This window comes from Thermoanaerobacter siderophilus SR4 (assembly GCF_000262445.1).
GTDB lineage: Bacteria > Bacillota > Thermoanaerobacteria > Thermoanaerobacterales > Thermoanaerobacteraceae > Thermoanaerobacter > Thermoanaerobacter ethanolicus.
Genome location: NZ_CM001486.1, coordinates 1,401,531 through 1,449,321, shown reverse-complemented (window position 1 = coordinate 1,449,321; position 47,791 = coordinate 1,401,531). Strand labels below are relative to the sequence as shown.

Here is a 47,791-nt window from a genome sequence, read left to right as displayed (position 1 = left end):
GATATTCTTGCGATAAGACTTCACATACCGCCGACCCTAATCCGCCTATTATGCTGTGTTCTTCTGCTGTCACAATTTTGCCGGTCTTTTTTGCAGAGCTAATTATTAATTCTTTGTCTATTGGCTTTATTGTATGAATGTTGATTACTTCTGCATCTATTCCATATTTTTTAATTCTTCCGCTGCTTCTAATGCCATAGCAACCATTATCCCTGTAGCTATTATTGTTACATCATTCCCGCTTTTTAATATTTCGCCTTTTCCAATCTGAAATTTGCAATGTTCATCGTGTATTGTGGGTACAGTCATCCTCCCTAATCTGATATAAACCGGACCTTCGTACTCAGCTGCCTGTAATATTGCGTATTTGGTTTCCACATCGTCGGATGGATTTATTACAACCATATTGGGTATTGACCTCATCAGAGAAATGTCTTCTATTGATTGATGTGTTGCGCCATCCTCTCCTACTGTTATCCCCGCGTGTGTAGCTGCTATTTTTACATTTAGTTTTGGATATGCTACTGAGTTTCTAATTTGTTCATATGCCCTCCCTACCGCAAATATGGCAAATGTACTTACAAATGGTATTTTGCCGCATGTAGCAAGTCCTGCTGCCGTCCCTATCATGTCTGCTTCTGCTATTCCTATATTAAAGAACCTTTCGGGGCATACCTTCTGAAATTCTGCCGTTTTTGTTGATTTTGATAAATCTGCATCAAGTACAACTACATTTTTATTTCTTTTGTTTAGTTCTACTAGTGCTTCACCATATGCTTCCCTTGTTGCTTTGTTCATTTTGCTTCACTCCTCTCCAATTCAGCTAGAGCTTTTTCTGCTTCTTCTTTTTTAGGTGCAACTCCATGCCATTCAACCCTGTTTTCCATAAATGATACTCCTTTTCCTTTTATAGTTTTTGCTATTATTATCGTAGGTTTCCCCTTTGTCTCCTTCGCTTCTTCGATTGCTTTATCAAGTTCTTCAAAGTTATGGCCATCTACTTCAATTACATTCCATCCAAATGCTTTAAATTTTTCTTTTACTGGTACTATATTCATTACATCTTCGTTCTTGCCATCAATTTGTAATCCATTGTAATCTAATATTGCAGTTAAGTTGTCCAATTTATAGTGAGCAGCAGTCATTGCAGCTTCCCATATCTGCCCTTCTTGTATTTCTCCATCACCTAGTATTACATATACTCTATAGTTCTTATTATCAAGTTTACCCGCAATCGCCATACCATTCGCCGCCGACAAGCCTTGACCCAGGGAACCTGTTGTCATATCCACACCTGGTGTGGATTTCATGTCTGGATGTCCCTGCAATATCGAATGAAGTTGTCTTAACGTTTTTAATTCTTCTTTTGGAAAATATCCTCTTTCGCTTAGTACCGCATACAAAGCTGGAGCTGCATGTCCTTTCGATAATACTAGCCTATCTCTTTCTTCCCATTTTGGATTTTCAGGATCTATGTTCATTTTATCAAAATACAAAATAGTAAGAATATCAGTACAGGATAAAGATCCTCCTGGATGGCCGGACTCTGCTTCTGCTATCATAGTTATTATGTCTTTTCTGATTTCTTTCGCTTTTTGTTTTAATAATACAGTATTCATTTACCATTCCTCCTAAACAGTTAAGGTTTCAAAACAATTTTGAGACCTTCGCCATTCATTACTTTTTCAAACCCTTTAGCCCAGTCATCTAAACTATAAATATCACTAATAATTGCCTTAGTATTTACTTTACCAGTTTCTAATAAGTATAAAGCTAATTTCCATGAACTTGGTTTTTGACTCCTAGAACCAATATAACAGATTTCTTTTTGTATTATCTTTTCAAGGTCAAGCTCATTAAACGACTTTGCAAATAACCCAACTTGTATTATCGTACCTTTTTTTCTTAATAGCGAGAGTCCAGAATTTACAGCTCTTATTGAACCAGAACATTCAAACACCTTGTCTACCCCATAACCATTTGTTAATTCTTTAACTATATCTTCTAAATTTTCCTGCTGTATATCAACAGTTTTATCAATACCCAATTCAAGGGCTACTTTAAATCTATCCTTGTCTTTAGTAAGTCCAGCAAGAATTACATATGCACCTCTTGCTTTGACTATTTGAGCAGTCAATAGGCCAATAGGTCCTGGTCCAAATATTAGAACAATATCGCCCAATTCAATATTAGTTTTTTCTAATGTAGCATGTGCAGCACAAGCAAGTGGCTCTGTAAGAGAAGCTGAAAGTAAATCTATACTATGTGGAAGAACATGTACACTTTCTTTTCTAACAGCAACATATTCAGCAAAACTTCCATTTACTTGGGTACCTATCCCCTTTCTATAAGGGCACAAATTATAATCCCCACTTTTGCAATAATCACATACTCCACAAACATAAAATGTCGTCTCACTTGTTACTCTATCACCAACTTTAATTCCTTCTACATTACTCCCTACTTCAACAACTACTCCAGAAAATTCATGGCCCAAAACAATAGGTGGTCTTATATTCTTATATTCACCCTTATATGAATGAATGTCAGAACCGCAAATACCAGAATAAGCAACTTTTATTTTAACTTGATCACTGTTTATAATAGGTTCATCAATATCTACTAGCTCCATATTTCCATATCCATTTTCCTTTTTTAAAAGTGCTTTCATTTAGATCACCTTTCCTCAAAAATTTAAGCTTCATTTCTCTTGAAAAACAGATTTTTATGGAATAATTATTATCTTGTTATATTCTTCTTTTTTCTGAGCAATCATATCGAACACCTCTCTAATTTCACTTAATTTGAATCTATGCGAAATCATTTCATTCAATTTAATACTTTTATTTCTTACATATTGAATACTTTTATACCATTCTTGTCCCGGAAAAGGTGCTGAATAGGAATTCCAAAACCCCTTTACCGTAAGTTCTTTTCTAAAAATATTCTCAAAAGATTTTTCTGAGAAATGAATATCTGAATATGCAATACCAAGGTACGCTACTTTACCTTTTTTCTTCGTGATTAACAAACATTGTTCTTGAGCTATCGGCGAACCGGCACATTCAAAAGCGATATCTACACCTTGGTTATCAGTTATTTTCATTATTTCCTCAATAGGGTCCTTTTCTTTTGCATTAATACATATAGTAGCTCCTAATTTCTCTGCCTCTTTTAGTTTCTTTTCCGAAATATCGACTGCAATAATATCGTTAATTCCTCCAACTTTAAGCCATTGGATTACAAGCTGTCCAAGAGTTCCAGCTCCTATTATAGCTACTGTATCACCTATTATGGGTCTGATACCTAAAACACCATGTAATGCCACTGCCAGTGGTTCTATCATTGCAGCACTCTCAAAATCTATGCTATCAATTTTTAACACATTAGTTGAAGGTACTTTAACATATTCTGCAAATCCACCATAAGACTTAGAACCCAGCATATCGTAATTATCACACAAAGAATAATTTCCTTTTAAACAGTTTTCACATTTATAACAAGGTATAAAAGGTATAGCCACAACTGGATCTCCTAAGCCAACATTATTTACATTCTTTCCTTTTTCCGCTATTATACCTGAAAATTCATGACCTGGTATTGCCGGTAAACTATATCTCCAATTTTTTAATATTCTCGGTGGATCCGAACCACAAATTCCAGCAGCCTTTACCTTAACAATTACATCATTTTCACCACAAATTGGGTCAGGAAAATCAGCATATCTAATATCATTTACTTTATATAATACTGCTGCTTTCATAATACCTATATCTCTCCCCTCTATTAATCCTTATGGCCAATACTTTTATCCGATAATTCTAATTCTTTAAATTAAATGTATAGGTACCTCCTGTAATTTAGGTTTAAGCCGAAATAAATTCTGCAATTTACTCTCTGCACTCTATCAGGAGGTACCTTTTTCAAAGTACATTTTAATTTCATTGAAGCCTTCATCAAAAACATGGTTTAGATATTAATTACTGACAAGAATGTATCTTTAATATTAGACTGCTATTTAAAATGTTATAATAACATATTTTCTTCAATAAATTTGAAACTTATATTATTGTTCTATTGCTTTTTTATTTCTAGTAATAAAATAGTATATTAAACCTGCAACAATTGCTGTAGCTAATATTACCCATCCCCATGACACTTGGAATATCTTGATAATAAGCCAATTTAACAAATTACCACCCTCGTCTAAACTCGATATTAAGGATGTACCTTTTGGTATAGCAAAGTGTGCTTGTTGTGCCATCATTGTATGGAGGGGTGCCAAATTAGTGGCCATATATAAAGCTGAAGCCATTAATACTATACCTGTAATAACAGAATGAACTATATTTCCATTTGTAGAACCAACTATAAATGCTATATAAAACACTATCGTAGCGAGATCCCCAAAAGGTAATACTTTATTTCCTGGCAAAATTACTGCTAAGAAAATTGTTATAGGAATCAAGATTAAAGCTGTTGCTATTACTGAAGGATGTCCTACCACCACAGCAGCATCTAATCCTATATACAGCTCACCTGCATTTTTAAACCTTTTCTGTAGAAATTCCCTTACAGACTCGGAAATTGGTATAAGGCCTTCCATTAAAATTCTGACCATTCTTGGCATAAGAAGCATTACAGCAGCCATTGACATACCTATTTGTGTAATTTTAGCAAAATCATACCCTGCAAGAATTCCTAATAATAACCCTAATATTAAACCCATCATCATTGGTTCGCCAAATATACCAAATCTTTTTTGAATTGTATCAGGATCTGCTTTTATATTTTTAAGTCCAGGTATTTTACCCACGAGCTTACCAAGTGGTATACCTAGCACAGCATAAGCTACAGTAGAACCTGTAGGCAGAGAAATACCTTCCAATTTAAAAAATCCTTGAACCATTGGTGCTGTCCAATCAGCTATTTTTAAAACTATTATTTCACGAAGAATTGCTGCTACAAGAGCAAGAAGTACATTTCCGCCTGTTACTACATATACAAAAGCTGCTGTTGCAGCAAAATGCCAGTAATTCCAAATATCTATATCCATCGTCTTTGTTGTACGTGTCATTAACATGATTAAATTTACTATTAATGCCAGAGGTATTATAAAAGCTGCTACCGGAGAAGCCCAACTTATCGCAGCAGCTGCTGGCCATCCTACATCTATTACCTGTAAATGTAAACCGAATCTGTCCACCATTGCCTGAGCTGCTGGTCCTAAATTATTTACAAGAAGACCAATCACAAGATTTATACCTACAAAGCCAACACCTATGGTAATTCCAGATCTAAAAGCTTTACTAAATCCTTGCCCAAATGCTAATCCGATTATTGTTAATGCTAATGGTAACATTACACTTGGTCCTAAATTTAAAATATATTGAACAACATGAAGCAAATTATCCACCTTACTTCCCCCTTTACTCTTTTAAATATTTTATAACTTCTTTGTCAATATTTTCAGAACCCATTCCTGTCAAATATCCCATTGCATTAACTACTGGGATCGAATAAGTTTTTGGTAATATGGATGTTGTAACAAGTAGATGAGCTTCATTCTCTTTTGAAGCAACTTCCGCCATTTTACATTGGATAACCTCCGCATTTAGCCCATTTTCTTCTATTAATTTCTTTACCCTCTCTGCTACGACAGTTGAAGTAGCAATTCCTGTGCCACAAGCCACTAAAACAATTTTTCTTCCATTCTTGTCTTTCTCCATGTTCGTCCTCCTTCTTTCTTTAAAAATTAATCAATTTTGCCAAACACAACATAATTTTTTATAGTTTCAATTACCTCATCACCACCCTTCGCATTTAGAATACTATTTAAGAAACTTTCATTTTGAATAAGTTCTACTAACTGTTGCAACATTTCAACTTGACTATGACTTTCATTTAAAGCTATCATAAACACTATATTTACGTTTACGTCTTCTTGTGGATTAGCCATATTTTTGAATATAACGGGTTTTGACAAAGTAGCAACTGCAATAGCCGGCTTTAAAACATGTTCTGCGTCAGTATGAGGTATCGCTACATTATAATTATTGAGAAGTAATCCTGTTGGAAAAGTATTTTCTCTTTTAATAATTCCTTCTAAAAAACTCTCTTTAACATATCCATTATCGAGCAATTTTTTATACAAAACTCTAAATACTTCCTCTCTATTTTCTGCCTCCAAATTTGTAACAATTATTTCCTTGTGAAAAAGCTCTGAAATTTTCATTGTATATAACCTCCTTGCTGGTTCACCATTAAAATATTGCAAGAGCCGTGCCAACTATCTGACATGTTTTGTGCTATTTTGTAATGATATTTTTTATTTCTTGAGCACTTTTTAGCTTTTCTTATGGCATTGATGCTTTGTTCTTCCGTTAAAATTTGATACAAATGCATAAAGTAATCCTTTGAATCTTCCTTCAGCGCTATCATAAACACCAAATCTGCCTTAAACTCTCCTTCCCAATAAATAGGTTGTTTCAATTTTGCAATTGCGATGGCAGGTTTTGTGACATGTTCTGGATAACCGTGGGGTATCGCGATTCCTCCTTTTAAAAAAGTCGCCCCCATAGATTCCCTTTTGTATACACTTAGTAAAAACCTTTCATCTACATAGCCTTTATCTTGCAATATCTCCACCAATTTATCTATAACATCACTTTTCATAGAAGTATCTAAATCATGAAAAATAAGGTCTTCCTGTATTACTTCTTTTAAAGGATTTTCTTTCTCTAAATTGACAATTTTTTTGAATTTTTCAATCCCTGTGCCATGTAAAATATCTTCAACAGATATAAAAGGTATACTTTTTATGCCGGGATTTATTGTACCAACAAAAGCTACCACTTCATTTTCTTCTCTTATTTTTGAAATTTCTTTTTCAATATCTTCCTGCCTGAGCATTCCAACAGGTATTATTTTGTAATCATCTTTTAGTTGTGGTAAGACATCTTCAATATATTTCTTTATTTTTAACGCTGTTCCCTCTCCTGTAATACATACAGTTACAATTGCTTTTGGAAGCTTATCTTTACTCTTTATACCTTCAACTCTTCCTATATATGTTTTATCTACGTCTAACGCATCTGCTATTTCATCTAAATTAGTATCCGGTATAATAGCTCTTCTGACAGCTTCCAACACCATAACCGTATCTACTCTTCCTACCACTCTTGTAGGTATCCCTGTCCTTTTGGTTATAATTTCACCAAAGGTAATTAATGAACCCATGTCAACCAAAATAATGCAGCCTTTGCCTTCGTCTATTCTTTTCACTACTTCAATTGTCCTCTCAAGAACAGATTCTGGGCTTTCATCAAGAGCCATATCTATACCGACTGCATGATTTACCCCTAAGAGTTTATTTGCCACCTCTGCCATGCCACTTGCAACATGGCCGTGCGTAAGCACAACTACGCCCACTCTGCCTTTAGTTATTTCTTTGTCCCCTGAGAATGTCCTTAGATACATAGCAATAAAGCCCACTTCTTCATCAGGCAGCTGTATTTCTAATTCTTTGTTAATTTGTTTTGCCATAATTTTAGCAATAGAATACTCAACAGGATATTCTTTCACTATGTTTTCAAGTTGAGGATTAATTATTGGTTTGCCGCTTAATATTCTTTCATAAGCAGCACTTAAGTGTATAGCAAGGGAATAAAAGAGATTATCCTCTAAGTTTTTAAAACTTTTTTAGCAATCTCGTATGCTTTTTCAACAGCATTTACAATTTTTTCTCCTACTATGTTTGTCAATTCTTTTTTTGAAATTGTTATGTTAGATTTTACATTTACAGCAAATTTCTTCAGCTCCGCCTCTATCTCTTTCCCGAGAATTTTATCTATCTCCTCTTTTGTAAGTCCTTGTCTTTTTAAGTCAATAAACCTTTCTTCTATAAATTGATATATTTCATCAGGCAGCATATATCTATCTTCTTTTGGATATAACTTAATTTCCTTGTCAGGATACACCATAATGTCTTCATTTGAATATCTTTCTATTTCGGGATCTCTTTTATTTACTCTGATTATCCCCATTTTTACGTGGTTAGGTAAATCTGAAAGGTCTATTGTCAATGAAGAGCTTTTACTCCCTAATGAATTTAAAAAGCTCCTCGCACAAGCAACTTGAATATCGCTCCTTAGCTGCCCTATATTCCCCGGACAGTCATAAAGCATAAGAGCTCTTACTGCCTCTTTTTTTACAATAATCGATTTATTAATTCTAAAAGACTCTTTTGAGAAAAAATGATGTATAATTTCATATCTTTCTTGGGGAGGTCTTTCTGAAAGAGAAGGAAGTTCTATCACCATAGGAATTCTTCTCCTAAAAGTAAGTAATAGCGAAGATTCAGGATTTTCAGTAGTAGCAGCAATAAGCATAATTTGTGCCTCTCTAGTACTTTCTGTTTCCCCTAATCGTCTGAATTTTCCTTTGTCCAACAAATAAAAGAGTATCTCTTGTCCTTCACTTGGAAGCCTGTGGACTTCGTCCAAAAACAAAATTCCACCATCAGCTTTTTCTACCAATCCCGCTTTTGCAGTATCAGCCCCTGTGAAAGCGCCTTTTACATAACCAAAAAGTTGCGCCATGAGTAGTTGTGGATTATCCGCATAATCAGCACAGTTAAAAACTACAAAAGGCGCATTTTCATTAAATTTTCCAGACTCTATTGCATAGTTGTACATTGCTTCAGCCAACTGGCTTTTTCCAGATCCTGATGGTCCTACTATTAAAGTATGCAATCCATGGGGAGGATAAAGTACTGCAGCTTTTGCAAGGCTTATCTGCACTTTAAGGCTTCCTTCGCTTCCAATAATCTCTTTAAATGAGAGTAAGCTTTTAGCTGTTTTAGGAGTTTCAAAATTTACATTATCGTTTTTAATAGTACTTTGTTGCACTAAATTATCTGCAATTTTATCTTTTAAAATTTCCTTTTTTATTTGTGTAGCTACAAAACGAGAAATATTATATCCTAAATTATTTAATTGTTTTGTCAAATTTCTATCTGAAATATTTGGGTCCTTTGAAATTATTTTTTTTGCATCTTCTAAAAGGTAAGGTTTTCTTCTTTCTCTTGAGTCAGGAATATTATTTTTCAGTCTAAATTGTGTCACATCTTCTCTTTTAATATTGAGAATTGCGGCTATTTGGTCATCTGTTAAAGGATTCTTTTTATCCTCTTTTTGTATAATTTCAAAAATCCTTTCAATCATAGTGACAAGCCTCCCTTCAATGTATATTATGCAAAAAATATACCATAAATATGGCAGGAATTGTAGCGGAATATTTAGTAAATTGCATAAGTTGTGAACAAAAGTTTTTAGATAAAATAAAAAAGACCTTAATAGGTCTTATGGCATAAAAAGTATGGTAGCATTTGTATTAGTTTTTAATTTAAGCTCTCATTGGATAAAAAATCTTTTGGTGATATTGCTTTATTAGTTATTTTTTGGAATTCCTCATCTCTTGTAATAATCAAATCACCCTTTAACTTTTTCAAACATTGCATTTGTAAAGCATCTTCTAAATCTCTAAACTCCTTAAAATTCATTGCTTTCTTTATATCATGTTTTGTTATACTCACTACTTCTACTATACTTAACAAAGCTTCTAATGCTTTTATGCTTTCATTGTGAGAAAGGTTTTTATTTATGAAATAATATATATCCGTAATTGAAAAAGCAGCTAAATAAGCATTTATCTTTTTTTCTTCCGCTAATTTTAATATGTTATAAGCATCTACGTCAAAGGGAGTTCTTTTTAATAAAACATCAAGAATAACGTTAGTATCAATTAACACTTTCATCATTTAACCTATTATACCCATATTGTTATTTAACGGGTAATCTTCCCTCCCCTTTAATTGTATTTATTTCTTATTCTTTCTTCCCGTATTTGCTCAGCAGATATATTTTTGTTAGGATAGTCAGATAAAATTCCATACAAAAAATCTGCATTTGGAGTACCTTCTTTTTTTGCTGGAATAAGTTTTGCAACTTCACGTCCATTTTTCGTTATAATAATTTCTTCTTTATCAACTAATTCTAAATATTTACCAACTCTTGTTTTGAATTCTGTAGCATTTACTCTCATTCTTACCACCTCTTTCACTATTTTTATTTACTATATTATCATATTATTCAATTTGATTATATTATCCAATATAGAAATAGTCAATATGCAAAAAACATAAATAACCATTTCTTTAACTTATATATTAGAACAAATATCATAAAAGAAAAACTACTTAAGTTCCATAAAAGCTGCCATACTGCCTGTCATGCCTTTGTCTCTTCTATAGGAATAAAATTCACTATTGCAATGGGTGCACATTTGGCTTACTGTAATGTTTTCATCTGGTATGCCAGTATTTATAAGTTCAATGTAGTTGGTAAGCTGTAAATCCAGCATCCATTTGCCCCCCGCCTTTTTCACAAGAACTTTTTCCCATTCATCAATAACATCTTTAATTTTATTCGCAACATCATCACCTACTTCATAGCAGCATTTGTATATAGAAGGGCCTATCCCTACAAGTATATCTTTGGGATTTGAGCCGTATTCTTCTTTCATGGCATTAACTATTTTAGGCCCAATGTAGGCCACTGTGCCTCTCCATCCTGCGTGTGCAAGGGCAATAACTTTTTTGACAGGGTCTAAGAAAAACAAAGGCACACAGTCGGCATAAAATGTAACAAGAGGAATGCCTCTTTCATTAGTCATAAGGGCATCTACACCAGAGATATCACTTCCACCAAAGTTTTTGCCTTTATCTTCGTAAGTCACCTTTTTTATAACATCACCATGAACCTGGTCTGAAAAAACCATATCTTCATATGAAAAACCGCCAATATCACATATTATTTTAAAATTTTCATAGACTTCCTCTTTAGTGTCATATCTTTTTAAGCTTAAATTCAAGAAAGCGTATTTGCCTTTGCTTACACCGCCAATTCTAGTAGTAAAAAGGTGTTTGACTAGCCCTGTCTTTTCAAAAGAAGGTATTGTGTAAAAAACTACTCCTTTTACCTCATTCCTTTTAAAACCTATTTCCAAAGTATCAGCTCCTTTATATGCCATATTAATTATTTTTTCTTTTTATCTTTGTCATTTTTCCCTTCTTTCTCGTTTTCAATTCCAAAAATTCTATCCGTCCATTTAACAAAAGCTATCAGAACTAATAAAAGCAATATTAGTGTTACCACCGAAATTATGGAAATTATAACAAAATACTTTTCCATTAAATTTCTCTCCTTTATCTCCCGTTGATTTCTCTAATAATATAATACTATAAACGTTGTCAAAAATCATTAAAAATTTTAAAAAAATAGCAGGATTAACCTGCTATTTTAGTTCAATAAGTTCATAATCTCTTGTACCCAAGCCAATTTCTTCGCCGTATTTTAATTGTAGTTCTCCTTTTGTTTCAGGGTGCAAAGCTTTAAATTTGTCTTCTCCAGGATTCATGCCATATCCCGCTTCTTCTAAAGCTGTGCCTTTGTGACCAAATTGCTGATTCACAAGGTCATAGCTTGCCTGATCTATAGCAACAGGGTCAAAGGAAGCTAATATTCCTATATCAGGAACAATAGGAGCATCACTCCAAGGCGTACAATCGCAAAGTGGTGTAACATTCATGACAAAATTTATAAACGCAATTTTGCCTTTTTTTGTAGAATAAGCGCCATAAGCATATTCCGTCATTCTCTCTACAAAAGCATCCATATCAGTTCCCCATTGAGGCTTTATGACACCATATTGACAAATAGACACGCATTCTCCACACCCTATACATATAGAAGGGTCAATATAAGCTGAACCATTGACCAAAGATATCGCATTTACGGGGCAATTCCTGATGCACATTTGACATGCGGTACATCCCTTTCCTACGACAGGCTGCACTGTTGAATGCTGCTGTTGTTTTCCTGCTGCAGGTGCACACCCCATAGCTAAGTTTTTGATAGCTCCTCCAAAGCCAGCCAATTCATGACCTTTAAAGTGTGACATCACAATCATTGAGTTTGCAAAGAAAATATTTGAAGCAATCTTTACAGTGTCAAAATGCTTTTTATCAATTTTCACTTCTACAGAATCTTTGCTTAAAATACCGTCAGCAATTATTATTGGTGCGTTCACAACAGCATATGCGAAACCATTTTCAATCGCTGTCACCAAATGGTCAACTGCATTTGAACGACTGCCTTTGTAAAGAGTATTTGTATCTGTTAAAAAAGGCTTTCCCCCATAACTTTTAATTTTGTCAACCACTTTTCTTACATATATAGGGTTTATGTAGGCGTTGTTTCCCTTTTCTCCAAAGTGAATTTTTATAGCTACCAAATCATTTTTATCAATAATGTTTTTAAAACCCGCTACATCAAAAATTCTCGCTACTTTAGAGGACAAACTGCTGCTAGCTTTGTTTGCCCTCAGATTGTAAAAATATACTTTTGATTTCATAATACCACCTCATTTACAAAATTAATTTCGTACAAGTTTAGAATTTAGAAATTTTATGCCTTTTTTGAGATAAGAAAAAGCAGACTTATCAGTAACCAATACAATAGTAGAGTAAATTATAGCCCCCACTAATATAGTTATAAACAGGACTATAACCTCATAAATTCTTTTATCTGACGGCATCTTAACAATTAAATTATTATACATAAAATGCACTATCACCCCCATTACAATTGCTGCAAACATTGCCTTTATAAAACTCATAAACATGTATTTCCCGCCTATTTTCCCAAGTTTTCTTTTTAAAGAAGTAAATAAAAGAAAAGTAGTAAATATGGCTGCAATAGAAGTAGAAAGTGCAAGTCCACCTAATTTTAAATATCTAACTAAAATTAAATTAAGTGCAATATTTAGTAATACAGCCATAGCACCATTTATCATAGGAGTTTTTGTATCTTTCATAGAGTAAAAACTTCTACTTAAAACATCTCTAAGGCCATACGCAGTCATTCCTATGGCAAAATAAAAAAGGGCAATTGAGGTAAGATATGTCGACCTCTCATCAAAAGCTCCTCTTTCGAATAATACTTTTATTATAGGCACTCGGAGTACCATTGCACCAACTGATACAGGTATTAATACGTATAAAATACCACTTACCGCAAAATTTAAACTCTTTAGAAAGCCTTCTTTGTCGTCAGCTACTGAATGTTTCGATAAAACAGGGTATATAACAGTTGCAATTGCTGTTGAAAAAATCCCCAATGCAAACATGTTAAGCCTATTGGCATAATTCAATGCTGCAATACTCCCATCAGGCAAAAAAGAAGCTATCACTCTATCCACATAAACATTTATAGTCTGTATCCCTGTCCCCATAAGTACAGGCATTGCCAATAAAATGACTCTTTTTACTCCTTCATCTTTAAAATTCACTCTTAACTTGATTCTGTAACCTAATTTGTATAAAACAGGCAACTGCATTAATGCTTGTATGAAAGTAGCAATAATTATAGAATAAGCTACTATCGTAATCCCAAATTTGCTCCCATATAAAATTGCTACTGTTATTACGATAATATTGTAAGGTATACCAATCATAGCAGGAACAGTAAAATGTTCCATCGACTGAAGAGCACCAGTGAAAATATTAGATGCAGCTATTAACACCATTGTAGGTAATAATATAGTCGTAAGTTTTACTGTCAACTCAAATTTTTCCCCTGTAAAAGCTGGCGCTACAAATTTTACAAGATAAGGTACAAATATAAAACCCAAGAAAGTTAAAATTACAGTCGAAATTAATACCACACCTAAAAGGTTATTTATAAAATCAAAAGCCTTTTGTTTCCCCTCTTTTTGTAAATATTCGGTAAATATTGGCACAACAGTAGTAGCTATTGAAGCAGTTACTGCTGCAAAAAGTATCATAGGTATGACAGTCGCCATATTATATGCATCCATGGAAACAGATGTACCAAATTGGGAAGCTAAAGCCATATCTCTCAAAAATCCAAATACTTTACTCAGTAGAGTTATTATCATTATGACGCTAGCCGCTTTTACAGTTTTTTTAGCCGTCGACATACATACAACTCCTTAATTTTCTTCAGTCATTATAAACATAAGCTCTGCAGTAGCTACAACTTCATCTCCAACTTTTGCAACACCTTTAGCTTTTACAAGCCCCATCTTTATAGAATCTATTAAAACTTCTAAAACAAGTTGGTCACCAGGCCTTACCACTTTTTTGAAGCGACATTTATCAATACCTGTAAAAAGCCCTAATTTACCTTTAAACTCTTCTATATTCATAACAGCAATCCCGGCTACTTGTGCCAATGCCTCAACAATAAGAACTCCTGGCATTATAGGATTGTCTGGAAAATGCCCCTGAAAAAAAGGTTCATTAGCGGTCACATTTTTTATTCCAACAGCTTTTTTACCTTCTTCAATTTCTATTATTCTATCCACTAATAAAAAAGGATATCTATGAGGAAGAATTTTTCTTATGTCTTTATTTTCCACCCTATGTTTCACCTCTTTTTAGCGGAATTAGAAGATATGACAAAACAGTGGCTTATCATTGATTATATCACAAAAAAATGAAAAATAAAAAGGGCAAGCGCCCTTTCACACTTTCTTAGAAAGTTGATTATATATTTGGTCAGCCAGTCCAAAAGAACCATTTTGCGCCAATATTTCAGCATATTTATCGTACAGCATAGAAGTAAAAACATCATTTGCTAGGCTATCTCCCGTCAATGGGTCTTCTGGAATTGTCTTTATCATCTCATTTAACATAAGCCCTATAAAAGTTGCCTCTAATTGCTGACATGCTTCTTTAAGCTTTTTACTGTCTTTGTCTTTTATCGCCTGTTGTATTATTCGTTCAAAATCACTTCCATCTTTTTGCAAATCAATTTGAAATTTATTTATGTCACTGTTATTTATAGGATTTATTTCCATGCAAGGTCATCCCTTTCAATAAATTATCTTCTCAGATTATTTGCAATTCCCAGCATTTCATCAGCTGCTTGTATAGCTTTTGAATTTATTTCATAAGCTCTTTGTGCGGCAATCATGTCCACCATTTCCTTTACAACTTGGACATTTGAGGTTTCTAAAAATCCTTGCATGACTTTGCCCATTCTTCCTTGAAAGTCATCTCTTGTACCAGGCTGCCCTGAGGCTTCTGTTGGCTCATAGAGATTACTACCCACACTTAAAAGTCCCTGAGGATTGACAAAATTATAGATTCCTAAAGTAGCTACTTCTTGAGTAGTTCCATCAGGATTTTTTACGCTTATTACACCCATTGGCGATACTGATATATCTTTTTCAGTGCTGTCAAAAACTATGGGATTACCGCTGTCATCTAATACAGGATAGCCGTCAGCAGTTACAAGCATTAAAGTGTTACCGTCAGCACTTAATTTAAAACTTCCATCCCTCGTGTAATAAACTTTTTCATCCGGTCCTAACACAGCAAAAAAGCCTTCTCCATCCAATGCCAAATCCAAAGGATTCTCTGTCTGCTGGAGGCTTCCTTCCGTAAAATCTTTTACAATTGCTGAAGGTCTCACGCCTACCCCTACTTGCATATTGACAGGTTTACCTTGTCCACCATATACGTTTTCTCTTTGTAAAGTTTGATATATTAAATCTTTAAATTCGGCCCTATCTCTTTTAAAAGCAGTAGTATTTACATTCGCAAGATTATTCGCGATAACATCTACGTTAAGTTGCTGAGCAGTCATGCCAGTTGCTGCAGACCACAATGCCCTCATCATAATTTTCATCCTCCTTATACTTTTCCAACTTCGTTGACAGCTTTTCCAAGAGTCTCATCAAAAGCAATTACAACCTTCTGATTTGATTCATAATTTCTCATCACGCTTATCATATTTACCATTTCTTTAACGGAATTCACATTTGACTGTTCTAAAAAACCTTGCTTTATTTTCCCTGTTGCAGGAATAACTTGTACATTGGCACTGTTATCTATAAAAAATAAATTATTGCCCTCTTTTCTTAAACCATCATAATTATCAAAATCCACAATTCTAAGCCTGTCCACCAATTGACCATTGTTTATAATATTGCCCATCTCATCAACAGAAATGTCTCCTTGTGACAACTGTATAGGCCCATTTTCCCCTTCTACAATATATCCCTCTTGTGTGACTAAATACCCATCTTTGGATAAAGTAAAAGAGCCATCCCTTGTATACCTTTGACCATTAGGGGTATTTACCACAAAAAACCCATTGCCATCTATCGCAAAGTCTAACTTACCATTTGTTTGAGAAAAAGCACCTTCTTCAAAATTTGTATGAAAAGTGTCAACTAACACGCCGTAATCCATTCTTCCAATTTTCCCGTTAGGCGGTGTGTTATCGCCACCATGTCTTGTTACTTCAAAATTTGGGAAAGAGGAAGTAACTACCACATCTCTTTTATATCCTACTGTATTAACATTTGCAAGATTATTCGCCAAAACATCCATTATCTTAGTTTGGGTAATCATCCCCGAAGAGGCAGTGTAAAGCCCTCTTAACATAAAATCACCTTCTTACTTATTGATTTTGTATACGTCTATTACAGTTTCTGATTTTTCTAATAATTCAAGAGAATCCAATGCTTTCCCTGCACCTAAAGCCACACAACTTACAGGGTCATTTGCAAGATATACAGGTGTATTCATCCTTTCCCTTAAAAGCCTGTCCATTCCTTTTAGCAATGCTCCGCCCCCCGTGAGTACTATCCCTTTGTCACTTATGTCCGCCGCTAATTCAGGAGGTGTTCTTTCTAATACACTGTGGACAGCTTCAACAATTTCTTCAAGAGGCTCTTTTAATGCTTCACATATTTCACTGGAAGTCACTTCTACATTCTGAGGCAAACCTGACATTAAACTTCTCCCTTTTACTAGCATTTTCTCTTCTTTACCGTCAAAGTAGGCAGTACCTATATTTATCTTTATTTCTTCTGCCATTCTTTCTCCTATTATTATATGATGTTTTTTTCTCATATGCCTTATAATTGCCTCATCAAAATTGTCCCCCGCTACTTTAATATTTTTAGACACCACTGAACTCCCCAAAGAAATTACGGCTATGTCAGTGGTGCCTCCCCCAATATCTACAATCATATTTCCACTAGGCTGTGATATATCTAATCCTGCTCCTATGGCTGCCGCAATAGGTTCTTCGATGAGATAAGCTTTTCGCGCTCCTGCTTGTAATGCTGCATCAATGACAGCTCTTTTTTCTACCTGTGTTACGCCACTTGGAATACAAATCATTATTTTGGGTCTTAATAAAAACCTTCCCCCGCAGGCTTTGTTTATAAAATACCTAAGCATTTTCTCTGTAACGTCGTAGTCAGAAATTACTCCCGCCCTCATAGGCTTCATGGCTAATATATTCCCTGGCGTCCTGCCTACCATTCTTTGTGCTTCTTCGCCAACTGCAAGAATTTTATTAGTATTTCTATCAATTGCTACAACTGATGGTTCTTTTAAAACAATTCCTTCCCCTTTGATGTAGACCAGGACAGATGCCGTGCCAAGGTCAATTCCGATATCCTTAGAGATCGCAAACATCCAAACACACCTTTCTTATGTATTTCGACAAAAATGGCATCCACTTAAATTATCGACATTGATGCCGAAATGTTTAATTTATTATCAATTTATTAATTCGCTACAAATTTACAAAATCCTCTTTTATTTTCTTAAAATTTATTGTTCGTTTTTTGATATTTTATTTTAGTTGCTTTTCCTCCTCTTATATGCCTTTCCGCTTTATTTTTGCTTAGAATCTCTCTCACTTCTTTATATAATTCAAAGTTTATATCTGGAAGCCTTTCTGTCACATCTTTGTGAACTGTGCTTTTGCTAACTCCAAAAACCTTCGCAGCTTCTCTTACAGTTGCTTTGTGTTCTACTATATATTTTGATATTTCTAGTGTTCTCTCTTCTATGTAATCTTTCAAACCCAAAACCCCCTTTAAATTTTTCAAATCTCATTAATATGTATATGCCAAAACAAAGCCATTAGAATATTTATAAAAACAAAAAAGACTTGAATACGGGAAGTATCCAAGTCTTTTTAAGCAGGTGTTCTTATTTAAAATATGCTATTGGATCAACAGGTATTCCATTTTCTAAAAGTTCAAAATGTAAGTGGGGTCCTTCCCCAACTTCAAACTTTGCTGATTCTCCTATTTTCCCTATTTGCTGTCCTCTTACTATTTTTTCTTGTTCCTTTGCTAAAATCTCATCGCCTAAATTTGCATACCGTGTTTCCCATTTTCCATTTTTTATAACAACAGTATTCCCTAATTTTGGATCTTTATATACCTTTGTCACAATTCCATCCATAGCTGACAATACAGGTTCTCCTAAGTTTGATCCAATATCTACACCTTTATGAGTTGTCCATTCTTGAAGGGTTTTTGAAAATACAAGCTTATCTTTAGCAAATTCTAATATTATGTCTCCATTTACAGGCTTCAATAAAACTAACATCGTAGAAGATAAATTACTATCTTTTTTTATTGTGGATGTAGTACTTGCCATAACAGTTGCTACTTTGCTGTTTGTTAAACTATCATTTTTCCCTGAACTTTTAACCTCGTCACTATTTTTTGTTGCCGGTTGAGGATTTTCTTTTTTGTCAGATACGTTATTTTCTTGTTGTTGGCTGATAACAGCTGTAGAATTATTTTGCTGTTCTTTTTCTTCCTGAGCTTGCGCTAGTTCTTCTTCATAACCCCAATCACTTTCAATAGCTGAATTAATTTCTTCTTGCTGTGCTTTTCTGAGTTCTTCTAATTTTTTTAAATTATTATTAGTAACATAAACTGATGTAGCGGCTATCACTACTACGGATAAAAATAATACTATGTAAAAACCCTTTCTATCAAAAAATCTTATTAAATTTTCCCTGTTTATTCTCATATTTTTCACCTCCAAATGGTATTTTAACCATCAACTTAATTATTTATACAAAAAATACAGCACTTTATCAGTGCTGTATTTTCAATAAATTTTCAATTTTTACTATTTCTATCCCTGTATAATAATATTTCAATATTTCGTCAAACTTTTTCCCTTGTTTCGCCATTGCATTTGCTCCATATTGACTCATTCCCACTCCGTGACCATAACCTATGACGGTTATTACAATGTTATTTCCTTGTGCCTCAAAGCTAAAATTTGTAGAATTTAAATTAAAAATTTCTTTTATATCTTTACCATTAAAAGTTATATTCCCTATTTTTAAAGTTTTAACGTGCCCAACTTGTGTTCTTTCTACATCTTTTATTTGATTTAAAATATTGCTATTATCCAATTTCAAAGAAGGCTCTTTTTGCTTTAATTTATTTATAAATTCTTCTTTTGACACTATAACAGTAGTTTTATATTTTGATGCTGCCTCTTCTCCAGGAGAAACCACACTTCTTAAATAGGGAATTTTGCTCTGCCATACGTCCTCAGAATTCTCTGTTTTTCCTCCACTTATAGCATGATAAGCTGGCACAATTAAAGCATCATCGTAAACTAATACAAGCCCTTTTGTATCTTCTACTGCTTGAGATATTTTTGCATAGTATTTATCAAAATTTTCTCCCCATTTTTCCTTCAGCTCCCCCTCAGATTGCCATGCTTGGCAATGTTCCGAATCAGTGCACACATCAGCCCCCGGATGTAAATCACAGCCTTTTCCTCCCAAAGCTATTTCTTTCGAGAGCACATAAGTCCTCGCTGCAACAGCTTGTGCCTTTAAAGCTTCCATTTCAAATTCTGCAGGCATTTCTGCAGCAACTACTCCTTTTACGTATTCCTCTAAATCCATTTTCTGGATTTTGTTTTGATTTGTTATAAAGACATTCACGGTATGGTACAAATCTGTATTATCTAAATTGTCTAATTTTACTAGCTTCCCTCCATCAATAAGTTTGACCTCACTCGCAAGCGTTGAGGAAGTTTTGTGAGAATTAAAGCCAAAAACTATTATAGAAGGCAAAATTATTAAACTAAAAAATATTAAAGAAATTCCATAAATGGCATATTTCATTTTTCCCCTCCGATTGTGAACTACTAAATAAAATATATGTCCTTATGTATATATTTATTCTATTGTCTCAGGTGGCAGCTTCCGCCATCCGTGGCTCCAGCCCCGCCTCCGTCATCACACTTGCTAAGTTTAGTTACTGCTTTGTCGCGAGTTGCATTACTTTACAAAATGCCAATCTTACAAAATAGTTTGTCTACAGTCTGAACAATAGACTTATCCCTTGTCTTAATTATGATAATTTAATATCCTCATTACATAATCAAAAGTAAGGTCGTTCATCATAAAATTTATCATCCTCGAAATCATTGAAGCAGCTTCTTCTCGCGTAACATAGCCATCAGGGTTAAACCTTCCATATTCATCGCCTGATATAAGTCCTATCTCCCGCGCCACATAAATACTCCTTTTTGCCCACAATGGTATAGCGTAGTCATCTAAAAAACCGGTATCAAAATTTCCTGAAGGAGCGAGGTTCTCAAGCCCCAAAGCTCTTATAAATATCACTGCCGCTTGAGCACGAGTAAGAGACCTTGAGGGACTGAACTGATTTGGAGCAGTACCTGAGATAAGCCCTGCATCACTGGCTGCTTTTATATATCCATAATTCGGATCAGTAGTAGATATATCAATAAAAGGTGAAATTTCTATAGCGCTTTTGTTTCTTGCTGAATAAAGCGTACTCTTGGGCGGTTCATACGGTTTTAATCCAATTGCTTTTGCAACTGCAACGGTAAAGTCTGAGCGCAATATGGGAAGTTTAGGACCAAAGTATTCTGAGTCATTAGGAAATACTTCCATGCTCATCAATTTTTTAATATCCTCTTTTCCCCATGTTCCATTTATGTCTTTAGCCTGTGGGACCACCAATCTATCTTCGAATGACACACCATCAAGTTTCAAACTTCCATTTCCTATGTTTCTTCCTATTTCGTTGCCGTTATCATCTAGTTTTGGGAGATTATAAGTGTAATTCATCATGTCACCGCTATTTCGCCTTAAAAGATATCCACCCCTAAAACTTATATATTGAGGGTCATTTTCCACATATTCAATACTGGATTTATCAGTAAAAGATACATTTACATGAGCCTCTCCAACCCATTTTTTTACTTCTCCATTTGACCCCATTGTGCTTTCGATTAAATAATTTATTTGATGTGTATCAGCACTTCCGTATTTATGAATAAATCCTACTGTTTTGTCATCTATAGTCACTTTTACAGTCCCTTTATTGCCATTGACCCTGTATAATTTTACGCCTGAATAGTTACCAGCATAGTAAGTTACACCTGGGTTTATGCTTTTTACTTCAGAGCCTGAGTATATATATCCATTATTTCTGTCTAAAGTGTAAGTATTTCCCCCTATTTTTATGTTTTCAGTATATGTCTTAAGAGTAGTCTGACTAATCATTTGGTTGTATTCAGGTTTTTTTGTTTCTTGGGTAACAAAAGTAAGGGAACGTGTGAGTTTGTCTCCTGAATCGGAAGCAAGGTCATACCTATATGTTGTTGTAGTAGTATCACCTCTTACAGATTGATTAATTTTAAGAACACCACTAAATATAATAGGTTGTCCCGTTATAAATACAACTTCTTTGTATTCTTGCTCATTGGCAATACCACCTTCAAAACCTGCATCATTGGCAAAAACCTGGACAGGAAAAGGAATCAAAAGGGTGAATATTATAACTAACCCTATAATTTTTTTCATTGCAATTCCCCCAATGTTTTTCTTACTTCACCGTTACAATAACAGCAGATGACCCATTTCTTATAATATAGAGTGAATCTCCCGGATTTATAGAACTTATATTGACTGCCTGTCCATTTTTAATTATTACCGTTTTTGATACATCTACTGTATCAAGAGAGGTATTCAGATTCCAAACCCCATTTAATTCATTCCAATCATTTACATTATTTAGAGTTAACTTGGTACCATCAATAGATACAACATCAGCAGTAGACACTCTTTCTTGCCCCGTTGAATTCATAATGTTTATTGCAATAGCATTGTCTCCTTGTGATACCACATACACATGGGCAGAGGTGTATTTAGATTTTCCATATTTTACATCCAAAAGCTCTGTGTAGGGAATAACTTTTGAATCTTTATCTCTATTGTCAACTATATAAGTTTTATCTCCCACATAGAAAGTTTTTGTGCCTCCTACAATATTCCATTGATTGTTTTGTATAGCATAATACCCATATGCTTGATACCACCAACTTGTATATAAGTTACCAATAGTGATAGAATTTGATGTTGCACTGGTTATAAAACCTTTCGCATAGTAATATTCTGGATATACACTATCAATTACTGAGATGAAATTAGCATATAAGCTTCTATCCGTCTGGGAAAAAGATACATATACTTGTTTATTTCCTATAAGTGAAGTATAGGGTATCTTCATTCCATCTTTTAAAATAATTGTGCCGTCGTTTACAGTTACTTTTCTGCCATCATTTAATGTAAGAATCATCGATTGAGTATCAAAACTTGCAATGCCACTGTAACTCATTGTAAAACTTGGGGTTATGTTTATAAACGTAATCGAATCTGTTCCAAAGTGCTTCTCAACTGCAGCATATATTTGATTTCCTTTGTAATTTTTAAGGTCTTCTTTGCTGACCTCAAAGCCATTGTAATATATTTTAGCTTCATCTAAAGGATAATAAGCAAAATTATTTGCACTTTGCCATGTACCTTGATAATACTTTTCCACATTGTTTATTGAAATAGAATTGTTGGAAGCCAATAAACTTCCGAGATTTCCTCTTATGATATAGTAGACTTTGTGATATCCATTTTCTACTAATACCTTGATGGGTACATTTGTATAAGGGTCATCAAAATACAAATTTACATAGTCTCCCTCTTTTATTGAAGACAAAGGCACAGCATTTCCATTTTTTATAACAGGCACATCATAAGCAATAGAATAAAACTGTCCATTGTCTAATTTAATATTTATGCCATTATCTTGTTTATCTATAGCCATTATGCTTCCTGTTACTTGTCTTGAGCCTGTATCGATTTTCCCACTTCCCAAATCTTCATAATCAACATTTATTGCATAAGCCGTGTTACCATTAAGGTATACTGTGACAGTTTGACCATATCGTAAATCTTTTATAGAAGCAGGATAATCATTTATATAGATTTTTGTATTAGGGTTATAAGAAAATACATATTCAACTCCTGATTCAGATGTAAGTGTTATGTTAGAAGCTGATATGTCTTTTATCTCTCCGTACAAAGTGCTCTGAAATACAGGGTTTTTTTCAGCAAATATCACATTTTGACCGCTTATATAAAAATTCACATTATCCCCTTTTTCAATAGAATCAGAAAAAGAAGGAACTCCATTGCTAATAGTCAAAAAATCTGAATTATGAACTATTCCTTTTGAAGAATATGTTCGTTGAACCACAATATACTCATTTTGCCCTTTATTATTGAGAAGAACAAAAGTTTTCTTTATACTATTTTTCCCAGCAACCTCTTCGTAAAGTATATCCTGCACTGTAGCATTTATTATTGAATAGCCCATTAAATTATACCCTAAGTTAAAAGCTCTACTCAAAACTGACGCCATCTGCTCTCTGGTTATGTTGTCTTTAGGTCCAAATTTACTATCATTGTAACCTGTCATTATTCCACTTTTTAAAACTGCTTCAATATATGGCATATAATCAGTATTAAAACTTTTAGCATCCGAAAAAGCATAAACTTTTTGTAAATCTTTTCCGTAAATCGGCGCAAGATTCAATCCTTTTGCTATCCAATAAGCAACTTCCTCTCTTGTTGCATTTGCTGTAAAATCCAAAGCCATATCCTCTTTCCTCAAAAGATTATTTTTCGCTGCCACATCAATTATTCCTTGTGCCCACGAATCTACTTTGGGACCTGATTGAGAAGAAGCATTATTTTGCCCAGTCTGATTAGAATTAGCAGTAGGAGGGTTACTCCCCCCTACTGCAGTAGAGGAGGATATAGGTGTTTTTTGTACTTGTTCTTCCAGTCCCATTAGTCTTACAATATATGCTATTGCCTCTTCTCTTTTCAAATAGCTTTTAGGATAAAATTTTTGACTTCCTCCACCTCTAATAACTGAAAGAGCAGTCATTTTCATTATGTCATTTTTAGCAAAACTATCTTTTATATCTTTGAAGGACATATTGTAATAGATGCTTTGCACATTGTCCGTACCGTAATATACAGGATTGTCCGAAGCATAAGTATAAACACTATTTAAAACAAATAGAATTATTGTAAGTAAAATTGTAAATATCTTTTTCAACTTTCTCACTCCTCAATAAATAACAGCTAACCTGCCTGGATAAGATATATCACCTAATACATTATTCGATGCGCTATCTACTATCATATTTGATATACCATTATTGTTTATTGACAGCCCCGTAGCTGGTACACTACTCATGTAAGCCGTTATATACATGAGCTTTGAAAAGCTTATATTTTTGTTGCCAAGCCTATTTTTGTCAACATTTATATTTACATTTACTTTATTGTAAAAAGCTGCATAATTACTTGTTTTGCTTCCGTCAATTTTTTCATAACTCATGTCATAAATGTCAGATAATATCTTATACCCTTTTGGCATATTTCTTGATATTTCGTCATAAGTCTTATCCGATAGCTTATTTATTGTTATTCTGTCATAATCTCCTGATAGGTAGAGGCTGTTAAGGGTAAATTTTATATTAAATCCAGGCATTATAACCCATATAGTGGTAAAAGTCTTATTTTTATTTTTAGATGGTATGTTTATAACCCATTTGCTTATATTTTTATATTGGTTGCCTGTCAAATCAATTTTATAAGTAGTCGTATTTAAAATATCATCTCCTAATGTAATGACCAGCGAGCCGTTTGCTGTTGCATAAGTAGTGTCATTTTTTACTCCTGTAACAGAAGTGTCATATTTGCTGTTAGAAAAAGTATCAGTAGTAGCATAAGTGTATACAAAATCACTGGGGCCCAAATCATTTACAGCTCTCATGGCAAAGGAGTAAGTAGTATTTGGCAAAAGATTTGTCACGTAATACTCCAATTTATCTGTTGCAGCGATGAATTTGTAATCTGCCGAATTAGCTGTCTTACCATAGATTTCATAGTATTTTGCTCCTTTTGCCTCTGACCAATGTAAATATAATGTATGGTCGTTACCGGCTATTGATTCGGCCCAAAAGCCTACTGGATTATCCGGTACTGTTTGCACATAGGTAAAACCTTGAGGCAAAACAGCATTTGCATAATCGGGATTTCTCACAATTACATCTACTTTTCCCTCTGCATGCCCTGGGGTTGTCACGACAATCGTGTTATAACTTTTCACAATTACATTATAAGCTTCTACATCTCCAAAAAACACCCTTGCACCCTGTCTAAAGTCATTACCTGTTATGGTTACTGTTTCTCCTCCTTTTGTAGACCCTGTATTAGGAGTAATAGAAGTTATCTTCGGGTTGGACTCTGTAGCGATATACATAAATGCTTCCTTTAAAGTATAACTTCCTCCGTCATCAATATTAAACACTGTCACATCCACAAGACGGTCTAAGTCTTTCTGCGGGTCTGCGGCAGGAGTGATTACAGTAATAGTATCAGAGGTATTCGCAACTACTTTCGCTTCATAAGCATCAAAATATACTTTAACTTTTTCTCTAAAGTCTTGTCCCTTGATAGTTACATAAGTGCCCCCATTAATACTGCCTTTATTTGGAGTTATAGAAGTTATTAAAGGATGTGAGTTTGGAGATACATACTCTATTTTAAATACAGCAGTCCCTCCATCTGGATTTACCACCTTTAATTCCTTCATGCCTACTTTGTCCACTGGAGGAGCAGTAAATTTTATCATTGTACTGTCTACAACTTTTACATCCTGCACTAAAGCTCCATCAATATAAACAGAAGAACCCGGTACTACTAATTTGCCGTTATCATATACAGGAACTGCAAAATCACTTCCTATGATAATACTATAAGTTCCTCCAGCCTTGTCAAACTTTGGAGGTATAACTTCTTTAATCTGAGGTTTAGATTGAATATAGGTATATCCATTCTCAAGGTAGCCAAGTCCTGCATCATAGTTTACAACGGTTACTCTGACTTTTCCAGGCGCGTTAGGAGGTGTAATAACTTTTAAAGTTCCATAATCAATATAAGTGACCTTCTCCGCTTTGACATTTCCAAAATACACTTCGGGGCCTATTGGATTGCCGTTTTCATCTTTTAGTATATTTCCATTTTCGTCTTTAGAAATTCTAAAGTCTTGACCATATATGGTCACTTCTTGTCCTCCATAAGTAGAGCCGCTATTAGGTTCTATCTTTGTAATGACAGGCTGGCTGTTGGGCACAACATATGTAAACCCGCTTTCCCCCTCATGAAATCCATAAGTGTAATTGCCACCATCATAGTTTACAACAGTTACATAAGTTTTACCTGGAACTCCTGGAGGAGTAGTAGCAGTTATCGTCTTTCCATCAGAACTTACAGTTACGTTTGTGGCTTTGTTGCCTCCTATAAATACTTCTGCACCCCTTCTAAAATCACTTCCTTCAATCAAGATAGAAGTACCACCCTTTACTGTACCAAAGTTCGGATATACAGAAGTTATTATTGGGCTACTTTCTGGTACAAGGAAATGAAACTTTTCGGGAGCCACAGCTTGAGCAGTATCAGGATTTACAACTTTTATATCGTAAAGGCCAGAGTACCTCATGTCAGGTATTATTCCTGTAATTGTCGTGTCATTTATTACATACACATTTTCAAGAACAGTATCTCCTATATAAGCTTTTGCTCCTTCGCTATCCCCAGCTTTCAGTGAAAAGTCGCTTCCAAAAATGTATATAAGCGTCCCTTTGCCGCCGTAATTAGGAACAACTTTAGTTATCTGGGGCTTTGTCTCAATCAAAAGATACTCAAATCCATCTACTAATGTCGCTGTACCGCCATCAGAAGGATTTACAACTTGAACTATTTTTTTGCCCAATGTCCCCGGTGGAGTAGTCGCATCTATTTCAGTATTGCCACTTAAGACTTTTGTGACGGTTGCCTGCACTCCATCTATTGTAACTATGCTTCCCTTTTCAAAGTTGCTTCCCATGATTTTGATAGGTGTGCCACCTTTTGTAGGACCTTTACTAGGGTCAACGGAGGTAATAGTCGGATTCTTTTGAGTATCTTTTATCTCAAAAGCATTTTGCAAAGTCACACTTCCGCCTACAGTACCACTTATGCCATCGTAATTTTGAATTGTCACGTCTTGCCATCCAACTGTATAAGGCATTTGTGTTTCAGGTACTATAGCTTTAATCTTTGTACCAATGTTAAGTTTCTTTCCATCTATTATATTGCCATCTTTGTCTTCAACAGAAATTACTTTTAATTGAATATTTCCAATTCTTACATCAGGATATTTAGCCATATACACCCCATCTATGACTGTCTGCCCTACATAAAAATCACTACCTGTTATTGTAATAAAGTTACCACCATATTTTGAACCAAAATTTGTAAAAATATTGCTTATAGAAGGAGCAGTATAGTAATAATAGCCTTTTGGGTAAATTGCAAAGCCTCTATTGGCATCCGCATCCTTATTTACAACTTTCACGTCTACATAACCCAAAGCAGTAGATGGTGGCGAAATAACTGTAAGCACTGACTTATTGTCTCCACCAGTTGTTAAATCTTTAACAGTAGCTAATTTATCCCCAAAGTACACTTTTACACCTGGCCTTATATCAAATCCCTGAATAATCACTGTATCTCCACCGGCACGGCTTCCCGAACTGGGTGATATGCTTAAAATTTGGGGATTTGAAGGCAATGGATTGTAAGTAAATTTTGTAGGTGGAGAACTCTGTTCAGAGTAGTGCATAACTGCATTTCCATTAGCATCTTTTATAGTCGTTTCCACTGTAACAACCACATCTACTGGCATATCTTGTCCAGGGGGATTAAGTGTCACACTAGGAGACAACACATTCAAAGTTTGTTGTCCTGTTCCAGGATTGAATATGCTTTTTATCTGGGCTTTGTTACCGCCAAAAGTGACATAAAGTTTTCTTTCTCTGGAACCTTCTACTAAATTTCCTGTTGCAGGGTCTTTGTAAGTGTAATTTGTATTGGTATAAGTTATCTCTGTGTTGTCAGAATTAGCAGTGTAAGTGGACGGGTCATCGCTTCTTTGAAAATTAAATCCCCATAGTGTTACATCTGTGTTTCCGTTTTCATATCCGTGGTCGGGATTCATATCAACAACTACCATAGTATCTTCAACAGCAAGGTAGAAAAATCCATTTTGTTTGGTTACAGTATACCCTGTAATAGGGTCAACTAAACTCACATCCACAGGACCGGACTTACTGTAAGGAGGCGTAGTAACTTGTATAGCACGCTGATTTGCTGTAAGACCAGGCAAAGTGATACTTTGTACACTTTTTGCTACAACCCCACCGAATTTTACTATTAAATCTTCTCTTAAATTTTGTCCTACAATTATAACTTTTGTTCCTCCTGATACAGAACCTGCATTTGGAGTAATATTATCTATAGTAATTACAGCAGGTGTAGGTATTATTTTTAAAGCATTCACAAGAGTAGCAGTAGAACCGTCAGCTGCGACAATATCAATATTTTGATACTCAAGTGTCGTATCTTTAGGAGCAGGAACCTTTACAGTCATTTCAGTATCGCTTACTATATTTACATCTGAAGAATTTACAAGATTCGCTCCTACATACACTTTAAATCCGCTACCAAGAGTGGAAAAACCATGACCATATATAGTAATTGTATCTCCTACAATGACAGTATACTGAGATAATCCTGTTATGTCTTGATTTACAGCATAAATATTCGTTTGCACTGTATTAGAACGCCCACGGTATATATTTGTGACATTTACAGTGTATAAAGTTGTAGGGTCTATGTTAATGTTTTGAGGAATAGTCGTAATAAGCACAGAACCGCTTTGCGAAACAACTGAAGCTGTTTCTCCGTTGATCTGAGCTAATCCTATGTCATTTAAATAACTTCCTTCCATTCTTATATATGACTTTGTAGTTCTGCTTATAATATTGCCATTGGAATCTTTGACAAGTGTAATAAAGTTATCAAGAGCTACTTTTGAAATATATGGGTTATTTATATATGTAAAGCCATTAAATATAGCTGCACTCTGTCCGTCACTTCGCTGAACTATTATAGTATAAGGAGTATCTGGGCTAAGACCAATTTTAGACGCTGGGGGAACTTTTGCATAAATTGTATTTTCATTTGCACTTAGTATTGTGAGCTTATTGGAATCTATGGGTGAATCAATGTAAACTGCACTGACAGAAGAGACTACATTGCCATTTGTGTCGTATGTAACAAAACCGCTTCCTGTAATTTTTATGTCAGTGTATTGGTCAACAGGACCTTTAGCAGGAGATGCCATTGTCCCATCTAATCTCAAAGAAGCTACCGATGTTATATTTGGAGAATATGCTCCATATGCTTTCGACATATTTCCCGGGAAAAGTGACAATATCATGCTTACAGCAATAACCAATGACAAAAATCTCTTCATTCGACATGCTCCTCTCAGATTTATGAATAAATGGTAAAATGTTCTATGTGAAACAATTCTCAAAACACCACTCTAACCTTATTTATCGGCATTTTAAAGGCTAAACTTTAGCAAAAACAAAAAAATAGCTGCTTTAAAGCAGCCTATATGGGTTGGGGGTGCAGAATATATTAAATTTTATGGGGAAAAGGGGAATCATTCTTACAGTTTAAATTATATTACATTATTTTGGTACTTTAAATAGGACTTAAGTCTCATTTTTTGTTATTTTTATATCTTTTTATACATAAATCGACTTTTTTATTTTTCTTGTGCTATCACATATCCTATCATTTTATCTCCATCTAAATAGGCGTCGAACCGTCCTTCAAAAATTTTTACTCCTGTGTCGATATATGCCCCTTTTTTAAACCATTCTTCGTTAAAAATGTTATTTTCATATCCATCAAAAACTGGCATATACAAAATATTGTCTACATCTAAATCAGCAAAAAAGTGTGTACCATAAGAAAGTTCCGGCATAAAATCGCCATTTTTTATTCCAAGTTCTACAATCATAGCGGCATTAGATATCTCGTTGTATATAACAGGTACCCCTAAATAGGGATTGGAGGACCCCCATCTTCCCGGACCTACAAGAATGTATTTGTCTCCTATACTTTTATTGAGTCTACCTATTATTCTCGCAATTTCATGTTTATCTTTATATTGGCTATAAACTTCATGGTCTACGTATACTATATATCTTATGTTTTTCAAGATGCCATTTGTAAGCATCCTATCCCCTTTCAACAAGACACATTTTTTTTCAATATCCTTAGGAATGTGGACTTTTCTGAAACTTTCGTAAGAACTCAATGGTCGTGTTTGAAGAAGATAAAATTCGCCTTTTTTTAAGTCATAAGTGAATTCAATATCAACCGCCATTTCCATCTCTTCTTCGAGATACTTAAATAGTTTAGAAATTATATTAAAAAATCCTTTATGCCTTCTGGAAAAATTTTCAAATGTAAAGATATATTTATTAGAGGCATCACTGCTATTTAGCATATTTATGTCAAAAATCGCATTTTCTCTTTTTGAATATATTTGAGCAATATCACCTATTTTTTCATGATAAGCTAAAAATTGAGGTGTTTCATTGATGTTATAAGTATCTACTTCTCCTGTGATTAAATTTAATACATCAAAAGCTTCTTGTGAATTTTTGGCAATTTCTTTAGGATTATTGCCTTCGGGTCGTAAGCGCAAATTAGTTAGAGAAAAAATTCTCGCATATCCTCTACCTGTACACTTTGTCCCTAAGCCAAAAACTAATCTCACAACTCCATCTTCTATTTTAATTCTGTCAGTCCACCGTCTGTAGTTTCGAGAGAAGCCTACTCCAGAAACCTCTGGATAAAAGTACATGCCTTTTTGTGAACCTATCAGTTGTTGCACAATTACCCCCATTAATTCTTTTTGATCAGGAGCATGTTTTCTCCTATATGCGACAGCATCTGGGCCATATACGCTTACATAAATCTCTTTAATAGCTTTTTCTAATTGTTTAAGCCTTTCTCTATCTGTACCTTTGTTAGGAATAAAAGTGGTATAATACTTGCCAGCGAAAGAATATTTTACATTATCTTCTAATAAAGAAGAAGACCTCACAGCTAAAGGATAATACATTTTATTTAAAATCTCTGTCAGCATTTTTTTATATTCTGGAGGAAATTTAGCTTCTCTAAATCTCATTTCTACTTCCTCATAAGGAGTATCTTCCGTTATATCATTCAAATTATTATAATCTAAAAACATTTGATAATAATCAGTAGCTATAAAAAAGCTTTCAGGTATTTTTACACTTTGCTTAAAAACATCGTTATATTTTTCTAATACTTCTTCTGCAAAACAAAGTCCCGAAGCTTTCCCTCCAATATGCCCTTCTCCAAAAATTCTCTCATTATTTTTTTATTCAAGCGAGGATCATAATCTTTATATAATAAAGTCCCAACCATTTTTTCACCGCCTATTGACATTTTAACTTTACACAAATTATAACATGAGATTTTTTAGTAAACAACAAAAAACCTCCCACAAAATTTCTTTGTGAGAGGTAGATATTTTCATTCAGAAAATCTTACTCTTTATCTAAAGCTTCAACAGGATCGACATACTCTAAACCTTGAGCATCTGCAACAGGTTTGTATGTTACCATTCCTTTATAAACATTTAATCCTTTTAATAAAGCTTTATTCTCAAGTAGAGCCTTCTTATATCCTTTATTTGCTATTTCTAAAGCATAAGGCAATGTTACGTTAGTTAAAGCAAAAGTAGAGGTTCTCGGAACAGCTCCTGGAATGTTAGGCACAGAATAATGTACTACTCCATGTTTTATAAAGTACGGGTCTTTGTGAGAAGTCGTTCTATCACAGGTCTCTATACAACCACCTTGGTCTATTGCAACATCCACTATTACTGCACCTTTCTTCATCGTCTTTACCATTTCTTCTGTCACAAGCTTTGGTGCTTTTGCTCCAGGTATCAAAACTGCTCCTATCAACAAGTCAGCTTTTTTCACACTCTGAGCAATATTAAAACTATTTGACATCAAAGTTGTAACTCGTCCTCCAAATATGTCATCAAGATATGCAAGTCTTGCAGGATTTACATCCAATATTGTAACTCTTGCTCCCATCCCCACAGCTACCTTGGCTGCATTTGTACCTACTGTTCCCCCACCTATTATTACCACTTCTGCTGGCTCTACTCCTGGGACTCCCCCCATTACAATTCCTCTTCCTTCATTTATGTTGGTGAGAAGATAAGCTCCTATTGTCACCGACATCCTTCCAGCTACTTCGCTCATGGGAGTTAAGAGAGGAAGAGCTCCATTATCTAGTTGTACTGTCTCATAAGCAATACCTACCACTTTTTTCCTCAATAGAGCTTCTGTTTGTTGTTTATCAGGAGCTAAATGAAGATAAGTAAAAAGAACCTGTTCTTCTTTGAAATAGTCATATTCGCTTGGCTGCGGTTCTTTTACTTTCATTATCATATCTGCTACATCAAATACTTCTTTTGCAGTAGAAAGTATTTTAGCGCCAGCCTTTGCATATTCTTCATCAGTTATGCCACTTCCCATTCCTGCACTTTTTTCAATATATACTTCATGTCCATTTTTTATAAAAGCTTCCACTCCCGCAGGAGTAATAGCCACACGAGCTTCTGCAGTTTTTATCTCTTTGGGAACACCAATTTTCATATTCTATCTCCCCTTTATCAATCTTTTGCCAAAACCTTTTCAATATATTAATTCTACAAAAATACTAAAAATCCTTCAACAAAAAATAGAAATCATAAAAATTTTTAAGCAAACAACATACTATCTTTTTATTTAGAATGTCCACTCCTTGAAAAATATATCCATCCTCTTCTGTTAAGATATCTTATAAACATTATCAACCTTTCATAAAGAGGCTCAACTTCATCTCCAAATTTTTCTTTTAGTTTTTGCCCTATTTCATAAACATTCCTCTCACCATCTATTAAATTCCATACAGCACTTCCTATTTCATCTAACTCTAAAGTAGTGGTCTTTGGCCTTTTAACAAAAAGCCTCACTGTTTTTTCAATCAATTTGTTATGATGAAATATAAACACTACTTTTCCTTTCCTATTTTCCCATTCTACCTTATCACTACGATGAGGTACATAAAGCAAGAAATTGTCGCTCTTTTTTCCTTTGCTTTTCATCTCTTCCACCCTTTACAATCAACACTCCCACTTTAGATGGGAGTGTTGATTTTTTAAGCCTCTTCTTTATCATTCTTACAAGTGTATAAATATAGGAACAATCCAACTAACAAGAACATTATTAATGAAAACCACGGTGCAAACGATGAGGTATTTGTAATCCAATTAGAAGCAAAATCTATATTTATCTTTAAAGCCACAAAAGCAGCAATAATAAGTCCCATTAAGGCATCTCCAGCAACAAGTCCTGAGGCAATGAGAATACCTTTTTCCACTTTTTCTTTTTGCAATTTTTCGTTTTTCCTGTAACGTTGATCAACTATCCATCTTATTATACCACCAACTGCAATAGCGGCACTTAATTCAAAAGGCAAATAAAGTCCTAATGCAAATGGCAGTACAGGAACGTGCATCATCTCCGCCATTATCCCCATAAAAACACCTGCTATTATAAAGGTCCAAGGCAAGTCACCTGTCATAATGCCTTTTACAACCATTGACATGATGGTAGCTTGAGGTGCTGGAATATCTTTTGAGCCGAAACCGTAGGCATTATTTAAAAGTATTAAAATTAATCCAGCAAATACTGAGGCGGCTATTATACCAACATAGGTAAATATCTCAACATATTTGGGAGTTCCACCTATAATAAAAGTAGTCTTCAGAGATTGTGCATTTGCTCCAGCTATAGCAGTAGCAACACATACTATACCCCCAATGGTAATAGCTATTACCATCCCTTCGTTTCCAACAACCCCAATAAGTTTCAAAGCAGATGTTACAATGAGCAATGTAGCTATTGTCATACCAGACACAGGATTGTTAGAAACTCCTACCAGTCCTGTAATTCTTGCGGATACAACTGCAAAGAAGAAGGCAAACAATATTGCTAACAAACTTCCTAATGCAGTAACACCAAGAGAAGGTGCTAACCATGCTACAAAAAATACAAAGGCCGCTCCAAATATTACCCACGTTAAGGAAACATCAATATCTGTCCTTTTAACATCTTTGCCTTTCATTCCTAACCCTACCATTGATTCTCTAAAAGCTTTTACTATAGTAGGAAGAGCTTTTATTAAACTTATGAAACCTCCTGCTAAAACGCCACCTGCACCTATATACCTAATATATTTACTCCATATGGCACCCGCAGACATATCTTTAATAAGGTCCGTAGCAGGGTATACTGGGGTGGTAAGTCCTGCCCCAAAGAATTTTATAAGAGGTATTAACCCTAACCAAGCAAGAACACTACCAGCCAACATGTAAAGTGCTACATCCAAACCAACAATAAAGCCAACACCCATTAAAGAAGCAAGTACATTTACACCTACTTCCGTACTTTCAAACCTCTTTATAACCCAAGAAGGGTTTTCTGACCATATTCCAAAGCCACCAGATAAAAGCTTGTAAATTCCACCTACTAACATGCCTGATAAAACTGTCATAAAGCCTGTTCCACCCTGATTGCTGGTCACAAGTACTTCAGCAGCAGCCATTCCTTCAGGATAGATAAGTTTGCCATGTTCTTCAACTGTCAAATATCTTCTTAAAGGAATTACAAATAAAGCACCTAAAAGTCCACCTACTAAAACGACAAAAACAATTCTAATTAAAGTAAATTGGTCCTCGAATCCCCACAAAATAATAGCAGGAAGAGTAAATATGATGCCACCCGCCAGGCTTTCACCTGTTGCAGCAATAGCCATCACTAAGTTTGACTCTAATATGCTATCTCGCTTAAAAACACCTTTTAATAAAGCCGTTGCTAATACTGCAGCCGGGATAGCGGCACTAATTGTCATACCAGCTTTTAAACCTAAGTAGGCATTTGCAGCAGCAAAAAGTATAGCAAATAAGCTGCCAACTATGACTGCCACAGCTGTAAGTTCTGGAAGTGCTTTATCTGCCGGTATAAAGGGAATATATTCACTACCATGCACTCCACCGTAAGCATCATGAGACAATTTTCTCTTTTCTGAACCTTGTGCTTTGGCCATTTTAATCCTCCTATTCAAAATGATTTTGAACAAAATTTAACAAATTTTGTCCTTTTATGTCATCCCCCCTCTATTTGTGTCTAATTAAACATTTACATTTAAAAACTATACACAATTTATACTACACTATATTATTCTTCAAAATATAAAAAAATCCTTCTATTTCTTAAAAATTTTTTGCATACAAAAAAGGCGCCAATATGACGCTTCCAGTTTGTTGACAAAGTCAAAAATTTTTAAAATAGGATATTTTGCATCGTCACTCCGATGTTCCAAAGCGACAAAACTAAACTCGACCTTCGGGTTCCGGCAGGGTACCGGGCAGATTCGACATCCTTGTCTTAGTGCCCGCCTCCGCCTTCCTTGGCTTCGGCCCTGCCTCCACCCTTGGTCTTGTTAAGTTTTGTTGCCGCTTTGTCACAAGTCGCACCGATTGCAAAATATCCTATTTTCGAAAGTTTGTCTACAGTCTGAATGCGTCAATATGACGCCTCTATTTCCTATATATTATTGCTCCAAGATTTTTTAACTTTTCTTCCATTTTTACATAACCTCTGTCAATATGATAAATATCATTTATTTCAGTTTTACCTTCTGCAATAAGTCCAGCCAATACTAAGGCTGCTCCCGCTCTTAAATCCGTTGCTTTAACTTCTGCACCTGTCAAATGTTCTACTCCTGTAACAACAGCACTTCTTCCTTCTATCTTTATATTTGCCCCCATACGCTTTAGCTCATCCACATGCATAAATCTATTTTCAAAAACTGTTTCTATTATAACGCTTGTCCCTTTTGCCACTGTCATCATAGCCATCATTTGAGCTTGCATATCTGTAGGAAAGCCTGGATAAGGAAGAGTTTTTATGTCCACCGCTTTATAATTTTTAATTCCTTTGACTCGCAGTCCTTTAGGTTCTTCTGTTATCTTAATTCCGCATTCTGTTAATTTCGCAATTATAGACCTGACGTGATCCACTATGACATTTTCTATAAGAACATTTCCTCCAGTCATTGCAGCTGCTACCATAAAGGTCCCCGCTTCAATTCTATCTGGTATGACAGTATGCTCAGCCCCTTTTAGCTCTTTTACTCCTTCAATTCTTATTGTATCTGTACCAGCACCCTTAATATTCGCTCCCATCTTGTTGAGAAAATTGGCAAGGTCAACAATTTCCGGCTCTTCCGCAGCATTTTCTATTATAGTAACTCCTTCTGCAAAAACTGCCGCCATCATGATGTTTTCTGTAGCTCCAACGCTTGGAAAATCTAAATAAATTTTTTTGCCTGTCAATTTTTTAGCTCGTGCTTCTACATAACCATGTCCTATAGTAATATCTGCTCCCAAAGTTTGAAATCCTTTCAAATGCAAATCTATTGGGCGAGAACCAATAGCACACCCACCTGGCATAGAAATTTTAGCATGCCCAAGCCTAGCAAGTATAGGTCCCATCACCAAAAACGATGCTCTCATTTTCTTCACCAAATCATAGGGGGCTTCTATATCTTTAATATCTACTTTTACTTTTAATTTCTCATTCTCAAAGTCACATATAGCACCAAAATGCTTAATTAACTCTATCATGACATTGACATCCTCTAAAGTAGGTATGTCGTCTAGCACTATTTCTCCTGATGATAATAAAGAAGCGGCAATTATAGGTAATACAGAATTTTTAGCTCCACTTATTTTTACACTTCCTTTAAGTGGTGGACTTTTTTCAACAATAAATTTCGTTTTTATCACCTTCTTTTAATATTCTATAGCTATAATAGGTGTTGCAACCCACAAATAAGTCTTATCATCAAAAGAACTATATCTTATTGCTACGTTTAAATTTATTTTTTCACTTCCTAATTTAATATATTCTTTTAATTTGCTCGAATAAGCAGAAACACTTATTATGTTTTCATCTTCCATTCCTTCTACTTTTTGTGCATGTAATTTGTCAAGTACTAATTTAACTATACTACTATTTTTTCTTTATTCAACTTACCTTTAAAAGTTCCGACAAAACATACTGTTACCTTAGGTTTTAGCTTGAATATTTTAAAAGTATTATTTATAAGTGCCTTCTCTTTTAAAGCATTGTCATAACCGTTAATAAGATATTCGTCTATTAACATATAAGTTTCGCTATTTGAACCATTCTTTAAACTTTGAACTGCTATGTTTATATGTCTAGTGTTTTCCGTATATTCCACTTCCACTTGTCTAAAATTGTTTTCTTCAATGCGAGATATTTTGGTTTTTTGCTTATTGATATTCATGTTTTTTATCGCTATTTCGACATATTCATTTATTTTGTAAAAAGATGTAAAATCATTGTTAATCTTTGCCCATGCGTTTATATTTGCATATTCATATTTTGCACCCGTATTTAAGAAAGTCATCTTTACAAGTTCTACATTATCATCAAAAGAAAGAAAAGCTTGTCTTTGGACACTCAATGAAAATAAAACTGTAAAAATTATTATTCCTATAATTATCCTCTTAACCATACCTCATACCTCCATATATACTTCCTTAAAGAGAAAAGGCGGTAAAATATCAGCGAATCCACAAGGGGGAGAATGGATCCGCCGATTTTTACCGCCCTTCTATTTTTAATTATTAACGGAAATAACAAGATTTATTCATCAATCTAAAAAATTTCATTATTTACATAATAGGAAAAACGGACATCTATTAGAAATAATTAGATAAAAAGAGAATAAGTCAGAAAAGGTCAGATATGTGTAGATAAATTTTCCTGGTGAACTTTTTTAGTCAAATAAGGTCAAAAATCAAATTTGTTTTATAATTTTTATAAAGTAAAATTATAAGTGGAAGGAAAAATCTCTCAAAAAGGAGGTGTAGTATATGTTCTGGGTAACACTTATTGTAGTAGGACTTATATCTAGTCTTGTATTTCATCCTTTGTTCAATTCCAAAGCTGGAGAATCTTACGGCGAAAAGCTAAATAAAATCTACGGAACATACTGGGCAGCACTAGTTGCACATCTAATAGGAGCATGGCTTGGCGGCGCTTATCTTGGCAAATGGGGCTGGATAGTCGCTGATTACAACGTAATAGGTGGATTCATCGGAGCAATAGTAATTGGTTATCTCTGGTACCTAATCGCTAAAAGTCAAACCAAGGCAGAAGCTAATAAATAAAATAAATTCATAAAAGCGGGGTTTACTCCCCGCTTTTATATTCCTCTGGCTTTGTGTCACTCAAGTTAAACGCATATTTTATCGCCTGAATTATTCTCAAAGAGGCTTTACCATCACCATAGGGATTTACCGCATTAGCCATTTTATCATATTCTTCCTTGTTTTCAAGAAGCAATGTTCCTTCATTGTATACAACTTCCTGTTCTGTTCCAATTACTTTTACTGTCCCTGCTTCAACAGCCTCCGGTCTTTCTGTAACATCTCTCAAAACAAGCACGGGTTTGCCCAGAGAAGGTACTTCTTCCTGTAAGCCTCCCGAATCAGTCATCACCATATAGCATTTTGCCATGAGATTGTGCATTTCGTCTGTATCAAGAGGGTCCAAAAGAAGCACATTGCCAAGTTCCCCCAACATGCTAAATACAGTTTCTCTCACTACAGGGTTTTTATGGACAGGATATACTATATAAACATCCTTGTAATTTTGAGCAATCCTTTTGAGGGCATTGCATATATTTTCAAGAGGTTTACCCCAATTTTCTCTTCTATGAGCTGTAACTACAATAACTTTTTTATCATTGTAATCAATTTGGTTGAGCCGTTCATCCCTAAAAACATAATCTTTCTTTACAGTATATGCCATTGCATCTATGACAGTATTGCCTGTAACAAAAATGCTTTCTTCACTTACTCCTTCTTTTAAAAGATTCAATTTTGCCCTGCTTGTAGGAGCAAAGTGTAAATCTGTCAAAACTCCTGTAAGCTTTCTGTTTATCTCTTCGGGATATGGAAACCATTTGTTAAAAGACCTCAGCCCTGCTTCTACATGTCCCACCTTAATTTTGTGATAAAAAGCTGCTAATGCAGCAGCAAAAGTTGTTGTAGTATCTCCGTGTACAAGTACAAGGTCCGGCTTTTCGCTATTAAAGACTCTTTCAAGCCCTATAAGGGCAGAAGTAGTAATTTCAGATAATGTCTGTTTTTCTTTCATGATGTTCAAATCATAATGCGGAGTAATATTAAAAAGCCTCAGCACCTGATCGAGCATCTCCCGGTGCTGGGCTGTAACGCAAACTTTTGATTCAAAATCTTTTTCTCTTTCCAAAGCTTTAATAAGAGGTGCCATTTTAATAGCTTCAGGTCTTGTCCCAAAAACAGATATGATTTTTAATGTCATAATTTTACACTCCTTAATATGTTGCAATTATCAACGAGCTTGTGTACCTTTTTTTTGCCTTTCTAAAAGCTCAAGTTTATCTGCACCCCACATTACAAGCAAAATTGAAATTAAAAGGATTATCAGTCCTTTTAATTCGCTACTGAAAGATATCAATATAGCACTTATTCCTAGCAACAGACTTACGCCGTACATTATAAGCACAGCCTGTTTTTGTGTAAGGCCTTTTTCTAAAAGCCTGTGGTGCAAATGTCCTTTATCTGCTTCCATAATTGGTTTGCCGTTTATTAATCTTCTAATAATTGCAAAGGCTGTGTCAAATATCGGAACTCCTAAGGCAAGAATTGGCACTGCAATGGCGATTGCCGCTGCTGATTTTACTGCTCCTTGTATGGATATAGCTGCCAGCACAAATCCTAAAAACATAGACCCTGTATCTCCCATAAAAATTTTTGCAGGATTAAAATTGTAAGGCAAAAAACCTAAAGCAGCACCAGCAATAGCGATTGAAATAACAGCGGTTGCAAATCTGCCATTTAAAAGAGAGACTATAAAAAGAGAACCCGATGATATGACTGCTATTCCTGCTGCCAGTCCATCAAGGCCATCGATGAGATTCATAGTATTTGTAATCCCTACTACCCAAAAAAGCGTAAGAGGAATGGCTACCCAGCTTTTCAGATATATCATTCCATCTCCCAAAGGATTAGAAAGCCAATCTATTCTCACACCACTTATTATTAGTACTACGGCTGCTACAACTTGTCCTAAAAGTTTAATTTTTGCACTAAGACTGTACTTATCGTCAAACAATCCCAAGACTACAATTATTGTGGCTCCTAAGACTATACCAATGGTTTCAGAAGTTTTGGGCAAAAAGAGTAATATGCTTATTATCGTACCAGAAAATATAGCCAATCCACCTAATCTGGGTATAGGTTTTGTATGGATGCGTCTTTCTTCATCAGGTATATCAATGGCTCCAATCGCAAAAGCCAATTTTTTCGCTATGGGAGTAGCAATAAGTGACACTATAAATGCCACAATAAAAGATAGGAGGTATACCTTCATTTTTTAACACTCCTTGAGAGTTTTTCACTCTATCTTATTCATTTGATTTAATATACACCACTATTATTTTATCTCTCAATTTTTACTAAGTCAACATTTGCTTCTTTTAGAAGCTTAAAAGCTAACTCATCGGGGTACTCCTCTTCATATACAATCCGCTTAACTCCTGCATTGATTAGCATTTTAGCGCATATAACACAGGGGCTAGCGCTTACATATAAAGTAGCCCCCTTGGTACTTACTCCATGCAATGCTGCTTGTATAATCGCATTTTGCTCTGCATGTACTCCTCTGCAAAGTTCTGGCCTTTCTCCCGACGGTATTCCTAATTGCTCCCTCAAACAGCCTGTCTCTTCACAATGGGCAAGCCCTGTAGGAGGACCATTATATCCTGTTGAAATTATGTGTTTGTCCACCACCAAAATAGCCCCTACTTGTCTTCTAAGACAAGTAGAGCGAGTTTTTACAACATCTACAATTTGCATAAAATATTCATCCCATGAGGGTCTCATTTGTACATCCCTCGCTATCACTTTGTGCCGAAAAGCCTATCTCCTGCATCTCCTAAACCCGGTACAATATAACCATGTTCATTTAAACCTTGGTCTATGCTGGCTACGTAAATTGGAACCTCTGGATGGTCTCTGTGAACTGCCTCAATCCCTTCTGGAGCAGCTATTAAATTCACCAATTTTATATTTTGTGCGCCTCTTTCTTTGAGAAAATGTATAGCAGCACAAGCAGAACCTCCTGTCGCAAGCATAGGGTCTACCACAATGAGGTCTCTTTCTGCTATGTCGGAAGGCAGTTTACAGTAATATTCTACAGGTTTTAAAGTTTCAGGGTCCCTGTAAATTCCTATATGTCCTACTTTAGCAGCTGGAATGAGTTTTAACATTCCATCCACCATTCCTAATCCTGCCCTTAATATAGGGATTATTCCTAATTTTTTCCCTGCAATCACTTTTGTCTTTGCCACTGCCACTGGAGTTTTTACCTCTATCTCTTCAAGAGGTAAATCCCTTGTTACCTCATATGCCATAAGCATAGCAATTTCTTCTACTAATTCTCTAAATTCTTTAGAACCTGTATTTTCATCTCTTATAAGGCTTATTTTATGTTGAATAAGTGGATGGTCAATGACAAATACATTTTTATACATTTTTTACCTCCTGTAAGTTTAAAATTTCTTTTCTAATCACAAATTAATATCATTTGCTATACTTTTTCTCAATTTCCGCTATTTTGTCAATCCTTCTCTGATGACGTCCTCCTTGGAAAGTTGCATTTAACCATTCTTCCACCATCATCACAGCAAGTCCTGGTCCTGTAATGCGTCCTCCCAAGCACAAAATATTAGCATTGTTGTGTTCCTTAGCGGCTTTTGCTGAAAAAACATCTTCTGCATGAGCAGCTCTAATTCCTGGTACTTTATTTGCCGCTATTGACATACCAATGCCTGTCCCACAGACTAAAATTCCTTCGCTGCACTCATGAGATGCAACAGCCTCTGCTACTTTGAGGGCATAATCTGGATAATCGACAGATTCTGTACTAAAAGTTCCAAAATCTTTATAGGCTATTCCTTTTTCATTTAAATACTTTTTTATAGCTTCTTTAAGTTCATAGCCACCATGGTCAGCTCCTAATGCAATCACCATTTTACCCTTCCTTTCTTGTGAAATTTTTGTTATGATCTTTGAAATTAAATCCTCTAACTCTCGAGCTGTCTCTCTATACACCTCTATAGGCATGCCGTAAGGGTCCTCAACCTCTCCCTCTAGCCCTACAAATTCTTTTATAGTAAAAACTTTATTGGAATATTCTGGGTACTTAGAAAGTATGCTCTGTTTATGAGAATTCGACATAGCTAAAATTAAATCAGCCTCTTCTAAATCTTGACGTCTTAAACTTTTTGACCTGTGGTTTGAAATATCTATATTATAATCCTGTTTTAATACTTCTATTGCTTCTTGTGAAGCTGGAAAACCTTCTGGAGCAAATACTCCAGCAGATTTTGCTTCAAAGTCCTTACCGAAAGCTTTCGCTTTGTCATTAAAAAGTCCCTCTGCCATAGGGCTTCTACAGGTATTCCCAGTGCACACAAATAATACTTTCATGGCAATTCTCCTTCAGCACTTATTTCTTTATAACCGGCAGCTTTTTCTAATCTATTCATAATAGCAAGTCCAATGTTGTCATATTCAAAACTTTCAGCAAAAATGACATCTACTCCCTTTTTGTCAAATTGTCGTAAAACTGCAAAAAGATTCTTCGCTATCGTCTCTGGTCTATTTCTATCCCCTACGACAATAATTTCTCCTTTTTCATATTGTGTCGAAGTTTGTACCGTTGCCATTATACCAACTTTTTTACCATATTTCAATTGTTCTTCTGTCAATTCTTGAATTTTTTTTACAACTTTCTCAAGGTCTCCTGTCACTATATAGACCTCCGCGTTAGGAGAATAATGCTTGTACTTCATGCCAGGAGACTTAGGCTTTAAATCTTCCTTTGGCTTTTTTAAAAGTGAAGGATCCACTTCAACATTTCCTATCACTTCTTTAAGCATTTCCAAAGTAACTGCTCCCGGTCTTAAAATGACCGGCACCTTTTCTGTCAAATCCAAAACAGTAGATTCTACGCCAACATCACATTTTCCTCCATCTATTATTACATCTACTTTTCCATACAAATCTTCAATAACGTGAGAAGCATCAGTAGGACTAGGCTTACCTGAAACATTAGCGCTGGGAGCAGATATAGGTACTTCTGCCCTTTTGATTAAAAGATGAGCAATCGGATTTGAAGGCATCCTTATAGCTACAGTATCCATGCCAGCCGTATTAACATAGGGTACTTTTTCTGATTTTTTAAAAATAAGTGTTAAAGGGCCTGGCCAAAATTTCTTCATAAGAGTTTTAGCTTTTTGAGGTACATCTTCGACAAGGTCATAAATCTGCTCTAGTTCTGCGATATGAACAATAAGAGGGTTATCTTGAGGCCTTCCCTTTGCTATAAATATTTTTTTTACAGCCTCTTCATTAAAAGAATTAGCTCCAATTCCATAAACTGTCTCTGTAGGAAAAGCCACAAGTCCCCCTTCTCTTATCACATTTGCTGCAAAATCAATAAGCTCAATTTCTGGATCATTTTTATTAATGCGTACTATTTTTGTCATTTAAGGCACTCCTTGTAGAATTAAAACTTACAAATGCTTTGTTATTATTATACCACCTATAATACCTAATATCATCCCCAAAATAGAAATTTCTCCTTTATAAATATTTCTGGCTTCAGGAATTATATCACCACAGGTCACATACAACATAGCTCCTCCTGCTATACCTAAATTAAGTCCAATAAAATAAGGGGATATACCACCCGTCAAAACTCCAATTAAAGCCCCTATTCCTGTAGGAATCCCAGCTAATACGGTGTATATTACATTTTTATAAGGAGGTATGCCGCCTGCAGAAAATGGCGTTGCCATTGCTAAACCCTCAGGAAAATCGTGCAAAGCAATAACCAATGCGATGTTAATACCTAATGACTGAGATACCATAAAACCAGAGCCCACTGCAAGTCCCTCAGGAAAATTATGTAAAGCAATTGCAATTCCTAATAATACACCTTCTTTTATGAAGCCTCCAGCGATATCCATATTTTCTATTATCATGTCAAAAAAAGAAATCAAAATAGCTCCTATTAATATCCCAATTGTCCCCAATGCAAGACCTGCTATATCAAAAGCATGAGGCAACAGGTCAAAAACTACAATAGAGAGCATCAAGCCCGCAGTAATCCCCATAATTCCACTAAAAAATCTAGCAGAAGGGTTTTTGAAAAAATATGTAGCTGCTCCCCCCAGCCCTGTGCCAATCACTCCAACCAAAGAGCCTATTATCATAGCATTGAAGGTAGACATAAAAACATCCCCTTAATTTTTAAATCTACTTCAAATGTATTAAATCGTTATTGAAGTTATGCTTAGCACAAAAAAATTCGCTCGAAGGTAGGAGGACCATCGAGCGAATAAAGCGTCCTCTATAGAGGACAGCTGGGGGGCAATGTTAAATTGTATGTATTTTGTCACATACTGCTATTTCTTAGTTTAACTTAATAAAGTGTTTTTTATAATTATAATTTATAACGATTATTTAGTCAAGCACAAAAATTTAAATTATACCTATATTTTTTGATAATACACACTTCATATCCTTTTAAGGAATAAAAAGAACAGGTTTCCCCGTTCCTTTAATTTAGATTCATATTCTTAAGTTTTTCTGCCTGGTCATTTAAAATTAAAGCATCTATAATTTCATCCAAGTCCCCATCAAGAACTTCCTGTAATCTATATAAAGTTAAACCTATTCTGTGGTCAGTGACTCTACCTTGTGGAAAATTGTAAGTTCTTATCCTCTCGCTCCTTTCCCCAGTACCTACTTGGGATTTCCGTGTCTCAGCAATTTCTCTTTGTTGTTCTTGTAGAGCCATTTCATAAAGCTTTGCTCGCAAAATTTTAAGAGCTCTTTCTCTATTTTGAATCTGTGACCTTTCATCTTGGCAAGTTACGACAATTCCTGTTGGAATATGGGTAACTCTGACTGCGGAATCAGTCGTATTTACACTCTGCCCTCCATGACCACCTGACCTAAATACATCTATCTTTATATCACTTGGATTTATCTCTACATCAACTTCCTCTACTTCAGGCAAAACTGCCACTGTAGCGGTAGAAGTGTGAATCCTTCCCCCGGCTTCAGTGGTTGGAACCCTTTGAACCCTATGAACACCACTTTCGTATTTTAACCTGCTGTAAGCCCCTTTTCCAGAAATATTCAAAATTACTTCTTTAAACCCTCCGATATCTGTTTCATTGGAGCTCATTATTTCTACTTTCCAACCTTTTTTCTCTGCATACATGGAATACATCCTAAAAAGGTCATGGGCAAAAAGAGCTGCCTCTTCTCCTCCTGCTCCTGCCCTAATCTCCATTATGACGTTTTTCTCATCATTTGGGTCTTTTGGTATTAAAAGAATTTTTATCTCCTCTAATAATTTTTCTTTTTTTCTTCTAATTGAGAAAGTTCTTCCCCTGCCATCTCTTTAAGTTCTTCATCATTTGAAGACAACAACTCTTTTGTAGCCTCTATATCTTCCAAAACTTTTTTGTATTCTCTGTATTTTAACACAATATCTTCAATAGCCGCATGCTCTTTTACATACTTTCTCCATTCATTTACATTTGAAATAATATTAGGGTCACTTATTTTTTGACTTAATTCTACATATCTATCTTCTATTGCTTGCAATTTATCAATCATTATCTCACCTCAAAGATTGATTATACCACATATTATCTTTTGTGAAAACTATAACTTATACTTCGCTATTATCACTCTGTCAATACCCGCCAAATCTTTAATTATTTCAATATCCTTAAATCCATCTTTTTCTAAAAAATTAGTTATTTCTTCTTTTTGGCCATATCCTATTTCAAAGCCAATTTTTCCGCCTGATTTCATATAAAAAGGAGCTTCTTTTATAATTTTTTTGTAGAAGAAAAGTCCGTCTTCTCCTCCATCTAACGCGACAATAGGCTCTTTTTTTACTTCTTCCTGCAGTAGCTCAATTTCATTTCTTTTAATGTAGGGAGGATTTGACACAATAAAGTCAAACTTTAAATTTGGCGGAAGATTACGAAAGAGGTCACTTTCTATAAAGAATATCCTATCTAAAACTCCTTGCTTTTCAGCATTGTACTTTGCAACTTCAATAGCTTTTTTGCTGATGTCAACTGCGTACACAGTACAATCTGCAAAATATTTAGATATGCTTACAGCTATAGCACCGCTACCAGTACCTATATCCAAAATTACATTTCCTCTTTCCACCCTTTTTAACACTTCTTCTACAAGAATCTCTGTCTCTGGCCTAGGAATTAACACGTTCTCATCTACAAAAAACTCTAATCCCATAAAATGCTGCTTTTTTACAATGTACTGATAAGGAATGTGAGATTTTCTCATATTTAAAAGTCCTAAAAACTTTGCTAACTCCCCTTCCTCCACTTCATCTTCTCTTTTAATTATTAGATTTATCCTATCCATCCCCAAACAGTAAGCAAGGAGCAGTTCCGCTTCAAGTTTAGGATTTTCGCAAATATTTTTAAGTTCTTTTGCCCCCAAATTTATTGCCTCATATATTTTCAAATTCACGTCCTCCCTCATCTTCTAAAACACTTTTTAGTGATGCAATAGCAACTTCTAATTGACTGTCATCAGGCTCCCTTGTGGTAAGCTTTTGTAATAGCAAGCCAGGATATACAAAAGCCGTTATTATTTTATTGTCACTTCGCCCCGCTAATTTTATTATTTCATAAGATATACCAGCAACTACAGGAAGCAAAAGAATTCTACTAAGTATCCTTATATAAAGAGTAGGCCATTTTAAAAAAGAAAAAACTATTATAGAAACTATCATGACTATGAAGAGGAAATTTGTCCCACATCGAGGGTGTAAAGTAGTATATTTGCGAGCATTTTCCACTGTCAATTCCTCTTCATGCTCAAGGCAATGAATAGCTTTATGCTCTGCCCCGTGATATTCGAATATTCTTCTTATATCTTTCATCTGTGATATTAATACAAGATACAAAATAAAAATAGCAACTCTTAACAATCCTTCGACAAAATTTATAACTACAGTATTTTTTGTAAATAATTTGATATAATCGGCTACATATGTCGGCCCGATAAAAAATATGATAATTGATAAAATTAAAGATATTGCGACAGAAAAATACATCAAAACATCATCTAACTTATCTCCAAAAATTTTTTGTAAAAATAAATCAAATTTTGAAATATTTTCTTCATCTTCTTCTTCAAAAAGTTCTGCAGAATAAGTAAGGCTTTTTATACCTATGATAAGAGAATCAAAAAGAGCAAAAGTACCTCTTAT

39 protein-coding genes and 5 pseudogenes (1 of these 44 running past the window's edge) are annotated in these 47,791 nt (G+C 34.8%); 1 reads left to right on the top strand and 43 read right to left on the bottom strand.

The genetic code is table 11. From position 1 onward, the window contains the following. From THESIDRAFT1_RS07020 to THESIDRAFT1_RS14590, 32 genes and pseudogenes are all read right to left on the bottom strand, one after another. Positions 1-798 (bottom strand): annotated as a pseudogene (locus tag THESIDRAFT1_RS07020) (transketolase family protein); the annotation flags it as partial. Further along, positions 795-1,619, bottom strand: a complete 825-nt coding sequence (locus THESIDRAFT1_RS07015) for a transketolase (protein WP_006569938.1) — start codon at positions 1,617-1,619, stop codon at positions 795-797. The gene THESIDRAFT1_RS07015 and the pseudogene THESIDRAFT1_RS07020, both read right to left, overlap by 4 nt. A gap of 20 nt (positions 1,620-1,639) precedes the next feature. After that, complete coding sequence (locus tag THESIDRAFT1_RS07010; RefSeq protein ID WP_006569937.1) at positions 1,640-2,671, bottom strand: zinc-binding dehydrogenase; 1,032 nt, start codon at positions 2,669-2,671, stop codon at positions 1,640-1,642. A gap of 54 nt (positions 2,672-2,725) precedes the next feature. Next, positions 2,726-3,763: a galactitol-1-phosphate 5-dehydrogenase gene (locus THESIDRAFT1_RS07005; protein WP_006569936.1), complete on the bottom strand. Its 1,038-nt coding sequence runs from the start codon at positions 3,761-3,763 to the stop codon at positions 2,726-2,728. Between the two features lie 303 nt (positions 3,764-4,066). Continuing rightward, positions 4,067-5,416 carry a PTS galactitol transporter subunit IIC gene (locus tag THESIDRAFT1_RS07000; RefSeq protein ID WP_006569935.1) on the bottom strand — a complete coding sequence of 450 codons (1,350 nt, stop codon included), beginning with the start codon at positions 5,414-5,416 and terminating at the stop codon, positions 4,067-4,069. A 13-nt stretch (positions 5,417-5,429) separates the two neighbouring features. Next, positions 5,430-5,729: a PTS sugar transporter subunit IIB gene (locus THESIDRAFT1_RS06995; protein ID WP_006569934.1), complete on the bottom strand. Its 300-nt coding sequence runs from the start codon at positions 5,727-5,729 to the stop codon at positions 5,430-5,432. Between the two features lie 26 nt (positions 5,730-5,755). After that, positions 5,756-6,235, bottom strand: coding sequence for a PTS sugar transporter subunit IIA (locus THESIDRAFT1_RS06990; protein WP_006569933.1), 480 nt, complete (start codon positions 6,233-6,235; stop codon positions 5,756-5,758). Between the two features lie 73 nt (positions 6,236-6,308). Further along, positions 6,309-9,224 (bottom strand): annotated as a pseudogene (locus tag THESIDRAFT1_RS06985) (sigma 54-interacting transcriptional regulator). A 176-nt stretch (positions 9,225-9,400) separates the two neighbouring features. After that, positions 9,401-9,817, bottom strand: a complete 417-nt coding sequence (locus THESIDRAFT1_RS06980) for a type II toxin-antitoxin system VapC family toxin (RefSeq protein ID WP_006569931.1) — start codon at positions 9,815-9,817, stop codon at positions 9,401-9,403. 53 nt (positions 9,818-9,870) lie between these two features. Beyond that, complete coding sequence (locus THESIDRAFT1_RS06975; RefSeq protein WP_003867285.1) at positions 9,871-10,104, bottom strand: type II toxin-antitoxin system Phd/YefM family antitoxin; 234 nt, start codon at positions 10,102-10,104, stop codon at positions 9,871-9,873. 150 nt (positions 10,105-10,254) lie between these two features. Beyond that, positions 10,255-11,067: a peptidoglycan editing factor PgeF gene (gene pgeF, locus THESIDRAFT1_RS06970; RefSeq protein ID WP_003868987.1), complete on the bottom strand. Its 813-nt coding sequence runs from the start codon at positions 11,065-11,067 to the stop codon at positions 10,255-10,257. Between the two features lie 29 nt (positions 11,068-11,096). Continuing rightward, positions 11,097-11,252: a hypothetical protein gene (locus THESIDRAFT1_RS13390; protein WP_006569929.1), complete on the bottom strand. Its 156-nt coding sequence runs from the start codon at positions 11,250-11,252 to the stop codon at positions 11,097-11,099. Positions 11,253-11,355: 103 nt separating this feature from the next. Then, entirely contained in the window at positions 11,356-12,474 is a 1,119-nt protein-coding gene (locus THESIDRAFT1_RS06965; RefSeq protein WP_003868985.1) for a DUF362 domain-containing protein, read from the bottom strand. A 21-nt stretch (positions 12,475-12,495) separates the two neighbouring features. Further along, a complete protein-coding gene (murJ, locus tag THESIDRAFT1_RS06960; RefSeq protein ID WP_006569928.1) occupies positions 12,496-14,061 on the bottom strand; it encodes a murein biosynthesis integral membrane protein MurJ in 1,566 nt (521 codons plus the stop codon). 12 nt (positions 14,062-14,073) lie between these two features. Further along, the gene (fabZ, locus tag THESIDRAFT1_RS06955; RefSeq protein WP_004399949.1) at positions 14,074-14,502 is read right to left on the bottom strand and encodes a 3-hydroxyacyl-ACP dehydratase FabZ; all 429 of its coding nucleotides are present in this window, start codon (positions 14,500-14,502) and stop codon (positions 14,074-14,076) included. A gap of 105 nt (positions 14,503-14,607) precedes the next feature. Further along, positions 14,608-14,943 carry a rod-binding protein gene (locus tag THESIDRAFT1_RS06950; RefSeq protein ID WP_006569927.1) on the bottom strand — a complete coding sequence of 112 codons (336 nt, stop codon included), beginning with the start codon at positions 14,941-14,943 and terminating at the stop codon, positions 14,608-14,610. 23 nt (positions 14,944-14,966) lie between these two features. Continuing rightward, positions 14,967-15,767, bottom strand: coding sequence for a flagellar basal-body rod protein FlgG (gene flgG / locus THESIDRAFT1_RS06945; protein WP_006569926.1), 801 nt, complete (start codon positions 15,765-15,767; stop codon positions 14,967-14,969). 14 nt (positions 15,768-15,781) lie between these two features. Further along, the gene (gene flgF, locus THESIDRAFT1_RS06940) at positions 15,782-16,537 is read right to left on the bottom strand and encodes a flagellar basal-body rod protein FlgF (RefSeq protein WP_006569925.1); all 756 of its coding nucleotides are present in this window, start codon (positions 16,535-16,537) and stop codon (positions 15,782-15,784) included. Positions 16,538-16,549: 12 nt separating this feature from the next. Then, a complete protein-coding gene (gene mreB / locus THESIDRAFT1_RS06935) occupies positions 16,550-17,581 on the bottom strand; it encodes a rod shape-determining protein (RefSeq protein ID WP_006569924.1) in 1,032 nt (343 codons plus the stop codon). Between the two features lie 131 nt (positions 17,582-17,712). After that, positions 17,713-17,973, bottom strand: coding sequence for a sporulation transcriptional regulator SpoIIID (spoIIID, locus tag THESIDRAFT1_RS06930; RefSeq protein ID WP_003868976.1), 261 nt, complete (start codon positions 17,971-17,973; stop codon positions 17,713-17,715). Positions 17,974-18,103: 130 nt separating this feature from the next. Beyond that, on the bottom strand, positions 18,104-18,940 hold the full coding sequence (locus THESIDRAFT1_RS06925; protein ID WP_006569923.1) for a M23 family metallopeptidase: 837 nt from the start codon (positions 18,938-18,940) through the stop codon (positions 18,104-18,106). Positions 18,941-19,007: 67 nt separating this feature from the next. Continuing rightward, positions 19,008-20,060, bottom strand: a complete 1,053-nt coding sequence (spoIID, locus tag THESIDRAFT1_RS06920) for a stage II sporulation protein D (protein WP_006569922.1) — start codon at positions 20,058-20,060, stop codon at positions 19,008-19,010. Between the two features lie 225 nt (positions 20,061-20,285). Beyond that, on the bottom strand, positions 20,286-21,773 hold the full coding sequence (locus THESIDRAFT1_RS06915; RefSeq protein ID WP_006569921.1) for an S-layer homology domain-containing protein: 1,488 nt from the start codon (positions 21,771-21,773) through the stop codon (positions 20,286-20,288). Between the two features lie 22 nt (positions 21,774-21,795). Then, on the bottom strand, positions 21,796-24,369 hold the full coding sequence (locus tag THESIDRAFT1_RS06910) for an S-layer homology domain-containing protein (RefSeq protein WP_006569920.1): 2,574 nt from the start codon (positions 24,367-24,369) through the stop codon (positions 21,796-21,798). Positions 24,370-24,381: 12 nt separating this feature from the next. Continuing rightward, positions 24,382-29,679, bottom strand: a complete 5,298-nt coding sequence (locus THESIDRAFT1_RS06905; protein WP_006569919.1) for an IPT/TIG domain-containing protein — start codon at positions 29,677-29,679, stop codon at positions 24,382-24,384. A 300-nt stretch (positions 29,680-29,979) separates the two neighbouring features. Continuing rightward, positions 29,980-31,679 (bottom strand): annotated as a pseudogene (locus THESIDRAFT1_RS06900) (PEP/pyruvate-binding domain-containing protein). A 122-nt stretch (positions 31,680-31,801) separates the two neighbouring features. Continuing rightward, a complete protein-coding gene (ald, locus tag THESIDRAFT1_RS06895) occupies positions 31,802-32,926 on the bottom strand; it encodes an alanine dehydrogenase (protein ID WP_003868969.1) in 1,125 nt (374 codons plus the stop codon). Positions 32,927-33,054: 128 nt separating this feature from the next. After that, positions 33,055-33,417: a PqqD family protein gene (locus THESIDRAFT1_RS06890; RefSeq protein WP_003868968.1), complete on the bottom strand. Its 363-nt coding sequence runs from the start codon at positions 33,415-33,417 to the stop codon at positions 33,055-33,057. Positions 33,418-33,470: 53 nt separating this feature from the next. Next, positions 33,471-35,420, bottom strand: coding sequence for an OPT family oligopeptide transporter (locus THESIDRAFT1_RS06885; RefSeq protein ID WP_003868967.1), 1,950 nt, complete (start codon positions 35,418-35,420; stop codon positions 33,471-33,473). A gap of 493 nt (positions 35,421-35,913) precedes the next feature. Further along, a complete protein-coding gene (gene murA, locus THESIDRAFT1_RS06880) occupies positions 35,914-37,164 on the bottom strand; it encodes a UDP-N-acetylglucosamine 1-carboxyvinyltransferase (RefSeq protein WP_004399967.1) in 1,251 nt (416 codons plus the stop codon). Between the two features lie 6 nt (positions 37,165-37,170). Further along, positions 37,171-37,338: a YwmB family TATA-box binding protein gene (locus THESIDRAFT1_RS14595; RefSeq protein WP_279624993.1), complete on the bottom strand. Its 168-nt coding sequence runs from the start codon at positions 37,336-37,338 to the stop codon at positions 37,171-37,173. 44 nt (positions 37,339-37,382) lie between these two features. After that, on the bottom strand, positions 37,383-37,919 hold the full coding sequence (locus THESIDRAFT1_RS14590; protein WP_279624992.1) for a YwmB family TATA-box binding protein: 537 nt from the start codon (positions 37,917-37,919) through the stop codon (positions 37,383-37,385). A gap of 361 nt (positions 37,920-38,280) precedes the next feature. Between THESIDRAFT1_RS14590 and THESIDRAFT1_RS06870 the strand changes: the two genes are divergently transcribed. After that, entirely contained in the window at positions 38,281-38,577 is a 297-nt protein-coding gene (locus THESIDRAFT1_RS06870) for a hypothetical protein (protein WP_003868964.1), read from the top strand. 22 nt (positions 38,578-38,599) lie between these two features. Here THESIDRAFT1_RS06870 and wecB read toward each other — a convergent pair whose 3' ends face one another. From wecB to THESIDRAFT1_RS06815, 11 genes and pseudogenes are all read right to left on the bottom strand, one after another. After that, complete coding sequence (gene wecB, locus THESIDRAFT1_RS06865) at positions 38,600-39,754, bottom strand: non-hydrolyzing UDP-N-acetylglucosamine 2-epimerase (RefSeq protein WP_006569916.1); 1,155 nt, start codon at positions 39,752-39,754, stop codon at positions 38,600-38,602. 30 nt (positions 39,755-39,784) lie between these two features. Continuing rightward, positions 39,785-40,825 (bottom strand): glycosyltransferase family 4 protein, encoded by a 1,041-nt coding sequence (locus THESIDRAFT1_RS06860; RefSeq protein ID WP_006569915.1) that lies wholly within the window; start codon positions 40,823-40,825, stop codon positions 39,785-39,787. A 68-nt stretch (positions 40,826-40,893) separates the two neighbouring features. Continuing rightward, positions 40,894-41,337: a deoxycytidylate deaminase gene (locus THESIDRAFT1_RS06855; protein WP_003868961.1), complete on the bottom strand. Its 444-nt coding sequence runs from the start codon at positions 41,335-41,337 to the stop codon at positions 40,894-40,896. Between the two features lie 17 nt (positions 41,338-41,354). Beyond that, positions 41,355-41,987: a uracil phosphoribosyltransferase gene (upp, locus tag THESIDRAFT1_RS06850; RefSeq protein WP_003867307.1), complete on the bottom strand. Its 633-nt coding sequence runs from the start codon at positions 41,985-41,987 to the stop codon at positions 41,355-41,357. Positions 41,988-42,036: 49 nt separating this feature from the next. After that, positions 42,037-42,483, bottom strand: coding sequence for a ribose 5-phosphate isomerase B (rpiB, locus tag THESIDRAFT1_RS15125; protein ID WP_039929517.1), 447 nt, complete (start codon positions 42,481-42,483; stop codon positions 42,037-42,039). A gap of 51 nt (positions 42,484-42,534) precedes the next feature. Further along, a pseudogene (locus THESIDRAFT1_RS15120) lies at positions 42,535-42,945 on the bottom strand (low molecular weight protein arginine phosphatase); the annotation flags it as partial. After that, complete coding sequence (locus THESIDRAFT1_RS06835) at positions 42,942-44,006, bottom strand: L-threonylcarbamoyladenylate synthase (protein WP_006569913.1); 1,065 nt, start codon at positions 44,004-44,006, stop codon at positions 42,942-42,944. The pseudogene THESIDRAFT1_RS15120 and the gene THESIDRAFT1_RS06835, both read right to left, overlap by 4 nt. A 27-nt stretch (positions 44,007-44,033) precedes the next feature. Continuing rightward, the gene (locus THESIDRAFT1_RS06830; RefSeq protein ID WP_004399974.1) at positions 44,034-44,753 is read right to left on the bottom strand and encodes a ZIP family metal transporter; all 720 of its coding nucleotides are present in this window, start codon (positions 44,751-44,753) and stop codon (positions 44,034-44,036) included. Positions 44,754-45,082: 329 nt separating this feature from the next. Continuing rightward, positions 45,083-46,152, bottom strand: a pseudogene (prfA, locus tag THESIDRAFT1_RS06825) (peptide chain release factor 1). A 48-nt stretch (positions 46,153-46,200) separates the two neighbouring features. Next, complete coding sequence (prmC, locus tag THESIDRAFT1_RS06820) at positions 46,201-47,040, bottom strand: peptide chain release factor N(5)-glutamine methyltransferase (RefSeq protein WP_003868956.1); 840 nt, start codon at positions 47,038-47,040, stop codon at positions 46,201-46,203. After that, on the bottom strand, positions 47,027-47,791 hold the 3' portion of the coding sequence (locus THESIDRAFT1_RS06815; protein ID WP_006569911.1) for a DUF1385 domain-containing protein. It continues 162 nt past the right edge of the window; 765 of the gene's 927 nt are visible here — the last part of the coding sequence; its start codon lies beyond the right edge, outside the window; it ends in the stop codon at positions 47,027-47,029. The genes prmC and THESIDRAFT1_RS06815 overlap by 14 nt, the downstream gene beginning before the upstream one ends.

What these genes read in the sequence shown, in the direction of transcription:
- THESIDRAFT1_RS07015 (WP_006569938.1), bottom strand. Translation starts at nt 1,619, where the DNA reads ATGAATACTGTATTATTAAAACAAAAAGCGAAAGAAATCAGAAAAGAC.
- THESIDRAFT1_RS07010 (WP_006569937.1), bottom strand. Translation starts at nt 2,671, where the DNA reads ATGAAAGCACTTTTAAAAAAGGAAAATGGATATGGAAATATGGAGCTA.
- THESIDRAFT1_RS07005 (WP_006569936.1), bottom strand. Translation starts at nt 3,763, where the DNA reads ATGAAAGCAGCAGTATTATATAAAGTAAATGATATTAGATATGCTGAT.
- THESIDRAFT1_RS06995 (WP_006569934.1), bottom strand. Translation starts at nt 5,729, where the DNA reads ATGGAGAAAGACAAGAATGGAAGAAAAATTGTTTTAGTGGCTTGTGGC.
- THESIDRAFT1_RS06990 (WP_006569933.1), bottom strand. Translation starts at nt 6,235, where the DNA reads ATGAAAATTTCAGAGCTTTTTCACAAGGAAATAATTGTTACAAATTTG.
- THESIDRAFT1_RS06980 (WP_006569931.1), bottom strand. Translation starts at nt 9,817, where the DNA reads ATGAAAGTGTTAATTGATACTAACGTTATTCTTGATGTTTTATTAAAA.
- THESIDRAFT1_RS06975 (WP_003867285.1), bottom strand. Translation starts at nt 10,104, where the DNA reads ATGAGAGTAAATGCTACAGAATTCAAAACAAGAGTTGGTAAATATTTA.
- THESIDRAFT1_RS13390 (WP_006569929.1), bottom strand. Translation starts at nt 11,252, where the DNA reads ATGGAAAAGTATTTTGTTATAATTTCCATAATTTCGGTGGTAACACTA.
- THESIDRAFT1_RS06965 (WP_003868985.1), bottom strand. Translation starts at nt 12,474, where the DNA reads ATGAAATCAAAAGTATATTTTTACAATCTGAGGGCAAACAAAGCTAGC.
- murJ (WP_006569928.1), bottom strand. Translation starts at nt 14,061, where the DNA reads ATGTCGACGGCTAAAAAAACTGTAAAAGCGGCTAGCGTCATAATGATA.
- THESIDRAFT1_RS06950 (WP_006569927.1), bottom strand. Translation starts at nt 14,943, where the DNA reads ATGGAAATAAATCCTATAAATAACAGTGACATAAATAAATTTCAAATT.
- flgG (WP_006569926.1), bottom strand. Translation starts at nt 15,767, where the DNA reads ATGATGAGGGCATTGTGGTCTGCAGCAACTGGCATGACTGCTCAGCAA.
- flgF (WP_006569925.1), bottom strand. Translation starts at nt 16,537, where the DNA reads ATGTTAAGAGGGCTTTACACTGCCTCTTCGGGGATGATTACCCAAACT.
- mreB (WP_006569924.1), bottom strand. Translation starts at nt 17,581, where the DNA reads ATGTTTGCGATCTCTAAGGATATCGGAATTGACCTTGGCACGGCATCT.
- THESIDRAFT1_RS06925 (WP_006569923.1), bottom strand. Translation starts at nt 18,940, where the DNA reads ATGAGAATAAACAGGGAAAATTTAATAAGATTTTTTGATAGAAAGGGT.
- spoIID (WP_006569922.1), bottom strand. Translation starts at nt 20,060, where the DNA reads ATGAAATATGCCATTTATGGAATTTCTTTAATATTTTTTAGTTTAATA.
- THESIDRAFT1_RS06915 (WP_006569921.1), bottom strand. Translation starts at nt 21,773, where the DNA reads ATGAAAAAAATTATAGGGTTAGTTATAATATTCACCCTTTTGATTCCT.
- THESIDRAFT1_RS06905 (WP_006569919.1), bottom strand. Translation starts at nt 29,679, where the DNA reads ATGAAGAGATTTTTGTCATTGGTTATTGCTGTAAGCATGATATTGTCA.
- ald (WP_003868969.1), bottom strand. Translation starts at nt 32,926, where the DNA reads ATGAAAATTGGTGTTCCCAAAGAGATAAAAACTGCAGAAGCTCGTGTG.
- THESIDRAFT1_RS06890 (WP_003868968.1), bottom strand. Translation starts at nt 33,417, where the DNA reads ATGAAAAGCAAAGGAAAAAAGAGCGACAATTTCTTGCTTTATGTACCT.
- THESIDRAFT1_RS06885 (WP_003868967.1), bottom strand. Translation starts at nt 35,420, where the DNA reads ATGGCCAAAGCACAAGGTTCAGAAAAGAGAAAATTGTCTCATGATGCT.
- THESIDRAFT1_RS14595 (WP_279624993.1), bottom strand. Translation starts at nt 37,338, where the DNA reads ATGGAAGATGAAAACATAATAAGTGTTTCTGCTTATTCGAGCAAATTA.
- THESIDRAFT1_RS14590 (WP_279624992.1), bottom strand. Translation starts at nt 37,919, where the DNA reads ATGGTTAAGAGGATAATTATAGGAATAATAATTTTTACAGTTTTATTT.
- THESIDRAFT1_RS06870 (WP_003868964.1), top strand. Translation starts at nt 38,281, where the DNA reads ATGTTCTGGGTAACACTTATTGTAGTAGGACTTATATCTAGTCTTGTA.
- wecB (WP_006569916.1), bottom strand. Translation starts at nt 39,754, where the DNA reads ATGACATTAAAAATCATATCTGTTTTTGGGACAAGACCTGAAGCTATT.
- THESIDRAFT1_RS06860 (WP_006569915.1), bottom strand. Translation starts at nt 40,825, where the DNA reads ATGAAGGTATACCTCCTATCTTTTATTGTGGCATTTATAGTGTCACTT.
- THESIDRAFT1_RS06855 (WP_003868961.1), bottom strand. Translation starts at nt 41,337, where the DNA reads ATGAGACCCTCATGGGATGAATATTTTATGCAAATTGTAGATGTTGTA.
- upp (WP_003867307.1), bottom strand. Translation starts at nt 41,987, where the DNA reads ATGTATAAAAATGTATTTGTCATTGACCATCCACTTATTCAACATAAA.
- THESIDRAFT1_RS06835 (WP_006569913.1), bottom strand. Translation starts at nt 44,006, where the DNA reads ATGACAAAAATAGTACGCATTAATAAAAATGATCCAGAAATTGAGCTT.
- THESIDRAFT1_RS06830 (WP_004399974.1), bottom strand. Translation starts at nt 44,753, where the DNA reads ATGTCTACCTTCAATGCTATGATAATAGGCTCTTTGGTTGGAGTGATT.